Raw genomic sequence first — 56,267 nt, forward strand, 5'->3', positions numbered from 1 at the left:
TACGCGGCGATGCCCAGCATCGGGTTCGGGAAGCCGAAGACCGACGCCTGGTCGCTCTTCATGATGTTGCCGCAGGACACCACCGGATTGAGGCTGCAGCCCGGCGTGAAGTCCGGGTCCTCGAGCAGCTTGAACTTGTCCAGCGTGATGACCCACGCCGCGAGCAGCCCCGCCGCACCCGTGATCACCAGAAGCAGCGCGAGCGCACGGCTCCCACCGACACCTCGTGGCGCGTCCGCGTCCGTTCCCCCGCGATCGTGCTCGTTCTCCGAGGGGCGGCTCTCGCTTGCCGGGGTCGTCTTGCTCATCACGCCGTTCCGTCGCTTGTGGGGGCCTGCTGGCACCGACATTGTGCCGCACGCTCGTGGGTGTCCACCGTTCGATGGACATAAGGAGGTACGTGCGGAGGTCCCGGAGCGTTCGGTTCGCCGGGACTCTCGACGCATGACGACAGACGACGGTACGACAGAGGCCACGGGCGACCTCGCGGTGGACGTACGGGGGCTGCGCAAGCGCTACGGAGACGTGACAGCCGTGGACGGCATCGACCTGGCCGTGCGGCACGGGGAGGTTTTCGGCCTCCTCGGCCCCAACGGCGCGGGCAAGAGCACCACGGTGGAGATCCTCCAGGGCAACCGCGCGCGGGACGGCGGTAAGGTCGCCGTGCTCGGCGCCGACCCCGCGTCCGCCGGGCGTGCGTGGCGCTCGCGCGTCGGGATCGTGTGGCAGGACGAGTCGGCGCCCGCCGAGTTGACGGTGCGCGAGACAGTACGTCAGTTCGCCCGCTACTACCCGCGACCGCGCGACCCCGAGGACGTCATCGCACTCGTCGGTCTGGAGGAGAAGGCGGCGAGCCGTGTCAAGGGCCTCTCCGGCGGCCAGCGCCGCCGCCTTGACGTGGCGCTCGGCGTGGTCGGCGACCCGGGTCTCCTGCTCCTGGACGAGCCGACCACGGGCTTCGACCCGGCCGCGCGGCGCCAGTTCTGGAGCCTGATCCGCAGACTGGCCGACGAGGGCACGACCATCGTGCTGACCACGCACCATCTGGAGGAGGCGGAAGCACTCGCGCACCGGCTCGCGGTGATCGCCGATGGCCGGGTGGTGGCCGAGGGCGAGCCCGCCGCCCTGCGCCGACGCCACGGGACCGGGGCCACCGTCGAGTGGACGGACCTGGCCGGGACCCCGCACAGCGAGCGCACCGAGACGCCGACGCGTACCGTCGCCGAGCTGACGGCCCGGTTCGACGGGGAGATCCCGGGGCTGCTCATCGGCCGCCCCTCCCTGGAGGACGTATACCTGCGGCTCACCGGGCAGGAGGGCGACGCGCGATGACATCGACGGCCGCCACCCCAGGCGTACTTTCCTCCGAGCAGTCCCCGCAGCGGCTGCCATCGGCATGGGCGCTCGGCCTCCATCAGGGCGCGATGGAGCTGAGGCAGTTCTTCCGGTTGCGCGAGCAGGTGGTCTTCACCTTCGCCTTCCCCATCGTCTTCCTCTGCCTCTTCGCCTCGATCTTCCGCGACGACGTGGAGGGCGCGGGCATCACGGCGTCGCAGCTCTACGTGGCCGCCATGATCGCCGCGGGCGTCATGTCCATCAGCTTCCAGTCGCTCGGCATCTCCATCGCGATCGAGCGCGACGAGAAGGTGTTGCGCCGCCTGCGCGGGACACCGATGCCGCCCGCCGCGTACTTCCTCGGCAAGATCTGGCTCGTCCTGGTCACCGGCATCCTGGAGACCGTGGCCCTGCTGGTCGTCGGCGTGACGCTCTTCGACGTCGATCTGCCGACGAGCGCGGGCAAGTGGCTCACCTTCGGCTGGATCTTCGTGCTCGGCCTCACCGGGTGCACGCTGCTCGGCATCGCGATCAGCAGCGTCCCGAAGTCCGGGCGCAGCGCGAACTCCGTGGTCGTACTCCCCTTCCTGGTGCTGCAGTTCATCTCGGGCGTCTACATCGCCATCGACACGATCCCCCACTGGATGCTGAACATCAGCGCGCTCTTCCCGCTGAAGTGGATGTGCCAGGGCTTTCGCGGGGTGTTCCTGCCCGAGTCGGCGAACGTCCTGGAACAGACGGGGAGTTGGGAGTACGGGCGCATCGCCCTGGTGCTCGGCGCCTGGTGCGTCGGAGGATTGGTGCTGTGTCTGCTGACCTTCCGGTGGAAGAACCGGCGCGACGGATGAGCGGGGCGGCCGGTCCGCGCGACGCGCACATCTGGCTGCGCACGTTCCGGCTCTGGGACTCGTACTTCGCCGTGGTGTGGGCGGCCACCCTGGTCTTCGTGCTCGGTACGGCGGAGCCGGGGTGGCCCGTCCGGCTCACCACGGCCGGGCTTCTGCTGCTCCTCGTCCCCTGGTACGTGGGGTTCGGGCGCCGCGTGCTCATGGAGGAGGGCACCGACGAACGGCGGGCGCTGATCTACATCGCGGGCGCGACCGTGCTGTTCCTGCCGCCGGGCGTCCTGATCGGCGAGACACGCCTGATGACCTTCGCGCTCATCCCGCAGTGCTTCATCTGCCTGCGGATGCGCTGGGCGATCGTGGCGGTCACCGTCATCAACATCGCGCCCGTGGGGGGCTGGGTGCTGCTGTGGCGGCCCTCGCCGCAGGACATCTTCTACAACTCGGTGTTCGCCGTCGTGACGCTGGTCTTCTCGGTGGCGATGGGCAGCTGGATCGTCCGCATCATCGAGCAGAGCCACGAACGGGCGGACCTCATCGCCGAGGTGGAGGCCGGCCGCGAGGAGGTCGCACGGCTCTCCGCCGAGCGCGGCGCCCTCGCGGAGCGCGAGCGCATGTCGCGCGAGATCCACGACACCCTCGCGCAGGGCTTCACCAGCGTCCTCATGCTCGTCCAGGCTGTCGACGCCGAGCTGGAGCGTGACGTGCCCGCCGCCCGACGCCACCTGGGCCTGATGGAGGCGACAGCACGGCAGAACCTCGCGGAGGCGCGGGCCCTGGTCGCGGGGCGCGCGCCCGCCGACCTGGACGGTGGTTCGCTGCCGGAGGCGTTGCGGCGCCTGGCCGCCCGGCACGGGGCGTCGGTAGCGGTGACGGGTGAGGTACGTCCGCTGCCGCCCGGCCTGGAGGTGGTCGCCCTGCGCTCCTGCCAGGAGGCCCTCACCAACGTACGCAGGCACGCGGGGCCCAGTGCGTCGGCGAGTGTCGCCCTGGTCTACGCGCCGGGCTCGCTCACCCTGGCGGTACGGGACACGGGGTGCGGCTTCGACACCGGGGTGCCGCGGCAGGGGTACGGCCTGCCGGGGTTGCGCGAGCGGGCCGCCGAGGTCAGGGGCACCGCAGAGGTGGCCAGCGGCCCCGGCGATGGCACGACCGTCACCGTCCTGCTTCCGATCCCCGAGAGGACCGCCCTGTGATCCGCATCGTGCTGGCGGACGACCATCCCGTCGTACGCGAAGGGCTGCGCGCCATGTTGAGCGCGGAGCCGGATCTGGAGGTCGTCGGGGAGGCGTCCAGCGGACCCCGGGCGGAGGCACTGGCCGCCGAACTGCGGCCGGACATCGTCCTGATGGACCTGCGGATGCCCAGTGGGGGCGGGGCCGACTCGATCGAGCGGATGGCCGCGGCGGGGCTGCCCTGCCGGGTGATCGTGCTGACGACGTACGAGACCGACCGCGACATTCTGCGGGCCGTGGAGGCGGGTGCGGCGGGCTATCTGCTCAAGGACCTGGCCCGGGGTGAGCTGGCGGAGGCGGTGCGGGCCGCTGCCCGCGGGGAGACGGTGCTCGCTCCTTCGGTGGCGGCGCGTCTGGTGGACCAGCTGCGTACGCGCCCGGAGCGGCCACGGCTCGCGGAGCGTGAGACGGCGGTGCTTCGTCTTGTTGCGGAGGGTTGCACCAACGCGGAGATAGGGCGGCGCCTGCATGTGGCCGAGTCGACGGTGAAGACCCATCTCCTGCGGATCTTCGGGAAACTGGGGGTGGACGACCGCACGGCGGCGGTCACCAGCGCGATGCGGCATGGGTTGCTGGACTGAGGATTTCGCCCCCTCCGCCCCTGCCCTTCCCGTATCTGGGGGCTCCGCCCCCAGACCCCCGGATCGGCCGGAACGGCCTCGTCCCCAAACGCCGGACGGGCTGAAGTTCAGCCCCTCCGGCGTTTGAGGAGCGGGGTCTGGGGCGGCGCCCCAGGTCGGGACGGGCAGGGACGGGCAGGGACGGAGAGGGCGAAGAAACCGACCCGGGGGTCAGCTCAGCCGGGCCTTCAGCTCACCCACCAGCTCGCCCACCGCGACAGCGTCCTGCTCTCCCGACTCCATGTCCTTCACCTGCACGACGCCCTCGGCGAGATCCCGCTCACCGGCGACGATCGTGAAGCGCGCGCCGCTGCGGTTCGCGTTCTTCATCGCGCCCTTCAGGCCCTTCCCGCCGTACGAGAAGTCCGCCGCGATCCCCGCCCTGCGCAGCTCCGTCACCTTGGAGAACAGGACCCGCCGCGCCTCGTCGCCGAGTGGCACCGCGAACACGCTGGTCGCCGAGGGCAGTTCGAGCTCCACGCCCTCCGCCTCCAGGGCAAGGACCGTGCGGTCCACGCCGAGTGCCCAGCCCACCGAAGGCAGCGAAGGGCCGCCGATCATCTCGGACAGGCCGTCGTAGCGACCGCCGCCGCCCACCGCGGACTGCGAGCCGAGGCCGTCGTGGACGAACTCGAAGGTCGTACGGGTGTAGTAGTCGAGGCCGCGGACCAGCTTCGGGTCGTCCTCGTACGCGACGCCCTCCGCCGTCAGGAGCTCCCGCACCTGCTCGTGGTACGCCTTGCACGCGTCGCACAGGTAGTCGCGCAGCATCGGGGCGCCGACCAGCTGCTTCTGGACGTCGTCACGCTTGTCGTCCAGGACACGGAGCGGGTTGATGTCGATACGTCGACGTGTCTCCTCGTCCAGGTCCAAGCCGCGCAGGAAGTCCTGCAGCGCGGCGCGGTAGACGGGGCGGCACTCCTTGTCGCCGAGCGAGTTCAGCAGGATGCGGAACTGCTTCAGGCCCAGGGTGCGGTACGCCTGGTCGGCGAGGATGATCAACTCGGCGTCGAGTGCCGGGTCCTCCGTACCGATCGCCTCGGCACCGACCTGTGAGAAGTGGCGGTAGCGGCCCTTCTGCGGGCGCTCGTAGCGGTAGTACGAGCCCGAGTACCAGAGCTTGACCGGGAGGTTGCCCGCCTTGTGCAGGTTGGCCTCCAGGGCCGCGCGCAGCACGGAAGCCGTGCCCTCGGGCCGCAGGGCGAGCTGGTCGCCGCCCTTGGTCTCGAAGGCGTACATCTCCTTGGAGACGATGTCGGTGGACTCGCCCACGCCGCGCGAGAACAGCTCGACGTTCTCGAAGCCGGGCGTCTCCACGTAGCCGTACCCGGAGTTCCGCAGCGGCGTGGCGATGGCCTCGCGCACCGCCAGGTACGTCGCGGAGACCGGCGGCAGCAGGTCGTACGTGCCCTTGGGGGCCTTGAAGGTGCTCACGGGTTTTCTCGTCACATTCCTCGTCGGGGAGCGTCGGCTCCCAGGCCGGCGGCCACCTGGCGCAGATACGGGTTGGTGGCGCGCTCACGGCCAATGGTCGTGTGCTCGTTGTGACCGGGCAGGACCACGGTCGAGTCGTCGAGCGGCAGGCACACGCGCGCCAGCGACTCGAACATCTCGTCCTGCGATCCGCCGGGCAGGTCGGTGCGGCCGATGGAGCCGGCGAAGAGCAGGTCGCCCGAGAAGAACACCGAGGGGACCTCGGCGGACTCGGGGAGCTGGAACGTCACCGACCCCTTCGTATGCCCCGGCGCGTGCGCGACGGAGAAGTCAAGACCGGCGAGCTTCAGGCGCGCGCCGTCGGCCAGCTCCTTGACGTCGGAGGGCTCCCCCACGGTCAGCTCGCCGAGCAGCTGCGCGCCGAAGGAACGGCCTATGGCCTTCTCCGGGTCGCTCATCATGTACCGGTCCTCGGGGTGGATCCACGCGGGCACGTCGTGTGCCCCGCAGACCGGGACGACCGAGGCGACATGGTCGATGTGGCCGTGGGTGAGGACGACCGCGACGGGCTTGAGCCGATGCTTCTTGAGTGCGTCCTCGACTCCCTCGGCGGCCTGGTGGCCCGGGTCGATGATCACGCACTCCTCGCCTGCGGCGGGGGCGACCAAGTAGCAGTTGGTGCCCCAGGCCCCGGCGGGAAACCCGGCAATGAGCACGATCGTCCTTCGTTCGTCGTCAGGCGGAGGTGACCGCGCGGGATCGCGGCAGATCAGAGCCTACCGGCGCTCCCGATTCCACAGCTAACCCATATACGGTACGGGGCACACAGAAGCGGTCATCCACGCAGAGGAGAGATCACCCGGTGGTCAGCAACGATCAGCGGCGGCGTCAGCTCGCCCGGGAGAAGTTCTTGCGGCAGCAGCAGCGCCGGGAGGCCGCGCGGCGCAGGGCGCGGATGCGCAACGCGGTGATCGCATCGGCGCTCGCGGTGGTCGTGGCCGGTGGCGCGGTGTCGTACGCGGCAGGAGCCTTCGACGACGACAGCAAGACGAACGACGAGGCGAACGCGAGCCCCACCACCAAGGCGGACCCCTGCGAGAAGCCCGCGGGCGGCAAGGTGAAGCCGCTCAGCTTCAAGAAGGAGCCGGCCCTCACGATCGACAAGTCGGCGGACTACACGATGAAGCTGAGCACCACCTGCGGCGACATCGGCCTCGACCTGGACGCGGCGAAGGCCCCGCACACGGTCAACTCCTTCAACTTCCTGGTGAACAAGGGCTACCTCGACCACACCAAGTGCCACCGGCTCACCGCGGGCGGCATCTACGTCCTGCAGTGCGGCGACCCCAAGGGCACCGGCGAGGGCGGCCCCGGCTACTCGATCCCGGACGAGAACCTCAAGGACAAGCGCCTGAAGGGGAACGTGTATCCGGCGGGTACGGTCGCGATGGCCAACCAGTACAACGCCCAGGAGAAGAAGGGCCGCGACACCGGCGGGAGCCAGTTCTTCCTGGTCTATCAGGACAGTCAGCTGCCGCCCGACTACACACCGTTCGGGACCATTTCCGATTCCGGGATGAAGGTGCTCAAGAAGATTGCCGACGCCGGCGAGAGCACCGGCCAGGGCGACGGCGCCCCGAACGCGACGGTCGTCATCGACAAGGCGACCGTGTCGAAATCCTGACCGTCGCCAGGCAAACTTCCAACGTGCGGGATGCGGACAGCCGCCCCGCCGGTCGCCTATGTTGGCGGTGACGAAACTGTGGACGATGCCGGGGGCCCCGAGGCCCTGCGCAGGCATCATGTGGAGGAGGCGCTGTGAGCAGCGACCCGTGGGGCCGCGTCGACGAGACGGGGACCGTGTATGTGCGCAAGGCCGACGGCAGCGAGCGCGAAGTCGGTTCGTGGAAAGCGGGATCTCCTGATGAGGCCCTTGCCTACTTCGAGCGCAAGTACGACGGTCTGGTCGTCGAGATCGGACTTCTCGAGCGCCGGGTGAAGACGACCGACCTGTCGGCCAAGGACGCCATGACCGCCATCGACCACCTGCGCCAGCAGGTGGACGAGGCACACGCGGTCGGCGATCTGGACGCTCTGAGCACGCGCCTGGACAAGCTCGTCGAGACCGTCGACGCGCGCCGTGAAGAGCGCAAGGTCCAAAAGGCCAAGCAGTCGGACGAGGCGAGGCACGCCAAGGAGGCGCTCGTCGTCGAGGCCGAGGAGCTCGCCCAGAGCGAGCAGTGGCGGGCCGCGGGCGAGCGGCTTCGCGCCCTGGTGGACACCTGGAAGGGGCTGCCGCGCCTCGACCGCAAGTCGGACGACGAGCTGTGGCACCGCTTCTCGCATGCCCGATCGGCGTTCTCCAAGCGGCGCAAGGCTCACTTCGCCTCGCTGGACGCCCAGCGCGAAGAGGCCCGCAAGACCAAGGAGAAGCTGGTCGGCGAGGCCGAGGCCCTCTCGAACTCGACCGACTGGGGTCCGACGGCCGCGCGCTACCGCGACCTGATGACCGAGTGGAAGGCCGCGGGCCGTGCACAGCGCGAGCACGAGGACGACCTGTGGAACCGCTTCCGCGGCGCCCAGGACGTGTTCTTCGCGGCGCGCAGCGCGGTCTTCGCGGAGCGGGACGCCGAGCAGACGGAGAACCTGAAGCTGAAGGAGGAGCTGGCCGAGGAGGCCGAGAAGCTCGTCCCGGTGAAGGACCTCAAGTCGGCCCGCGCCGCCTTCCGTACGCTCAACGAGCGCTGGGAAGCCATCGGCCACGTCCCGCGTGACGCACGGCCGAAGGTCGAGGGCCGGATGCACGCGGTGGAGCGTGCCCTGCAGGACACCGAGGAAGCCGAGTGGCGCCGGACGAACCCGGAGGCGCGGGCTCGGGCCGAGGGTCTGACGGGGCAGCTGCAGGCGGCCGTCGACAAGCTGGTCGACCAGATCGAGAAGGCGCGCGCGGCGGGCAACAATGCCAAGGCGGACAAGCTCCAGAAGGAGCTCGACGGTCGTCAGGCGCTGCTCGACCAGGCCCTCAAGGGTCTGCACGAGTTCGGCGGCTGAGTTTTTCGCTCACTACGTAGAGGGGCTCCCGTACATCGCGTACGGGAGCCCCTCTCCGTAGTGGACCGGTTTACGGCCTGCGGGCCGACGTCACCCTGTAGACGTCATAGACACCCTCAACTCCCCTGACCGCCTTGAGCACATGGCCCAGGTGCTTGGGGTCGCCCATCTCGAAGGTGAAGCGCGAGGTGGCGACCCGGTCGCGGGAGGTCTGGACTGCCGCGGACAGGATGTTCACGTGCTGGTCCGAGAGGATGCGCGTGACGTCCGAGAGCAGCCGGGAGCGGTCCAGTGCCTCGACCTGGATGGCGACCAGGAAGACCGAGGACTGGGTGGGCGCCCACTCGACCTCGAGGATGCGCTCGGGCTCGCGGGAGAGCGAGTCGACGTTCACGCAGTCGCTGCGGTGAACCGATACGCCGCTGCCGCGCGTGACGAAGCCGATGATCGGGTCCCCGGGGACGGGCGTGCAGCAGCGGGCCAGCTTGACCCACACGTCCTCGACGCCCTTGACCACGACACCGGGGTCGGCGTTGGCCCGGCGCTTGCTGCGGCCGCGCGAGGGCGGCGCGCTCTCGGCGATGTCCTCGTTGGCGGCCTCCTCGCCGCCGAGCGCCTGGACGAGCTTCTGCACGACGGACTGCGCGGTGACGTGGCCCTCGCCGATCGCCGCGTAGAGCGACGAGATGTCGGGGTAGCGCATCTCGTGCGCCAGCGTGACGAGCGAGTCGCCCGTGAGGATCCGCTGGATCGGCAGGTTCTGCTTGCGCATGGCCCGTGCGATGGAGTCCTTGCCCTGCTCGATCGCCTCGTCGCGGCGCTCCTTGGAGAACCACGCACGGATCTTGTTGCGCGCCCGCGGTGACTTGACGAAGCCGAGCCAGTCGCGGGATGGGCCCGCGCCGGCCGCCTTGGAGGTGAAGACCTCCACCAAGTCGCCGTTGTCCAGGGTCGATTCGAGCGGTACGAGCCGTCCGTTGACCCGCGCTCCTATGGTGCGGTGACCGACCTCGGTATGGACCGCGTACGAGAAGTCGACCGGCGTCGCCCCCGCCGGGAGCGCTATGACGTCGCCCTTCGGCGTGAACACGAAGACTTCGTTGCGCGACAGGTCGAAGCGCAGCGATTCGAGGAACTCGCTGGGGTCCTCTGTCTCCTTCTGCCAGTCCAGGAGCTGGCGCAGCCACGCCATGTCGTTCAGGTGGTCGTCCTTGCCGCCGGCCTTCTTCGGGACGTCGGTGCGCACCTTGGAGGCGGCGCCGGCGGACGGCTCCTGCTTGTACTTCCAGTGCGCGGCGATGCCGTACTCGGCGCGGCGGTGCATGTCGAACGTACGGATCTGGAGCTCGACGGGCTTGCCGCTGGGGCCGATGACCGTCGTGTGCAGCGACTGGTACATGTTGAACTTCGGCATCGCGATGTAGTCCTTGAACCGGCCGGGGACCGGGTTCCATCGCGCGTGGACCGTGCCGAGGGCGGCATAGCAGTCGCGGACCGTGTCGACGAGGACGCGGATGCCCACCAGGTCGTAGATCTCCGCGAAGTCACGGCCGCGGACGATCATCTTCTGGTAGACGCTGTAGTAGTGCTTCGGGCGCCCGGTGACCGTGGCCTTGATGCGGGCGGCGCGCAGGTCGGCCTGGACCTCGTCGGTCACTATGGCGAGGTACTCGTCCCGCTTGGGGGCACGCTCGGCGACCAGGCGCACGATCTCGTCGTACATCTTGGGGTAGAGGATCGCGAAGGCGAGGTCCTCCAGCTCCCACTTGATGGTGTTCATGCCCAGGCGGTGGGCCAGGGGCGCGTAGATCTCGAGGGTCTCGCGGGCCTTCTTCTCCTGCTTCTCGCGCTTGAGATAGCGCATCGTGCGCATGTTGTGCAGGCGGTCGGCGAGCTTGATGACCAGGACGCGGGGGTCCTTGGCCATGGCGACGACCATCTTGCGCACGGTCTCGGCCTGCGCGGCCTCACCGAACTTGACCTTGTCCAGCTTCGTGACGCCGTCCACGAGCAGGGCGACCTGGTCGCCGAAGTCGCGCTTGAGGGTGTCCAGGCCGTACTCGGTGTCCTCGACGGTGTCATGAAGCAGGCCCGCCATCAGGGTGGCCGGGTCCATGCCCAGCTCGGCGAGGATCGTCGTCACGGCGAGGGGGTGCGTGATGTACGGATCGCCGCTCTTGCGCTTCTGGCCGCGGTGCCAGCGCTCGGCGACCTGGTAGGCCTTCTCGATCTGGCGCAGCGTCGACGTCTCGATCTTGGGGTCGTTGCTGCGCACTATCCGCAGCAGCGGCTCCAGGACCGGGTTGTACGGGTTGGAGCGCTGGACGCCGAGACGCGCCAGGCGGGCGCGTACGCGGTTGGAGGAGCCGGAGCGCTCGTTCTTGGCCGCTGTGGGTCGTGGCGTGGGCGTCGTGCTGCCCGCGCGGGCCTCCGTGGGGGGCTTGGGGCGCGCGTCGGCGGCCGGCTTGTCGCCCTTGGCGCCGTCGCCGGGCGTGCTCGGTGCGGGCTTGCTGGGGGGCGTGCTCTCCTGCTTCGCCGGCGTCGCGCCCTTGGAAGGGGTCGCGCTCTTCGCGGGCGCAGCAGTGGCCGCCGCCGCGCGCTGGGCCTGCTCTGCGGCCTTGGCGGCGGTGAGTGCCTTGGACTCGTCTGGCAAGAGGCGCTCCCTGTGCGCGATCCGGGTCCCCCGGTCAGGCCCCGAAGAGCCCATGGTATCGATCCTGGACCTTCGGCTCGCCCTCAGCCCGTGAGACGGCTCACTACGGGAGAAACACCTGAGGTCTCCACACGGCCAACCCTAGGTCTCTACAGCAGGAACACCAGAGGCGGGCGCCGGATTCCTCCGGGGCCCGCCTCAGGGTGTGCGTGGTGCCTGCTCAGACGCCTCAGACGGTGAGAAGGGCCTCCAGCGGTGCACCCTCCAGGGCCGTCTCCAGCTTGTCGCGGCCCCCGAGGAAGCCGAGCTCCATCAGGACCGCCACACCGGCGACCCGGGCACCCGCACGGCGGATGAGCCGCAGGGACGCCTCGGCGGTCCCGCCGGTCGCCAGGACGTCGTCGACGACCAGGACGCGGTCGTCCGCGGCCAGGTCCTCGGCGTGCACCTCGATCTCGGCGCTGCCGTACTCCAGGTCGTACGACTGGCTGAGCGTCGCTCCGGGGAGCTTGCCCGCCTTCCGTACGGGGATGAAGCCGAGCCCGGCGCGCAGCGCGACCGGGGCGCCCAGGATGAAGCCGCGGGCCTCCAGGCCGACGATCTTCGTGGCGCCGTGCCGCACCGCGAGGTCCGCGAGGGCCTCGGTCAGTGCGGCGAAGGCCACCGGGTCCGCGAGGAGCGGCGTGATGTCCTTGAACATCACTCCGGGCTCCGGATAGTCGGCGACGTCCCGGATGCGGCTGAGCAGCAGTTCCGTCGTCCCGGCGAGCTCGGTCATCGGCGCTTCCCCGAAGGACGGCCGCGGCCCCGGCCCCGGGAGGCCGGCTGCGTGCGTGGTCCGACGACGCCCGCGGGGGCGGCGTCCTGAGGCACGTCGTCGTCCTGTGCCGCGTCGTCCTCGTCATACGGGGCGCTCTCCACGGACTCGCCCTTGGCCGCCGCGGCGGCACGCTTGGCGAGGACGCGCTTCTTGAGCGCCTTCATCTGCGGCTCGGTCTCCTTGAGGTCGGCGACGAGCGGCGTGGCGATGAAGATCGAGGAGTACGCACCGGCGGCGAGGCCGACGAACAGCGACAGCGAGATGTCGTTGAGCATGCCCGCGCCGAGGAAGCCGCCACCGATGAACAGCAGTCCGGCGACCGGCAGGAGCGCGACGACCGTGGTGTTGATCGAACGCACCAGGGTGCTGTTGATGCTGCGGTTGGCGACCTCGCTGTAGGTCCACCTGGTCTGCTTGGCGAGGTCCTTCGACTGCTCCTTCAAGCTGTCGAAGACCACCACGGTGTCGTACAGCGAATAACCGAGGATCGTCAGCAGACCGATGATCGTGCCCTGGGTGACCTCGAAGCCCACCAGGGCGTACACACCCACGGTGATCGTGATGTCGTGGATCAGGGCGATCAGCGCGGCGAGCGCCATGCGCCACTCGAAGGCGATCGCCAGATAGATCACCACGAGGACCATGAAGATGATCAGGCCCGTCCAGGCCTTCTTGCTGATCTGCTCACCCCAACTGGGGCCCACCAGGTCGGCGTTGATGACCTCGGGCTTGAGGTCCATGTCCTTCGCCAGGTCCGCCTTGATCTGGTCGGACTTGGCGGTGTCCACACCGGCGACCTGGATACGCAGACCACCGGAGCCGAGCTCCTGGACGACCGCGTCGTGGCCGGAGGCCTCTTCCGCGTACTTCTCGGCCTGCGCGACCGAGACGCTGGTCTTCGGGGTGGTGAAGACCGCGCCGCCCTCGAACTCGATGCCCATGTTCAGGCCGCGCACCGCCAGGCCGACGATGGCCGTGATGGTGATCAGGATCGAGACGCCGTACCAGATCTTGCGCTTGCCGACGAAGTCGTAGCCGACCTCACCGCGGTAGAGCCTGGCGCCGAGATTGCCGAGCTTCGACATCTCACGCCTCCTTCGGGTCGACAGGGCCAACGGACGAACCAGTGGCGCGGCGGGTGCGGCGCAGCGGCGGCTTGGCGCCGAGCCGCTTCGGGTCGAGGCCGGACCACTTGTGGCCGTTCGAGAAGAACTTCTTGCGCGCCATGAGCGTCATCAGCGGCTTCGTGAAGAAGAAGACCACCACGACGTCGAGGAGCGTGGTCAGGCCGAGCGTGAACGCGAAGCCCTGGACCTTGCCGACCGTGACCACGAAGAGCACCGCGGCCGCGAGGAACGACACGAAGTCGGAGACCAGGATGGTGCGCCGGGCGCGCGGCCAGGCACGCTCGACGGCGGGCCGCAGGGTGCGCCCCTCCCTGACCTCGTCCCTGACGCGTTCGAAGAACACGATGAACGAGTCCGCCGTGATGCCGATCGCGACGATCGCACCACACACCGCGGGCAGGTTCAGGGTGAAGGAGATGGCCGGGCCGAGCAGCGTCATCAGGGTGTACGTCAGGGCCGCCGAGACCAGGAGGCTCGCGATGGCGATCAGCGAGAGGCCGCGGTAGTAGACCACCAGGTAGATGATGACGAGCGCGAGGCCGATGGCGCCGGCGATCAGACCGGCGTGCAGCTGCTCGCCGCCGAGGGCCGGGCTGACGGTGGTGACGCTCTGCTCGTGGAAGGTCAGCGGCAGCGCGCCGTACGACAGGATGTTGGCGAGGTCCTGGGCCGACTCCTGGGTGAAGCTGCCGGAGATCTCGGCGTTCGCGCTCAGCGTCTGGTTGACGCTGGGGGCCGAGGCCACCTCGCCGTCGAGGACGATGGCGAACTGGTTCATCGGCTGCTGCTGCTGCGAGAGCTTGCTGGTCGTCTGCGAGAACTTCTTCGAGCCACCGCTCGTGAAGTCCATGTTGACGACCCAGGCGCCGCTCTGCTGGTTGATCGTCGCCTTGGCGTCGTCGACGTCCTTGCCGTTGAGCTCGGCCGGACCAAGGACGTACTTCTCCCACTGCCCCGCGTTGTTCTTGCCGCAGGCCACGGTCTGCTCGGACGGCTTGATGCCGTCGCCGACCTTGCCGCGGGCGGCCTTGTCGGTGCAGTCGAGCTCGGTGAACTTCTTCTGGAGCGCCGCGGTGGCCGGGTCGGCGGACGGGGTGGGGGTCGGCGCCCCCTTGTCGCCGCCCTTGTCCGAGGCCTTAGGGGTCGGGGTCGGGTCGGCCTTCAGGCCGTCGGTGACGGCACGGCCCTGGGAGGTGGGCGAGTCGGAGGCGGTCGGGGTCGAGGAGGCCTTGTCGTCGCCCTTCTCGGTCGCCTTGTCCGGGTCCGCGCCCTTGTCCTTGCCCTTGTCCTTGCCGGACGAGCTGGCGGACGGCTCGGGGGTGGGCTCACCGCTGGCCACCGTCAGGACGGGACGGAAGTAGAGCTGAGCGGTCGTACCGACCTGCTCGCGCGCCTGCTTCTCGTTCGTGCCCTTGGGGATGTTGACGATGATGTTGTCTTCGCCCTGGGTCTGCACCTCGGCCTCGGACACACCCAGACCATTGACGCGGTTGTTGATGATGCTGACCGCGGTGTTCATGTTGGTCGGGTTGATCGCGTTCTTCTGGCCCGGCTCGTTCTTCGCCTGGAGCGTGATGCTCGTGCCGCCGGCGAGGTCGATGCCGAGGCGAGGCGTCGTGTTCCCGGAGAGGAACATCCCCCCGGTGAGCGCCACGAGGGCGATCAGGATGAAGACCAAAGAGCGGCCCGGCTTACCCGGGGCGCTCTGCCTTCGGCCCTTCTTAGGTGCTGCCACCTTCTCGTTCTCCCTGTCCAACCGCCCGGCGTCCGATGCACTGCCCCATCGCTGAGCGGGGAGTTCCCGGATTGGGCGGCCATGAAATGGTGTCGAGCCCCGTCACGAAACCACGCACTACGGGGGCCGTGGCAGCGCGAGCGGCGCGCCCCACGGACCCCGGTGGTGGCTACTTCGTGCCGGTCTCGCCGTCGGTCTTCTTCGGCTCGGCGTCGTCGGCCTCAGGGGCGCTCGGGGCGTCCTTCTTGCCGAGGTCGATGGCCGAGTCGTCGGAGGCGTCGGCGGTCTCGTCGGTCTCGGTCAGGGAGGAGGCGTCGTCCGGGACGACGGGGTCGTCCGACTTGACCTCGGGCGTGCCGTGGACGATGCGGTTGTACTCGTCGTCGTCGAGGACGGCGCCCACGGAGTTCTTCGCGTAGAACGCGTGCACGCCAGGAGCCACCTCAAGGAGGACGGCGTCGTCGTGAACCTCCTTGACGGTGGCGTACATGCCCCCGATCGTGCGGATGCCGGTGCCGGGCTGCATCTCATTGCGCATCTGCGCGGCCGCCTGCTGCTTCTTCTTGGCGGAGCGCGTCATCAGGAACATGGCCCCGATGAGCACGATGAAGGGGAGGAGGGTCACGATATTCACGGGACGGAGTTTCCTTCGCATGACCGCGCAGATGTGCGGCCTGATGGACGGGGGTGGGCGCGCCGCCCACAAAGGCGGCATCGGCGGAGTCTAGGCGAGTCCGCACCTAACGAACAACGCTCAGCATCGCACCGCAGTTCCTGACCGTGCGAGTACGCGCGCCGTCACGCCCCGAACAGGTCCCCTTGTCCGATTCCGCCCGCCTGCCTCGGCGGAACAAGGCCGAGATGCGCCCATGCCGCGGGCGTACCGACCCGGCCGCGGGGTGTGCGGGCCAGCAGCCCCTCCCGTACCAGGAACGGCTCGGCGACCTCCTCGACCGTCTCGCGCTCCTCCCCCACGGCGACCGCGAGCGTCGAAAGTCCGACCGGACCGCCGCCGAAGAGTTTGAGCAGGGCCTCCAGGACGGCGCGGTCGAGGCGGTCGAGGCCGCGGGCGTCCACTTCGTAGACCTTGAGGGCCGCGCCCGCGATGTCCCTGTTGATCACGCCGTCGGCCTTGACCTGTGCGTAGTCCCGCACGCGGCGCAGCAGGCGGTTGGCGATACGGGGCGTGCCGCGCGAGCGCCCGGCGATCTCCTCGGCGCCCTCCGGGTCGATCTCCACGTCCAGGAGCTGCGCGGAGCGGTGGATCACGCGCTCCAGCTCGGCCGGTTCGTAGAACTCCATGTGCGCCGTGAACCCGAAGCGGTCACGCAGCGGCGGCGGCAGCAGGCCCGCGCGGGTGGTGGCGCCGACCAGGGTGAAGGGCGGCAGTTCCAGTGGGATGGCGGTGGCGCCGGGGCCCTTGCCGACGATGACGTCGACGCGGAAGTCCTCCATCGCCATGTAGAGCATCTCCTCGGCGGGCCGGGACATCCGGTGGATCTCGTCGAGGAACAGCACCTCTCCCTCCTGGAGGGAGGAGAGGATCGCGGCGAGGTCGCCCGCGTGCTGGATGGCCGGGCCGCTGGTGATGCGGATCGGGGCGCCCATCTCGGCCGCGATGATCATCGAGAGGGTGGTCTTGCCGAGGCCGGGTGCGCCGGAGAGCAGGACGTGGTCGGCGGTGGCGCCGCGCGCGCGGGCCGCGCGCAGGACGAGGTCGAGCTGCTCGCGCACCTTCTCCTGGCCGATGAATTCACCCAGGTCCTTGGGGCGAAGGGCGGCCTCGACCGCCTGGTCCTCGCCGTCGGCGGACGCACCGACGAGCCGCTCTGCCGCGCCTTGGGCGGCGGTCGCGTCGTCGGTCGTCTCGTCCCAGTTCATGAGCTCGCCTCGCGATGTGGTTCTGGTGGTCAGGGGCTAGCGGGTGCGGTTCAGCGTCTGAAGCGCGGCCTTGAGGAGCTGGCCCACTTGCGGCTTCTCGGACGCCTCGGCCTGCGGGGTGACGGCGACGACGGCTTCGTCGGCCTCGCGCGTGGCGTACCCCAGGCCGATGAGCGCCGCGTGCAGTTGGTCGCTCCAGCCGGAGGTGACAGGGGCGCCGATCGCGGGGCCGCCCGTGCCGAGGGGCTGGCCGAGGCGGTCCTTGTACTCCAGGAGCAGCTTCTGGGCGCCCTTCTTGCCGATGCCCGGCACCGCGGTGAGCGCCTTCTCGTCGCCGGTGGCGACCGCGCGGCGCAGGGCGTCCGGGCTGTGCACGGCGAGCATGGCCTGCGCGAGGCGCGGTCCGACGCCGCTCGCGGTCTGCAGGAGCTCGAAGGTCTGGCGCTCGTCGTCGTCCGCGAAGCCGTACAGCGTCAGGGAGTCCTCGCGGACGACGAGGGAAGTGGCGAGCTTGGCCTGCTGGCCGATCCGCAGGGTGGAGAGCGTGTTCGGCGTGCACTGGACGGCCATGCCGATACCGCCGACCTCGACCACCGCGGTATCGGGGGCGAGGGCGGCTACGGGGCCGCTGACGAAGGCGATCATGCGGTACGGCCTTTCTGTGCTGTGGTCCTTGCCGCTGTCCGTGCCGGCGCGGTCTTCGAGGCGTGCAGGGCCGCGGCCTGCTGAAGGCGGTTCTGGGCGACCGCCTGCTGGAGGCGGTTCTGCGCGGGGGCGCGCCAGATGTGGCAGATGGCGAGGGCGAGGGCGTCCGCCGCGTCGGCCGGCTTGGGCGGTGCGTCGAGCCGCAGGAGGCGGGTCACCATCGCCCCGACCTGTGCCTTGTCGGCACGGCCGCTGCCGGTGACGGCGGCCTTGACCTCGCTGGGGGTGTGCAGGGCGACGGGGACGCCGCGGCGCGACGCGCAGAGCATCGCCACGGCGCTCGCCTGGGCGGTGCCCATGACCGTACGCACGTTGTGCTGGCTGAACACCCGCTCCACGGCGAGGACTTCGGGGTCGTGCTCGTCGAGCCACTGCTCGATGCCCTGCTCGATGGCGACCAGACGGTGGCCGAGCTCGGCGTCGGCGGGCGTACGGACGACGCCGACCGCGCGCATCGTCAGCGGGCGTCCCGCGACTCCGTCGACGACCCCCACACCGCACCGGGTCAGTCCGGGGTCCACCCCCAGTACGCGCATGCGCCCCTCCCCTTGCCGCGGCGACGATCTTTGACTTCACGCCAGGCTATCCGCTGCCACCGACAACAGCGGCGGGCCGGTGGACGTGTGTCCCACCCGGCCCGCCGAAACTGCTCAGCTCGCGGCAGCGCTACGCGTCGACCTTCTCCATGACCTCGTCGCTCACGTCGAAGTTGGCGAAGACGTTCTGCACGTCGTCGCTGTCCTCGAGCGCGTCGATCAGCTTGAAGATCTTCCGCGCGCCGTCCTCGTCCAGCTCGACCTGCATGGTCGGGACGAAGTTGGCGTCGGCCGAGTCGTACTCGATGCCGGCGTCCTGGAGCGCGGTGCGGACCGCGACCATGTCGGTGGCCTCGGAGAGAACCTCAAAGGACTCGCCGAGGTCGTTGACCTCTTCGGCACCCGCGTCCAGGACCGCGCCCAGGACGTCGTCCTCGCCGAGATCACCCTTGGGGACGATCACGACGCCCTTGCGGTTGAAGAGGTACGAGACGGAGCCCGGGTCGGCCATCGAGCCGCCGTTGCGGGTCATCGCGACGCGTACATCCGATGCCGCGCGGTTGCGGTTGTCGGTGAGGCACTCGATGAGCACCGCGACGCCGTTCGGGCCGTAGCCCTCGTACATGATCGTCTCGTAGTCGGCGCCACCGGCTTCGAGACCGGCGCCGCGCTTGACCGCGGAGTCGATGTTCTTGTTCGGGACCGAGCTCTTCTTGGCCTTCTGGATGGCGTCGAAGAGGGTCGGGTTACCGGACACGTCAGCGCCGCCCGTGCGGGCCGCGACCTCGATGTTCTTGATCATCTTCGCGAAGAGCTTGCCGCGCTTGGCGTCAATCACGGCCTTCTTGTGCTTCGTCGTAGCCCATTTAGAGTGGCCGGACATCTGCCTGTCTCCTTCGCGTTACCCAACTGTACGAACGCAGAGATCCTACTAGGATCCCGCCGCCGCGTGCCCCCGCACCATCCCGACGAACAGCTCGTGCATGCGGTGGTCGCCCGTCAGCTCGGGGTGGAACGACGTGGCGAGCGCGTTGCCTTGGCGTACGGCGACGATGTGTCCCTCGTGCTCGGCCAGCACCTCGACGCGCGCGCCGACCGACTCGACCCAGGGAGCCCGGATGAAGACACCCTCCACGGGGTCGCCGTCGATGCCCGCGATGTCGACGGCCGCCTCGAAGGACTCGTTCTGCCGCCCGAAGGCGTTGCGGCGCACGATCATGTCGATGCCGCCGAAGGTCTCCTGCTCGGAGCGCGGATCGAGGATCTTGTCCGCGAGCATGATCATGCCCGCGCAGGTGCCGTAGACCGGCATGCCGTCGCGCACGCGCGCGCGGAGCGGCTCCAACAGGCCGAACAGGGCGGCCAGTTTGGAGATGGTGGTGGACTCACCGCCCGGGATGACCAGGCCGTCCACCTCGGCCAGCTCTTCGGGGCGCCGGATCGGCCTGGCCACGGCGTCCGCCGAGGCCAGGGCGATCAAGTGCTCCCGTACGTCGCCCTGGAGTGCCAGGACGCCGACTACAGGGGTGTCAGTCATCTACGTAGTGCCTTACCAGCCACGGTTCGCGTAGCGCTCGGCCTCGGGGAGGGTGTCGCAATTGATGCCGACCATGGCCTCGCCGAGGTTGCGGGACGCGTCCGCGATGATCTTGGGGTCGTCGTAGAAGGTGGTGGCCTTCACGATGGCGGCGGCGCGCGCGGCCGGGTCGCCCGACTTGAAGATGCCGGAGCCGACGAAGACGCCCTCGGCGCCGAGCTGACGCATCAGGGCTGCGTCGGCGGGGGTGGCGACGCCACCGGCCGAGAAGAGGACCACCGGCAGCTTGCCCAGCTCGGAGACCTCCTTGACCAGCTCGTACGGGGCGCGCAGGTCCTTGGCGGCGGCGTACAGCTCGTTGTTGTCGAAGCCGCGCAGCTTGGCGATCTCGTTCTTGATCTGGCGCAGGTGGCGCACCGCCTCGACGACGTTGCCGGTGCCGGCCTCGCCCTTGGAGCGGATCATGGCCGCGCCCTCGGCGATGCGGCGCAGGGCCTCGCCCAGGTTGGTGGCGCCACACACGAAGGGGGTCGTGAAGGCGAACTTGTCGCTGTGGTTGACCTCGTCGGCCGGGGTAAGGACCTCGGACTCGTCGATGTAGTCGACGCCGAGGGACTGGAGCACCTGGGCCTCGACGAAGTGGCCGATGCGGGACTTGGCCATGACCGGGATGGAGACGGCCTCGATGATCTCTTCGATCATGTTCGGGTCGGACATCCGGGCGACGCCACCGTCCTTGCGGATGTCGGCGGGGACCCGCTCCAGCGCCATGACGGCCACCGCGCCCGCGTCCTCGGCTATCTTCGCCTGCTCGGCGTTGACGACGTCCATGATGACGCCGCCCTTGAGCTGCTCGGCCATGCCGCGCTTGACGCGCGCGGTGCCGGTCTCGGGCGACTGGTTGCTGCTGGGGAGGGTGCTGGACACGGAGTTGACCTCGCTCGCTGAAGACGGGTTACTGCGTCTACGAGGAAACTCCCGGCGACCAGTCCACAGCAAGGGCCAATGGGTGACCGGTGGCTCATTTTTCCCGGCTGCCCCCTGGTCAGTGGCGCGCCCGGTGGCCCGTCCCGTCAGGGGTGGCACGCCCGCCGGCCCGTCCCGTCAGGGGTTCTGCGTCGTCGCGCGGTCGGCCAGCGCCACCGGCGGCTCGTCGTCCATCTCGAAGGCCATGGGGAACGGCGCGTGCCCCGCGAGGCGGAACCAGCGGACGGTGCGGTGCCTGCGCAGGGCGCGAGCCGCTCGTACGGCGTCATTGTGGAAGCGCCGTGCCATCGGTACCCGGCGCACGGCCGCCGCCAGCTCGGTCGCCGCCTCGTCGCCGCCCGGGGCCTCGCGCACCGCCTCGACCTGCTGCACCTCGCCGAAGATCGCGCGCAGCGCCTGGCTGAGTTCGCTCTCGGCGACCTCGCGGTGCTCCTCCTCGGCCTGCCGGGCCGCGTGCGCCGCCTCGTAGAGCACGATGGACGCGGCCGGGTCGAGCACCCCCGATGTGGCCAGCTCCTGGGCCACCGATGCGCGGCGCAGCAACTGGGCGTCGAGGGCGGCGCGGGCCGCGTCGATGCGTGCGTGCAGCCGGTCGAGCCGGCCCGCGGTCCAGCTCAGGTAGAGGCCGATCGCGAAGAGGGCTACCGCGATCCAGATCAGTGTCGAGGTCACCGGCCCGAGGCTAGTCGAGCCGGCCCGTCCCCATGACCGCCGGGCTCCCCCGCCCTGCGGCGGTCAGTCCCGTGCGAGCCCGAACCGCGCCCGGAGACCCGAGCGTTCATCGGCGGCCACCGCCGCGGCCCCGTCCGCCACCGTCTCGTACACCGAGAGGATGTCGGCGCCCACCGTCGACCAGTCGAAGCGGCGTACGTGCTTGCTGCCCCGCTCCCGCAGGTCCGCACGGCGCTCGGGGTCGCCGAGCAGCCGCAGCGCCGCGGCGGCCAGCGAGTCCGCGTCCTCGTTCGTGAACAGGTCGCCTGCCGTGCCCTGGTCGAGGACCTGCGCGAAGGCGTCCAGATCGCTGGCGAGGACGGGCGCGCCCGCCGAAAGTGCCTCGACCAGGATGATCCCGAAGCTCTCACCCCCGGTGTTGGGGGCCACGTACACGTCGACGCTGCGCAGCAGCCGCGCCTTGTCCTCGTCGCTGACCATGCCGAGGAACTCCACGCGCTCGCGCATCTCGACCGGCAGCGAGGAGACGGCCTCGTGCTCGTCGCCGCGGCCCGCGACCAGGAGCCGGGTGTCCGGGCGCTCGGCGAGGATCTTCGGCAGCGCCTTCATCAGCACCGGAAGCCCCTTGCGCGGCTCGTCGATGCGGCCGATGAAGCCGATCGTGCCGCCCTGCCACTCCACCTTCGGCTCGACCTTGGTGAAGAAGTCGACGTCCACGCCGTTCGGGATGACCACCGCGTCGCCGCCCAGATGCTCGACGAGGGTGCGGCGCGCGTACTCGCTCACCGCGATGCGCGCGCTGATCTTCTCCAGGGCCGGTTGCAGGATCGGGTACGCCGCGATCATCGCGCGCGAGCGCGGGTTGGACGTGTGGAACGTCGCGACGATCGGGCCCTGCGCCGCCCAGCAGGTGAGCAGCCCGAGCGAGGGCGAGGTCGGCTCGTGGATGTGGATGACGTCGAACGTGCCGTCGTGCAGCCAGCGCCGCACCCGCGCGGCCGAGAGGAACCCGAAGTTGAGCCGGGCCACCGAGCCGTTGTACGGAACCGGAACGGCTCGGCCCGCCGACACGACGTACGGCGGAAGGGGGGTCTCGTCATCCGCCGGAGCCAGGACGGACACCTCGTGCCCCAGGCGGATCAGGTGCTCCGCGAGATCGCGGATGTGGAACTGGACGCCGCCCGGCACGTCCCACGAGTAGGGGCAGACGATGCCGATCTTCACGGCGCGGTCCCCTCGGTGGCAGGCTCGGAACCGTCGGCGGGGCCCTTCGCGGGGTCGAGATCAGCGAGCCACAAGCGCTGCAGCATGTGCCAGTCCTCCGGATGGTCGGCGATACCCGTGGCGAAGGCGTCTGCCAGCGCCTGCGTCATGACAGACGTCTTCTCCGTGCGGGTACCTGTCTCGGGGACCTCGATGGGGGCGTGAACACGCCCCTTCATGACGGGCGACTCGTCGAACCAGAGAGTGACCGGCAGCAACAGCGCCCCCGTCTGCTGCGCGAGGATCGCGGGCCCCGCCGGCATCCGCGCGGTGTCCCCGAAGAACTTCACCTCGACGCCGGACTCCGAGAGGTCCCGGTCCGCGACGAGGCAGACCAGGCCGCCCGCGCGCAGCCGCCGCGCCAGCGTGCCGAACGCGGAGCCGCCCTCGTGCGGCAGGACCTCCATGCCCAGGCCCTCGCGGTAGGCGACGAAGCGGTCGTACAGCGTCTCGGGCTTGAGGCGCTCGGCGACCGTCGTGAACGGCGTGTCCAGCTTCGTGGTGACCCACGCGCCCGCCAGGTCCCAGTTGCCCAGGTGCGGAAGGGCCAGAATGACGCCCTTGCCGGAGGCCAGGCCGTCCGTCAGGTGGTGCAGGTCCTTGCCGTCGAAGCCTCCCTCGATGCGCTCCCGGCTCCACGACGGCAGCCGGAACGACTCCATCCAGTAGCGCAGGTACGAGCGCATGCCCGCCTTCGACAGCTCGCGCAGACGCTCCGGGCTCGCGTCGGGCACCACACGCGCGTAGTTGGCCTCAAGCCGCAGGACGCCCTTGCCGCGCCGCTTCCACACGGCGTCGGCGATGGTGCGGCCGAGCCGCACCGCCACCGGTTCGGGGAGCTTCTTGACGGAGCTCCAGGCCACTCCGTAGAGCGCGTCGGTCAGCCGGTCCTTCACGACGTGGCCTCACTGCCCTGCGCCTGGCCCGTGGCCGCGTCCGCCTCCGCGGCCTCCTTGCGCACGGTCACGACGCGCTGGACGAGCGTGACGAGGCTGCCCACGGCGACGACCCACAGGGCGATCGGCAGCAGTACGTCGATGCCGGGGACCCCGAACGTGTGCAGCCCCGCGAGGCCCGCGGCGACCAGCGTGATCACCAGGCGCTCGGCGCGCTCCACCAGGCCGTTGACCGCGACGGGCAGGCCGATCGCCTCGCCGCGCGCCTTCGTGTACGAGACGACCTGACCGCTGGCCAGGCAGAAGATGGAGACGGCGCACAGGATGTTGTTGTCTCCCGAGCCCGCGTACCAGAGCGCGAGGCCACCGAAGATCGCGCTGTCGGCCACCCGGTCGAGCGTCGAGTCCAGGAAGGCTCCCCAGCGGCTGGAGCGTCCCAGCTGCCGCGCCATGTTCCCGTCGACGAGGTCGGAGAACACGAAAAGCGTGATGACGATCGTGCCCCAGAAGAACTCGCCGCGGGGGAAGAAGACCAGCGCACCCGCCACCACACCGGCCGTGCCGATGAACGTGACCGCGTCGGGGCTCACGCCGCGACGGATGAGAAACGCGGCGAACGGTGTGAGAACACGCGTGAAGAATGCACGCGCGTACTTGTTCAGCATGGCCTTCCCGAGGGGTCGGTGAGCCGCGCGGCCCTGTTGGCCACCGGCTGGCCCATCGTAGTCACGCCCTTGACGGACCGGCTCGCCCCCTCACGATCGCGTACGACGTATGGACGCACAGTGACCCGAGTGGAAAGCTCGAAAGCACCGCGGGCGTCGCCGGAGCCGACCCGCACACGGCCCCGCATGTCCGCGAGCAGCCAGCATCCCCGAGGGGGCTGTGCCTCCTCACCGTGCACGTGACCGGGAGGCCAAGGCATGGGCGACAAGGCGAACGCACACCCCGGAGCCGCCGGCAGGGCTACAGCGGCCGACCACCCCGCGTCCGTACGGAATGTGGTGCTGGTCGGCCACAGCGGATCGGGCAAGACGACTCTGGTGGAGGCCCTCGCGCTGACCGCGGGGGCGGTGAATCGGGCGGGCCGTGTGGAGGACGGCACGGCCGTCTCGGACTACGACGACATCGAGCACCGGCAGCAGCGCTCGGTGCAGTTGTCCCTGGTGCCCGTCGAATGGGGCGGCATCAAGATCAATCTTCTGGATACCCCCGGGTACGCCGATTTCGTCGGGGAGTTGAGGGCCGGTCTGCGCGCCGCGGACGCGGCCCTTTTCGTCGTCTCGGCGGCCGAGGGCATCGAAGGCATCACCGGCGCGACGCGCATGGTGTGGGAGGAGTGCCAGGCGGTCGGCATGCCGCGGGCCATCGTGGTGACGCATCTGGAGGCGGCCCGCGCCGACTTCGCCGAGATGACACGGACCTGCGCCGACGCCTTCGGGGCCGACGACCCCGACGCCGTGCTCCCCCTGTACCTGCCGCTCCACGGCGCCGAGGGGCCGGACGGGCACGCTCCGGTGACCGGCCTGGTGGGGCTGCTCTCGCAGCGGATCTTCGACTACGCGTCCGGCGAACGGAAGGAGACCGAACCGGGCGACGACCAGCTCCCGCTCATCGAGGACGCACGCAACAAACTGATCGAGGGGATCATCGCCGAGAGCGAGGACGAGTCCCTCATGGACCGCTATCTCAGCGGCGAGGACATCGACTTCAAGACACTCGTGGACGATCTGGAACGGGCCGTGGCGCGCGGCATCTTCCACCCCGTCCTCGCGGCGGCACCCGCGGCCGACGGCGCCCGCCAGGGCATCGGCACGGTGGAGCTCCTGGAGCTGATCACGGGCGGCTTCCCCACCCCCCTGGAACACCCCGCGCCCGCCGTCACCACACCAGGCGGCAAGGCGCGGCCCGCGATCACCTGCGACCCCGGTGGCCCGCTGGTCGCCGAGGTCGTGAAGACCGCGTCCGATCCCTACGTGGGACGCGTCTCGCTCGTACGCGTCTTCTCCGGCACCCTGCGTCCCGACGAGACCGTGCACGTGTCCGGGCACGGCCTGGCCGACCGCGGCCACGAGGACCACGATGTCGACGAGCGCGTCGGCGCGCTCTCCTCCCCCTTCGGCAAGCACCAGCGCACGCTCTCCAGCTGCATCGCGGGCGACATGGCCTGCGTGGCCAAACTGAACCGCGCCGAGACGGGCGACACCCTCTCGGCCAAGGACGACCCGCTCCTGATGGAGCCCTGGGACATGCCCGACCCGCTCCTGCCGCTCGCCATCCAGGCGCACAGCAAGGCGGACGAGGACAAGCTCTCCCAGGGGCTCTCCCGCCTGGTCGCCGAGGACCCGACGATGCGCCTGGAACAGAACCAGGACACCCACCAGGTGGTCCTGTGGTGCCTGGGCGAGGCCCATGCCGACGTCGCCCTGGAACGGCTGCGCAACCGGTTCGGCGTGCAGGTCGACGTCGTGGCCCACAAGGTCTCCCTCCGGGAGACGTTCGCGGGCAGGTCCGGGGGACGCGGCCGTCACGTGAAGCAGTCCGGCGGCCACGGTCAGTACGCGATCTGCGAGATCGAGGTCGAACCGCTGCCGGGCGGCAGCGGCATCGAGTTCGTCGACAAGGTCGTGGGCGGCGCCGTGCCCCGGCAGTTCATCCCGTCCGTCGAGAAGGGCGTGCGCGCGCAGGCCGCGCGGGGCGTGGCCGCCGGCTACCCCCTCATCGACGTACGGATCACGCTGCTCGACGGCAAGGCGCACTCGGTGGACTCCTCCGACGCCGCGTTCCAGACGGCGGGCGCGCTCGCCCTGCGCGAGGCCGCGGCCGACGCCAGGATCCATCTCCTGGAGCCGGTGGCCGAGGTGCGGGTCCTGGTCGGCGACGACCACGTGGGCTCGGTGATGAGCGACCTCTCGGGGCGCCGCGGCCGGGTGGTCGGCACCGAGCAGGCGCCCGGCGGGCGCACGCTCGTGCGGGCCGAGGTGCCCGAGATCGAGATCGGGCGATACGCCGTGGACCTGAGGTCCCTCTCGCAGGGCACCGCGCGCTTCAGCCGCACGTACGCACGCCACGAACCCATGCCGCCCCAGCTCTCCGAGAGGATCCGTGAACAGGCCCAGGACGTCTCCTAGTTGACGGCCTCCGGCAGGGTGCACCGCATGCGCCCTGCCGGATGTCGGTGCACACCGATACGCTGATGACCTGATCAACAGGTGTGCCGGGCAAGGAAGTCGGGAAGAGCCGCAGCAGCAAAGGTTGTGCGGCGTTGGGGGCGGCAGTGGCGGACGACGTATTCGACTTCAGGCCCGGGGCCCAGGTCCCGCTGTCCGGGGCCGCGGGACAGACGGCGGCGACGCATGCCCTCGCGTCGGCCGCGTACCGCGACGACAAGGTCTCCAAGCTCCTGGACGCCAACAACGAATGGCACAAATCCGAGGTCAAGGAAGGACTTTGGTCGCTGTTCGCGCCGAATCTGGGCGAGGCGTTCGCGCGGGCCGTGCAGGTGCGGATGCTGGGCGGCGCCCGCAAGCCGCTGATCCAGTCCTTCGGCATGGAGCCGCAGTCGATCGTCGAGCACTGCCTGGCGGCGAACAACATCCGCAAGGAACGCGACCGCTGGCTCACCGTCGTGATGGTGCTGTGCGGACTGCTCTTCCTGCCCGGACTCCTCGCCTGGCTGCTGCTCTTCACCGCCAAGCAGGCGGTCGTCAAGCGGGACAACAAGCGGGCGAGCGCGATCGCCACGGCGGTCCTGGTCGCCGTGGGCGTCCTCGCCGTGATCTTCCTCATCAAGCTGCCGATCGACGGCGTCCTCGGCTGGTACATACGCGCGTGTGTCGTCGTCCCCGTGGTGGGCTGGTTCTGGGCCAAGATGATCGCCGAGCGCACCGCGAGGGACCTGCGCGACCGCTGGGGCGGCCTCCTCTCCGGCGGCGGCATCGGCGCCAAGATCCCCGAGGCGGTGCCGGGCAGTCCGGGTGAGACGGCCGCCGAGCAGCTCCGCCAGGGCCTGGCCCGCCTCTCGGCCGAGCAGCAGAGCAACTCGGTCTTTTACGCGGGGCCCAAGGGAATACTGGGCATGGGCACGCGCTGGGGCAGCTGGCAGCTCGCCGAGGAGCTGGTCTCCGGCAAGGAAGGCACGGAGATCCACCCCTTCCGCAGCTGGGACATCATCCGGTCGGTGCACGACCAGCTGCGCCTCCTGGAGCGCGGCCCGCTGCACACCGGCGGCTTCCCGACCCCGTCGATAAAGCACTGGATCGTCTCCCCCATCGGGGAGAACGCGAAGGCCGTTTCCCGCCCCAGCGGCACGGAGGTCGAGGCCTTCCAGGTCCGGGGCCACGAGATACAGCGGATCTGCAACGAGCAGCAGTTCGGCGGCGGCGACCGGCACTATCTCGGCTGCCAGTTCACGCTCTGGGACGGCCAGTTGGTCATCACGATGCTGATCACGGTGACCGTCCTGCACGAGACCCTGCGCATCGAGGTCACAGGACACGCGCTGGGCCCGGTCCACTCGCTGTTCACCAGCAAGCCCGATCCCAAGGTCAAGAAGGTCTCCAAGCCCATCAAGTTCTGGGAGACCACCGAGCGCAAACTGCCGCTGGTGGACGCGGACGAGGTCGTGCGCCTCGCGGTGCGGGCGCCCTTCACCTGGTATCCGCCGATCCTGGACCACCTCGGCGGCAAGCTGGTCCTGCCCGAGCCCTTCGGCCTGCGGCACGCCTGGGCGGACAAGCCCTGGCGGCACCGCTTCATGGCCGACGACGCGCTGCGCGCGGCCACCCCGGTGCTGCGTGTGGTGCACTCGGCGGCCATCAAGGTGCTCGAGGAGAACGGCGTCGACACGGAGAAGTTCGGTACGCGCTCCGGCTTCCTCAGCGGCGCGGTCCAGGACCCGATGCCGAGGAAGGCGGATGTGTACGACGCGTGAGGCGCGCCGCGGGTCGCGCTAGAGGGCGGTAGGCCAGGCGTCGGCCAGCATCTTGCGGGTGTCCGCGAGCAGCTGCGGCAGCACCTTCGTGTGCCCGACGACCGGCATGAAGTTCGTGTCCCCGCCCCAGCGCGGCACGAGGTGCTGGTGCAGATGCGCGGCGATGCCCGCTCCTGCCACCGTGCCCTGGTTCATGCCGATGTTGAAACCGTGCGCGCCGGACGCGGTGCGCAGCGCCGTCATGGCCTGCTTGGTGAACTCGGCGAGCTCGGCCGTCTCCGGAACGGTCAGCTCCGTGTAGTCGGCGACGTGGCGGTAGGGCACGACCATCAAGTGACCGCCGTTGTACGGGTAGAGGTTGAGCACCGCGTACACCTGCTCGCCGCGGGCGACGACCAGACCGTCCTCGTCGGATTTGGCCGGGATGGAGCAGAAGGGACAGCCGTCGTCGGCGCCCGGACCGCTCGGCTTGTTCTCGCCCTGGATGTACGCCATCCGATGGGGCGTCCACAGGCGCTGGAACGCGTCCTGCGTCCCCACTCCGATCTGCTGCTCCGGCTCACTCGTCATGTTGTGCAGCATATGACTTAGCCCGTTCGAAGCGTGTCGGCGGGGCGCCCGCCGGGCCCGGCACCGCGAAGCTGGGCCGATGACCGATGACACCCGTCAGGCACGCTGGGAGAACCGCACGGAGGCACCACTGGCCGTGGCGTCACTGCTCTACCTGACCGCGTACGCGGTACGGGTCCTGGCCTCCGGTCTGCCCGAGGCGGGGCGGGACATCTGCCTGGCGGTGCTCTTCACGGCCTGGGCCGCGTTCGCCGTGGACTACGCGGTGCGCTGGCGGCTGAGCGGACAGGGCCCGCGCTTCGTGCGTACCCACTGGCTGGACACCCTGGTCCTCGTCCTGCCCCTGCTGCGGCCGCTGCGCGTCGTGCACATCTACGAAGCCGTCCAGCGCAGGCGCGGGAAACCCCGTCTCGCGCTGCACGCGCGCGTGGTCACCTATGCCGGTCTCTCGGTGCTGCTCCTGGGCTTCACCGGGGCGCTGGCCGTCTACCAGCACGAGCACGCCGCTCCGGGCGCGACGATCCGCACCTTCGGGGACGCGGTGTGGTGGACGTCGGCCACGCTCGCGACCGTGGGATACGGCGACGTGACGCCCGTGACGCCGCTGGGGCGCGTGATCGCGGTGGGCCTGATGCTCTGCGGTCTGGCGCTGCTCGGCGCGGTGACGGGGTCGTTCTCGTCGTGGCTGCTGCAGGTATTCGCGCGGGAGAGCCCTGAGGACAACGAGAGGCCCCCGGGACGGTGAACGTCCCGGGGGCCTCTCCGTCACGTCACACCTGCTCGCGGCTCTCCACCACGGCCAGCAGCTTGGCGAGCGCCTGCTCGCGCGGGATGCCGTTCTCCTGCGAGCCGTCGCGGTAGCGGAAGGAGATCGTGCCCGCGTTCATGTCGTCGTCACCGACGATGATCATGAAAGGCACCTTCTGCTTCTGCTGCGTCCTGATCTTCTTCTGCATGCGGTCCGACGAGGCGTCCACCTCGACCCGCAGGCCCTTCTTCTTGGCGTCGGCCGCGAACTCCTGGAGGTACGGGATGTGCGCGTCCCCGACCGGGATGCCCACCGCCTGTACGGGCGCGAGCCACGGCGGCATGGCGCCCGCGTAGTGCTCCAGGAGCACCGCGAAGAACCGCTCGATCGACCCGAAGAGCGCGCGGTGGATCATGACCGGACGCTGCTTGGAGCCGTCCGGCGAGGTGTACTCGAGGTTGAAGCGCTCCGGCAGGTTGAAGTCGAGCTGCACGGTCGACATCTGCCAGGTGCGGCCGATGGCGTCCTTGCACTGCACGGAGATCTTCGGGCCGTAGAAGGCGGCGCCGCCCGGGTCGGGCACCAGCGGCAGGCCCTGCTTCTCGGCGACCTTGCGCAGCGTCTCGGTGGCCTCTTCCCAGATCTCGTCCGAGCCGACGAACTTCTCCGGGTCCTTGGTGGACAGCTCCAGGTAGAAGTCGGTCAGGCCGTAGTCGCGCAGCAGGTTGAGCACGAAGGTCAGCGTCGAGTCGAGCTCGTCCGCCATCTGCTCCTTGGTGCAATAGATGTGCGCGTCGTCCTGGGTGAAGCCGCGGGCACGGGTCAGACCGTGCACGACGCCCGACTTCTCGTACCGGTACACGGTGCCGAACTCGAAGAGGCGCAGCGGCAGTTCACGGTACGAACGCCCGCGCGCGTCGAAGATCAGGTTGTGCATCGGGCAGTTCATGGGCTTGAGGTAGTAGTCCACGCCCTCGTCGAGCTGCATGGGCGGGTACATGCCGTCGGCGTACCAGTCCAGGTGGCCCGAGGTCTCGAAGAGCTTCCCCTTCGTGGCGTGGGGGGTGTAGACGAACTCGTACCCCTCCTCCTCGTGCCGCTTGCGCGAGTAGTCCTCCATGACCCGGCGGATGATGCCGCCCTTGGGGTGGAAGACCGCGAGGCCCGAGCCGATCTGCTCCGGGATGGAGAACAGGTCCAGTTCGTTGCCGAGCTTGCGGTGGTCGCGCTTCTCGGCCTCGGCGAGGAACTCCAGGTGCGCCTTGAGCTCGTCCTTGGTGGGCCAGGCGGTGCCGTAGATGCGCTGGAGCATCGGGTTCTTCTCGCTGCCGCGCCAGTACGCGGCGGCGTTGCGCATCAGCTTGAACGCCGGGATGTTCCGGGTGGTGGGCAGGTGGGGACCGCGGCAGAGGTCCTTCCAGCACAGGTCGCCGGTCTTCGGGTCGAGGTTGTCGTAGATGGTCAGCTCACCGCCGCCCACCTCGACGTCCGCGCCGTCGTCGCTGGAGGCGGAGCCCTTGATGCCGATGAGCTCCAGCTTGTACGGCTCGTTCGCCAGCTCCTCGCGGGCGGCCTCGTCGGTGACGACGCGGCGCGAGAAGCGCTGGCCGCGCTTCTGGATCTCCTGCATCTTCTTCTCGATGGCCTTGAGGTCCTCGGGAGTGAAGGGCTTCTCGACGTCGAAGTCGTAGTAGAAGCCGTTCTGGACCGGCGGGCCGATGCCCAGCTTGGCCTCGGGGAAGAGCTCCTGCACTGCCTGCGCCATCACGTGCGCGGTGGAGTGGCGCAGGATGTTCAGGCCGTCCTCGGAGGAGATCTCGACCGGCTCGACCTCCTCGCCGTCCTGCACCGCGTACGCGAGGTCCTTCAGCTCTCCGGCCACGCGGGCGGCGACGATGGTGCGCTCGCCGGCGAAGAGTTCGGCGGCCGTAGTGCCCGTCGTCACCACGCGCTCTTCCCGCTCGGAATCGCGTTGGATGATCACACGGACGTCTGACACCGGTCTTCTCCTACCTGAAGGGGGTCGCGGCAGATCTGCTCCTGCACGCGAAACGAATCGTACCGAGCCCGGGGCACCCATCGCGAAACGGTTATCTCCCCGGCCCCGGCCGTGCCCCGCCTCAGTCCTCGCTGCAGGCCTCCTCGAAGAAGTCGAGATTCTCCTGGAGCGACTTCATCAGGCGGTCCCTCTCCGCGTCGTCCACCTGCACCGGCACCACCCCGCAGGCCCCGCTGAGGCGTCGGAACCCGCCCCGGCTCTCAAGCCGTCCGTGCACCCGGATCGGCAGTCCCACCAGGTGGGCATGGCCCGCGATGCGGTACGACTCCTCGTCAAGCGTCATGCGTACGTGGGGGACGTCCACCCCCGCGAGCACCCGGACCCGCACCGTCCCGTCGCCCCGCGGTCCCGACCGCCGCATCCGCACCACGGTCCCCGTGATCCGCACCGGCATCGCCGGCTCGTCCCGCAGATAGCGGGCGCTCGCCTCCCGCAGCACCGTCAGGTCACCGGGCGAGAACTCCACGGGCTCCGCGTCGACGGCGCACCCCTCGGGCACCCCGGCGGCAGGCGCCCACTCCACGGCGATCCGCGCCCCTTCCGTGCCCCGCACCAGGGCCACGACGGCCTCCGTCAGCTCATGGCTGACGCCGGCCTCGACGGCACCGTCGAAGGCGTCCATGCCGCCGGTGGCCCGCTGATAGTCCACCGCCTCGCGGACCGCGTACAGCGCCTGGTGCAACCGCACCGCGATCAGCCGCCCGGCCAGGACGGGCACGAACGCGGTGAGCTGCCGCCCGCCGGGAGCGGGCCCCACCAGGACGCTCTCCAGGGACGCGGCGGCTGGCCCGCGGTGCCGCGCCCCGTAATACCCGGCACGGCCGCGCGCCGCGAGGGCTCCGGCGAGGAGCATCTGCCGTGCCGCCGACCGCAGTTGTTCCTCCGCGGTCCAGGTCACGGCGCCCGCCGGACCCAGCGGGACATCCCGCCACCAGCGGATCTCGTCGCTGGGCACGGTCAGCCCGACGAGCACGTCGCGCGCGGACGGCGAAGCGCTGCGGGACAGGGCGGTGATCGCCTCGCCGAGCAGGTCCTCGCAGTCGGGGAAGGCCCTGCTCTCCGGGACGAGCAGACTCGTGCCGCCACCGCCGGGCCCCGGTGGGGTCCAGCGGGCGTAGCGCCCGGCCGCTCCCCCGCGCCGGTGCCAGCCGTGCCGGTCGAGCAGCGCGCCGAGCACGGCGGGATCAACCTGCGCGGGGTCGGGCGGACCCGCCCAGGGGCCCGCGGCCTCAACGGGGTGCGGGCGAACGGGACGTACTGGATCGTCGATCGGGCGGTGCATCAGGGTCTCCCTCCCGTACCGACCCGCGTCATGATCTCGCAGAGGGCCCTGTCGTCGAAGATCCGCGAGGTCGGGACGCGGACGGTGGTCCTGCGCCGGCCGGTCACCTGGTGTCCGGCGAGGTTGGTCCAGTAGCAGCAGTGCCGCAGGTCGAGCCGGTCATGGCTCGCGCGCAGCCAGTCGTCCTGCGACCGGGGCACGAGCATCACGACCAGGATCTTGTGCACCGAGACCGGAGTGCGGGCGAGCTTCTCCAGGTGCGGGTTGTCGAGCGTGAAGGAGAAGGCGGGCCCCGGTGGGTTCGGGGCGATCTGGTACGTGCACTTGAGCTGCACCTTGATGGTGACTTCGTCGTCGACCGTGTGCCCGGGGGCGCTGTGGCTGACGTGCCAGTCGATTCCGTTGTCCGGAAAGGGCTGTGAGAGCGAGCACCCCGCCGCGGCGGCGACAGCGTGCAGATAGCCCACCTGAAGGGTCTCCATACAGGCGGTGGTGGCGAGTGTGCCGCGCGGCGGTGCGATCCGCTCGGGCAGCAGCCCACCCTGTTCGGGCTGCGCGAGCGCCATGTCCAACGAGCCTTCCGAACCAGTGAATCCCCGCTGTGGGCCGGTCAATTCCGCGGCCCTGTACCTCTGTTGTCTCCGGGCCGCGTACAGCGCAAACGGCCCGGGTATCACCGGTGTGGGCAGGGGGAGGAAAGCCATCTGCCGGACATGATCGAGGAGTTGCGTCACTATGGCGTGCTGGTACGAGGGGCCCTTGGCCGCATTCGACACGGAGACCACGGGCGTCGACGTCGAGACCGACCGCATTGTGTCGGCCGCCGTCGTCGTCCAGCAAGGAGCGGGCACCCGCCCGCGCATCACTCGCTGGCTGGTGAACCCGGGCGTTCCCGTGCCCGCGGGCGCCACAGCGGTGCACGGCCTGACGGAGGAACATCTCCAGCACAACGGCCGCTGGCCCGCGCCCGTGATGGAGGAGATAGCAAGGGAGTTGGCGGAACAGGGCGCGGCGGGCCGCCCCATAGTCGTCATGAACGCCCCCTTCGACCTGACGATCCTGGACAGGGAGTTGCGCAGGCACCGGGCGTCGTCGCTCAGCCACTACATGGCGGGCTCGTCGCTGTGCGTCCTCGATCCCCGGGTCCTGGACAAGCAGCTCGACCGGTATCGAAAGGGCCGCCGCACCCTGACCGATCTGTGCGAGCACTACGCGGTGGAGCTGGACGAGGCACACGACGCCGCGGCCGACGCGCAGGCCGCGCTGGATGTCGTACGGGCCGTGGGGCAGCGTTTCGCGTCCCGGCTCGAACGGCTCTCACCGGCCGAGTTGCACGCGCTGCAGGCGGTGTGGCACGCGGCGCAGGCGCGCGGCCTGCAGGCCTGGTTCGCGCGCAGCGGTACGCCGGAGGCAGTGGATCCCGCGTGGCCGCTGCGTCCCGAACTGCCCGCGGCCGCCTGACCGTCCGTACGATGCGGGCATGAAGCTGTGGTGCATGAAAAAACCGGTCCGTCGGTGACGGACCGGCATTCTCCGGGTGGGCGATACTGGGTTCGAACCAGTGACCTCTTCGGTGTGAACGAAGCGCTCTCCCACTGAGCTAATCGCCCGGGAACGGACTGAACAATACAGGTCTTCGCGGGTTTCCTTCAAACCGCTTCCGCGAGAGCCGTCAGGCCCCTTTCATGTGCCCCCTCAGGCCTCGCTCGCCCGCGCGCATCATCAGCGCGTGGTTGAGGAGGAAGACGGGCCTCCCGGGAACGGCGAGGCGTCGCATCAACGGTTTGCGCACCACCACCTCCTGGTCGTAGACCACCTGCGTCCCGCCCGGCACCGACGTGACGGTCCAGCGCGCCCAGCCCTCCAGATCCCCGGTCATCGCGATCTCCAGGATCCCGGCCTCCGGGTCGCGGCGTCGCTCCTCGCCGGTGACGAACAGGTCGTACGGCAGGAGGGAGCGGAAGCGCGCGGTGCCACGGCGTCCGTCGATGGACCTCACCTCGCGCACCTGGGGCCACCACTGCGGATAGTCCTCGGCGCGTTCGAGCGCGGCGTACACGTCGGTGTGCGGCGCGGGGACGCGCCAGACGCTGCGGAAGCGGTAGTGACTCCAGTCCATGGACCGAGTCTGCCGGTAGGCACCCCGATCTGAGTACGTCGTGAGTATCCGAGCCCATGCCCCGCGCTGTGTCCTGGAGCACACTCCACGGGCATGACGAACATTCCGCCCCCGGCCGAGGAGCTCCGCATCCTCGACCTGGAGCTGTACCGACTGGACGCGCGCAGGTCGCAGTTGCTGCACCGCCGCGCCTGGCTGATCGGCGTCCTGCAGACGGCGGCCGCACCCGCCCCCGCTCCCCCGCGGCCGGTCCGCGCCCCCGAGTCCACACCGCCGAACGTGCAGAACGCGCTGCTCACCCTGGGCGGCATCCTGCTCACCGTCGCGGCGATCGCCTTCACCCTGGTGAGCTGGGGGCACTTGGGCATCGGAGGCCGCAGCGCCGTCCTCGCCGCCGTGACCCTGACGGCACTGGGCGTGCCCGCGTTGCTGCTGCGCCGGAAGCTGCGTTCGACGGCGGAGACGGTGGCCGCGCTGGGCCTCGCCCTCACCGTCCTCGACGCGTACGCCCTCCATGCCGTCGCCCTGCCGCAGGCCGACGCCCTCGGCTACACGGCCGTCGCGTCCGCCGCGCTCACGGCGCTCTGGACGGCGTACGGCATGTCGTTCCGCGCGCTGCGGCTGCCCTTGCCGCTGGCCGTGGCAAGCGCTCAACTCCCCTTGTTCCTCTGGGTACTCGCCGCGGACGCGGGTGCCCACGCGACGGGGGCGGCGCTCCTGGTGACAGCGGCGTTCGACGCGGCCCTCGCGCTACGGGCCCGCGACTTGGGCGTACGCGTCGTGGCGACCATCGGCGCCTGCGCCGCGGGCCTGTGGGGCGCGGTGGGCGCCGGCTACCTCTCCTGGTCGGCCGCGGACGTGCCGGACGCCGCGCGGGCGGGAGCGCTTCTGCTGCTGGCCGCGTCGATCGCGCTGGTGGCGTCGTGGCTGATCCCGCAGCCCCCGCAGGCGACGGGTGCGGCGTTCGCGGGCGGCCTGTCCATCGTGGCCGCGACCGGTGGCGTGCTGCGCGAGGCGCTGCCCGCAGCGTGGGCGGTTCCCGCCTATCTGGCGTGCGGGGTCACGCTGTTGGCGGCCGTACGCGTCCCCCTGCCCCGCCCTGCCCTCCGCGGAATCGCCGGGTCGGCACTCCTGATCCACGCGATGGCGGCACTGTGGACGCTGCCAGCCTTCATCACCGCCCTCCTGGGACCGGTGAGTTGGGCAGGCAAGGCCTGGTCAGGCGCACCATCGGACACAACCGCCGCACTCACGGTGCCGGGCCTGCCGGCGCACTACCCCGCAATAGCGGCCCTCGTCCTGACCACGATCGCCGGAGCCCTACTGACGACGGCGCGCGTCCTGCCCACGACCAGTGCCCACCCGGGCAACCTGCCCCCCAACCAGGCCCCAACCACCCCTCCCACACCGCCTGCCGCTGCTGCGCCAGGCCCCGCGGCGCCTCGCGGCGGGCCACACGGCGCGGAGCCCGCGGGCCCCGGTACGGCACACGGCTCTGGAACGGGTGCGGTGCACGGCTCTGGAACGGGTGCGGTGCACGGCGCTGGGCATGGTGCGGTGCCTGCCGAAGGACCCGGCGCAGCGCACGGCACAGGATCCGGTGCAGTGTCCGCCGCAGATCGCGACGTAGCGCCCGCCGCTGGACCCGGCGCAAAGCCAGGCGCAGCCTCAGCCGCACAGCCCGGCCCAGGCGCCACCGCGAAACCAGCCGCGGGCCCCACCTCCGAGCAACATGCCGGATCGCCCTTCGCGCCGGCCGACTCGCGGTCCGGCGCCGCTCGCCTCAGCGACCCCGGCATCGCTCGATCCGGTGCCCTCGCCCTTGTCTGGGCCGCCCTCCTCATCCTCCCCTCGGCACTCCAACTGCCCTACGCGGCTGGTGTGTCGGCGTACATCGCTCTCACCGCCGGCCTCCTCGCCCTCGCGTCCCGCGTCGGGTCGAAGGCCGTGGCTCTCACCTCGCTCGGCCTGGCGGTTGCCTCATCGGGGAGTGTCGCGTTCCTCGCCCTGGCCACCACCGAGGCGACGCTCGGCACGCTCGGCGCCCTGACCGCGGTGTTCCTGGCGGCGACTGCGCTCGCGGCCCGCCGCAGGGATCCCGTTCCCGGTGTGGCGTCCGCCGCCGTCGTCGCCGCCATCACGTACTCCACCGCATTCGCCTGCGCCACGGGCGCCGCCTGGAATCTGCGTCCCGATCACGTCGGGCTGCTCATGCTCGTCGTACCGGCGCTCGGTGCCCTCGCCGCGGCCCGGCTGGGGCGGCACCCGCTGACCCTCTCGGTGGAGATCACCGCGGCGGCCGCGGGTGGCCTCGCCGTCGTCCTCACCGCGGGCCACGCGACGACCCTCGCCCTGGCCCTCGCGCTCGGCGGCGTCATCGCCGCGGGCACCGCGCTGCGCGCGGACCGACGGTCCGTCGGGTATGCGGCCGGGGTGCTGTTCCTCCTGGCGACCTGGGTGCGCCTGGCCGCGTGGAGCGTCGACACACCGGAGGCGTACACGTTGCCGGTCACCGTCCCGGCGCTCGTGATCGGCGCGCTACGGCGTCGCCGCGCCCCGGAGACGTCCTCCTGGACGGCCTACGGCCCCGGCCTCGCGGCGACGCTCCTGCCGAGCCTCATCGCCGCCTGGAGCGACGCGCACTGGCAGCGGCCGCTGCTCCTGGGCACCACGGCCCTGCTGATCACGCTGACAGGAGCCCGGCACCGGCTGCAGGCGCCACTGGTGCTCGGCGGCACGGTCCTCGCCCTGGACGCCCTGCACGAACTGGCGCCCTTCATCGTCCAAGTGGTGGACGCCCTGCCGCGCTGGCTGCCGCCCGCGCTCGCGGGTCTCTTGCTCCTCGCCGTCGGCGCGACTTACGAACAGCGGCTGCGCGACGCACGCCGGGTCCGAGACGTTCTCGGCAGAATGCACTGACTCCGCTTTTTCCGCGCGGCAGCCGACGGGGCATCAATTCTCTTGCACCGCACGGTAAATCGAGCCGAATACGACTACGACCCGGAGGCTAAAAGCCTCCGGGCCGTAGTTCCGGGGTGGGCGATACTGGGTTCGAACCAGTGACCTCTTCGGTGTGAACGAAGCGCTCTCCCACTGAGCTAATCGCCCCGGGCGCACGGAGAACATTACCGCATGTCAGCGGGTGCCTCCGACCGCCGTGGAGTCACCCTGAGGTCACTCCTTGATCTTCCACGGCATCTCGAAGCCGAACTTCCAGACGTAGATCCCGACGAGCACGGCGACGATCACCAGGCCGATGGTCGTCAGGATGATGTTCCGGCGGCGCACCTTGGGGTCGAGCGCACGCTGCGCCGCCTCTGTGACCTTCCGCTTCGTCCAGCGAAGCACCAGCTGAGCCCAGACGAACTCGGTCGCCCAGATCGCCATACCGCCGAAGATCACCAGCCAGCCCGGTCCGGGCAGCGGCAGCATCACGATGCCCGCGGCAACCACTGCGAGACCGACGATGAACACGCCCACCTGCCAGCTGAGGTGCAGCGCCTTGCGGGCCTGGATGAACTCCGGCGCACGCGATCCGAGCGGCTGTTCGTCCTTCGTGCCGGCGATTGTTTCGGCAACCCCCGGCTCGTTACTCCCCGTATTCATACGGCCAAACCCTACCGGACGGAAACCCGTCACCGGAATGGCTGTACCCGCCGAACGGACAAACCGCCGTACGAGCTACCTAAAGACACCCAAAACCCTCAGAGGGGTTTACAACGGCACCGTAGGTGGCATGTCGATTTCGCCGACGTGCGAATCCCCGAGCGCACACTGAGCGAAAGGCCCTGGCGCTTATGAACACCACGGTCAGCTGCGAGCTGCACCTGCGCCTCGTTGTGTCGAGCGAGTCCTCACTGCCTGTACCCGCAGGACTGCGGTATGACACGGCCGATCCCTATGCCGTGCACGCCACCTTCCACACCGGAGCCGAGGAAACCGTCGAGTGGGTGTTCGCCCGCGACCTCCTCGCCGAGGGCCTGCACCGGCCCACCGGTACCGGCGACGTCCGAGTCTGGCCGTCCCGGAGCCACGGTCAGGGTGTTGTCTGCATCGCCCTGAGCTCCCCCGAGGGTGAGGCTCTGCTCGAGGCCCCGGCGCGGGCCCTGGAGTCGTTCCTCAAGCGAACGGACGCGGCCGTGCCGCCCGGCACGGAACACCGCCACTTCGATCTGGATACGGAGCTCTCGCACATCCTGGCCGAAAGTTAGCTCCAGGCCGCGCGAGAGCGCCCGGCGCCGTCCGACTCGGGGCGACGGCTCGGGCATGACAACCGCACAGAAGCAGACACACCGGCGCCGTCGCCGCGGATACCCGCGGGGACGGCGCCGGTGCGTCCTGTCGGGAAGCCGCTAGCATCGGCCAGCATCGGCGGGCACCTTCCCCAGGCTCTGAGCAGGGGCAGGCCCCACTACCCCCCAGGCCAGGGAGCAAATCGTGCTGATCACCCACGACACCCGGTGCGCACTCGACGCCGTGGTCGATCTGGTGAACACCGCGCCAGACACCGAGGGCGTGGCGGGCGACGAGACGGAGGGGCTCGCGGACGTAGCGGCCCTGGGCGAGTTCGTACGAAACCACGACATCAGTGACGTCGGGGTGCTCTCGGAGCGTGACCTGGCCGGCGTCCGGCACATCCGGAGCCGCTTCCACGAGGTCTTCGCGGCGCGCGAGCCGCAGGCCGCGGCGGCGGTGATCAACGAACTGATCGCGGCGGCGGGCACCACGCCCCGGCTCACCGACCACGACGGCTACGACTGGCACGTGCACTACTTCGCGCCCGGGGCCTCCGTCGCCGACCACCTCGCGGCGGACTGCGGGATGGCGCTCGCGTTCTTCGTGGTCGCGGGCGAGCAGGACCGGCTGCGGCGCTGCGAGGCCCCGGACTGCCGGCGCGCCTTCGTCGACCTCTCGCGCAACCGCTCGCGCCGCTACTGTGACAGCCGCACCTGCGGCAACCGGCTGCACGTCGCCGCCTACCGGGCCCGGCGCAAGGAAGCGGCGGGCTGAGCCCACGGCTTCGGCGCCCATCGAGTCGCTGGAGCCCCCATGGTCCCTACACCCCTAGAGCCCCAGCAGGTCGTGCAGCGTCCCCATCAGGATCAGCACACCGATCACCGCCAGGAAGATCATCAGGGGTGGCTGGGAGAGCGCGAACAGACAGCCCTTGGGCTCTTCCGTCGCGGCTCGTTCATCGGTCGGCGGGGCGGCATCGCCCTGTGCGGTGTCCAGCATCTCGCGGCGATGATGACTCAGTCCCGGGAGTACCGATGACCAACACGCCAGGAAAGCGCGGGAGTTCGCCGCATTACGTGACCTGCGAAAGTCCGGTCTCGTACGCGTTCCGTACCTGGCCGACCAGCGAGGCACCGCGCCGGACCCGCCGACGCCCCCGTCCACACGAACGAGCGACGCTCACGCCCGTCGAGCGAGGACGGTTCGTTGACGGAGTCGACCGCGGCAGTGCGGCCGGGTGCCGTCAGATGCCGTGCTTCTTCAGGATGGCCTCGATGTCGCTGAAGTCCTCCTTCGGCGCGGCCGCGGCCTTCGGCTGGGCCGCCGGCTGAGTGGCGGGGCGGGTGCCCTGCCCCAGGGAGGGAGCCGAAGCCGCGGGGGCCACCGCATCGCGCTGGGCCGCCTTCGCGGCCTTGCGCTCCTTGCGGGTGCCGCCGGAGCGGCGCTCCACGGCGCGGGTGATCATGAAGAGCAGCCAGGCGACGCCGAGGACTCCGAAGCCCGCCCACGCCTTCATGCTGAAGGCCGTGTCGGCCAGCCATCCGACGACTCCGGTCATCACCAGACCCACCGGTATCAGGGAGTAGGCGGCAAGGCGCGTCGCGGCGAGGAAACGCTTGCGGTAGGCCGTGATCGCGGCAATGCCGAGGCCGGCCGCGGATACGGCGGAACAGACGGTCTCGGCAATCATCCGGTCCTCCAGGCGTGCGGGCGTAGACGGTGGCACTGTCTTCCCCTCCATCCTGCACCGGGTGGGCCCCCACAAGCCACGCCCCGAGCGGACTTCAGGGACATATCAGGGTCCCGCCTCCTCCGCAGGTTCCGGTTCGCGCCACCGCCCCGGTTGGGAGGCGGTCGCGGGGCTGGAAGACTGTGTCCCATGAGCGACTCCGTCCCCGACTCCCCCACCGGTCCCCTCGTCATCGACATCTGGTGCGAGCTGCAGTGCCCGGACTGCCGGACCGCCCTCGACGACGTCCGCGCGCTCCGCGCCCGCTACGGCGACCGCGTCGACCTGCGCCTGCGGCACTTTCCCCTCGAGAAGCACAAGCACGCCTTCGCCGCCGCCCAGGCCGCCGAGGAGGCCTTCGAGCAGGGACAGGGCTGGCCGTACGTCGAGGCCGTGCTCGGCCAGGTCGAGGACCTGACCCGCAAGGGCGAACCCTTCCTGGTCGAGGTCGCGCGTGAACTGGACCTGGACGCGGAGGAGTTCGACACCGCACTCGTCGACGGCCGGCACATCCTGATCGTCGACGCCGACCAGGCCGAGGGCAAGGCGATCGGCGTCACCGGGACACCGACGTACGTCATCGGGGGCGAGCGCCTCGACGGCGGAAAGAGCCAGGACGGCCTGCTCGAACGCGTCGAGGAGATCACGGACCTCCTCCTCGCGGCCTCCGGGCAGGACGGCTGAGGCTCCTAGAGCAGCTGCTTGTACACGTAGTACATGACCGGTTCGTAGCCCAGCGACTCGTAGAGGCGCAGGGCCGGGGTGTTGCCCACGAAGACGTTGAGGCCGATGCGTCCCAGGCCCACGTCCCGGGCCTGGGCCTCCGCGAGGAGCATCAAGGACCTGCCGTGGCCACGGCCGCGGTGCTCCTCGTCGACCTCGATGTCGAAGACGAACGCGTCGCCGTCGCGCAGCGCCAGCCAGAGGGTGCCGACCTTCGTGCCCTCCTGGGTGAGCGTGCTGAGGCTGGTGCCGGGGGTGGCGAGGCCCTGCGGCAGGTGGTCGGCGTGGTCGGCCTCGGACTTGGCGCGTGCCTGTTCCGCAGGGACCCCGCGCTCGATCCAGGTCTGCGCGTAGGCCTCCTTCTCGCGGGCCAGCCACACCTCGTACTCGTCCTCGGTCATCTGCCGCCCCTCGATGCCCGCCGGCAGCACGGGCGGCTCGGCGGTCAGGGGCTTGGCCATGTGGCGGTTGCGCTCCTGGTAGCCGAGGGACACGGCGAGACGGTGGGCCGCCGCGGCCTCCGCGGGCACGGCCACCTCGATCCGCTCGCAGCCCCAGCCGCGCACCACCTCCTCGGCGGCGAGCACGGCCACGGTGGCACGGCCACGCCTGCGGTCGGGTTCCTTGATGCTCAGATCGCGCATCTCGGCGACGCCGGGTCCGAACACGGCGTGCGTGGCGAGTTCTATCCCGCCCACAGGACGGCTGTTCACGCACACTTCGTACGTGCGTGACTTCGCGCCGTCAGCGCTCTGCTGAAGCGGCCCGGTCGGCCGCAGGGTCGTGGTCATCAGTGGTGTTCTACCCGCCCTGCGGCTCGAGCGTCATCCGGATCGCGTGCAGTTGTGACCTCTTGGCCGACCGGTCACGGGTCGAGGTCGTCCGCCGCGCGCTCGTCGAAGATCCGCATCGCCTTGGCGGTCACCGGGCCCGGCGCGCCCGGCAGTTCGCGCCCGTCGATCCGGTGCACGGCCTGGACGTCACGGAGCGTCGAGGTCAGGAACACCTCGTCGGCGCGGTCCAGGACGTCGAGCGGCAGGTCCGTCTCGCGCGCGCCCATCCAGTCGACGGCCAACGCGCGCGTGATGCCCGCCAGACACCCGGAGGCGACCGGCGGCGTGTGGATCTCACCGTCGATCACGACGAAGACGTTCGACCCCGTGCCTTCGCACAGCTGCCCCACCGTGTTGGCGAACAGCGCCTCCGAAGCGCCCTGCTCGTGGGCGCGCGCGAGGGCGACGACGTTCTCGGCGTACGAGGTGGTCTTCAGGCCGGTCAGGGCGCCCCGTTCGTTGCGCGTCCACGGCACCGTGATCACGGCCGTCGTGTCGGCGCGCCTGGCTGCCTCGCCGAGCGCCACGACCAGCGTCTGCCCCTGGTCACCACGGTCCGAGCCGAGCGGCGAGAGGCCCCCGGTGTACGTGATGCGCAGCCGCCCCAGGGGCATCGGTTCTGCGGCGAGCACGGCGGCGCAGGCCGCGCGCACCTCGTCGAGGTCCGGCTCGGGCAGGCCGAGGCCGCGTGCCGAACGGGCGAGCCGGTCCAGGTGCCGGGTCAGCGCGAAGGGCCGCCCCTGGACCGCCTTCACCGTCTCGAAGATTCCGTCGCCGACGGTCAGTCCGTGGTCGAGCACGGAGACGCGGGCCGTCTCCAGGTCCTGCAGGCCGCCATTGAGCCAGATCTTCACTGAGGGGTCCCTCCACTCACTTCGTACGCCCCTGACGCTACCGCCAGCAGCCGTTCCGCCTTCAGTTCGGTCTCCCGCCACTCCGCCTCGGGGTCCGATCCCCAGGTGATCCCGGCGCCGGTGCCGAACCGCAGCGCGCCCGCCGCGCGGTCGATCCAGAAGGTGCGGATACCGACGGCCAGTTCGCCGGTGCCCCGGTCGGCGTCGACCCAGCCGATCCCGCCGCAATACGGGCCGCGGGGCGCGGTCTCCAGAGCGTCGATGATGCGCAGGGCGCTGGACTTGGGGGCACCGGTGACGGAACCGGGCGGGAACGCGGCGGCGAAGAGTTCGGGCCAGCCGGCGTCGGGGAGAAGCTCGCCCCGGACGGTGGAGACGAGGTGGACGAGCCCGGGATGCTTCTCGATCACGCACAGGTCGGGGACGGTCACGGAGCCGGTCACGCATATCCGCCCGAGGTCGTTGCGGACGAGGTCCACGATCATGACGTTCTCGGCGTAGTCCTTGTCGAGCAGGTCGGCCTCGGTGCGCCCCGTGCCCTTGATCGGCCCGGACTCCACCACGCGCCCCTCGCGGCGCAGGAACAGCTCGGGGGACGCCGTGGCTATCTCGACGCCGTGTTCGGGCAGGCGGATCGTTCCGGCGTACGGAGCGGGGTTCCCGCGGGCGAGGAGCGCGGTCAGGGCGTCGACGTCCACACCGTCCGCACCGTCCCCGCCGGCCGCGACGGGCGCGGAGAGCACGCGGCAGAGGTTCGCCTGATAGACGTCGCCCGCCGCGATGTGTTCGCGCACACGTCGCACACCGGCCATGTACGCGGCGCTGTCGAGCGACGACGTCCAGTCACCGGCCGCGGGCCCCTGCCACGCTCCCGGCACCGGAGCGGGCACCGGTTCCTCGCGTACGTCGTCGAAGCGGGCGCAGACCAGCTCGCCCTCGAAGCTCGCGCAGACCGCCCAGAATCCGCGGGAGTCCAGGGCCGAGGGATCGCTGGTCACGTCCCTGAGGCCGGTCGCGAGGAGGCCGCCGAAGCGAGCCATGGGCAGGGACGCCCCGGAGGGCGGCCGGGAGGACATCTGAGGGACGCTGTGCACGTCTGCGAGTCTATGACCGGCGTCCTGGTCGCGCCCCGGGCCGGTGACAGCGCAGCACGCTGCGCAAACGCGTTTTTGTACTGGCCCAGGAATCCGCTAGAGTTCAACACGTCGCCGGGACGCGCAAGCGGGCCGGGAAAGACAAGCGGACGTAGCTCAGTTGGTAGAGCGCAACCTTGCCAAGGTTGAGGTCGCCAGTTCGAACCTGGTCGTCCGCTCGCAGGAAGTGGGGGATCTTCCCGAACCCCCGCACTCCTGGTGGAGTGGCCGAGAGGCGAGGCAACGGCCTGCAAAGCCGTCTACACGGGTTCAAATCCCGTCTCCACCTCCAAGGACGATTAGCTCAGCGGGAGAGCGCTTCCCTGACACGGAAGAGGTCACTGGTTCAATCCCAGTATCGTCCACTGGATCTTCTCGAAGGCTTGCCTTCCCGAGGTCTGAAACCCCGCGCGATTAGCTCAGCGGGAGAGCGCTTCCCTGACACGGAAGAGGTCACTGGTTCAATCCCAGTATCGCGCACGCAGTACGCAACACACGCAGGTTGACCTGCGCGATTAGCTCAGCGGGAGAGCGCTTCCCTGACACGGAAGAGGTCACTGGTTCAATCCCAGTATCGCGCACCATCCGTACGAAGCCCCCGGCCGTTCCCACGGCCGGGGGCTTCGTCGTTCCTCCCGGTCAGGAGGAGAAGAGCATGTGCCCGAAGCTCTTGTGGCGCTTGTTGTGGCCGTAGTGCCCGCCGTGGTGGCCGCCGTGCTGCGGAGCGCCCCACGCCGGTGCGGGAGCGGCGGGGTACGCCTGGGGGGCGGGAGCCGCCGGATACGCCTGCGGGCCGGGCGGCGGGGGCGGGGCCTGCTGGCCGCCCCACTGGTTCTCGAGCCGGCTCAGGGACTCGAGCTCGCCGTAGTCGAGGAATATCCCGCGGCAACCGCTGCACTGCTCGATCTGGACGCCATTGCGGTTGTACGTGTGCATCGGTGCACGGCACTTGGGACACTGCATGGTCGGCTCAACTCCTCGCCGGTCGTGACTGCTTCGCCGGATCTCTGCCCGGCTTCGGTGCGTTGCACCCTACTTCGTGCTGGTGGGCGCCAACTCCGTGGGGACGGCGGCCATCCGGTCACAGGCGTCGACGACCGCCTGCTCGATCTCGTCGAGCGGCCGGTGCTCCTTGACGGACTTGGCGACGGCCAGGGCGGCGGTCTGCGCGGTGAGCGCGCGGGCCGGGACGTCGAGGGCGGGCCAGGGGTCCGTGCCGTCCGTGGGAACCGCCGGTCCTCGTGCGGCCCGGTAGGCCGTGAGGAAGCGGGTCCACTCGTCCGGGGCGAGGAGGCCGCAGGCGTACCAGGCGGCGGGGCGGGCCAGGTCCCAGGCCGGGTCGCCGAGGCCGAGGTCGTCGACGTCGATGAGCAGCCAGCGCCCTTCGGCCGTGCGGATCAGCTGGCCCAGGTGCAGGTCGCCGTGGCACAGGAGCTTGGGGAGGGGTGCGGGGGCCTGCGCACGGGCCCACGCGGGGAGCGTGGCCCAGGCGCGCTCGACGGGGGCTGTCGCGGGGTGCGCTCCCGCGGCCCGCATCCGCGCCATCGCCCGAGCCGCCTTGGCGGGGCCGCGCATGTCCGGGAGCGGATGCGGGAGTTCGGCCAGGGGGGTGGCGTGCAGGCGGGCGAGAAGGGTGGCGGCAGCTTCCCAGGGGGCGGCGTCGGGGTCGTCGCGGTCCACCGGGGTACCGGCCTCCCAGAGGGTGACGAGGCGGCCGTGGAGCGGTAGTGCCGTCTCGCCGAGCGGAGGGAGGAGGGTGCCGCGCAGGGCGGCTGCGACCTTCAGGCGGGCCGCGAGTTCGAGGGGGTCCGTGCCGGGGGCGTGCGCCTTGGCGACGGTGCCGCCGTGCCGGACGACGGTGGCGTCGTCGCGGTCCGCGAGGACGGCTTCGGGCGCACAGACGCAGGTACGCGGGGCGCGGTGGGCCGTGTGGCGAACCTGGGCGGTCAGCGCCGGCAGCAAGGCGGTGGCGGTGGCGGTCACGGGTCCCCCGGGGTGCGTCGGTCGGTACTGCCCGTGAGGGTACGCGGGCGGGTTTCCAGCCAGTCTGGCGCTGAGGACGAGGTGGTGGGCCGGTCTCCAGCCCGTCCGGCGCTGAGGACGAGCTCGGCGGTGGGCCAATGCGAGCCCATCCGGCGTTTGAGGACGAGCTCGGCGCAGCCGGTGATCGAGGGCGCCCAGGGACACCGGCGGAGCCCCGCGCAAAGAAGTGCCCGCGCAGCTCCCCAGCTGCGCGGGCATTTCTCGTGCCGTCCGCCGCACCCCCGTCCCCACGGGGTTTCCTGGCCGGATGTCCCCGCCCGGACCGCTCATCCGGGCCTGGGGCGCCGCTCAGCGCCCCAGCATCACGCCCACGGACGACGCCTGTGTGACCACTGCTTCCCAGCCGCCGAAGACGACTACCAGCAGGGCCGCCAGGGGAAGAACCATGGCCGTCGCCACCAAGGGGTGGCGCGTGCCGGACGGGCGGACGCCGAACGTGGCGAAGGCCTTACGTCCTTGCGTGCGGATCAATGCCCGCGGTGCCGTGTCCGCCATGGTTCCTCTCCTGACCGAATCTGTATGAACTTGGCAGCGGCGGGTGTCTGACCTCGGGGGACGAGTGCTGCCACCCGCCGCTTGACCTCAAATTTAGGTGCGCGGGAGGCCGGGGGCGTCATGCCCTCGTACCGATTGCCGGGCCTCCCGGAGGATGACCGATCGTCGGTCATGTACTCCCAGGGGTGGAGACGGGGTCCTAGGTCTCAGGGTCTTCCCGGAGGGGGCGGGCTGCCTGCTCGGATGTGTCCTCCCTGGGGACGGGCTGCTCGACCAGAGCCAGGACGCGGGTCGCCATGAACCGTGCCGTCCGCACGACGGAGCCGCTGCGGGTGACTTCGCTCACTTCGACCACCCCCCTGCGGACCGCCGTCTCCACCCGGCGGCCCGCCCGGCTCGCCACCACCTCGTACGTCCGTGTCGTGTCCCCGGCGTCCACGACTATCTCCACGCGATCACCCTTCACGGGATCAATCCCCCTTCAGCGATGGATGGTTGGGAGCGACCGCCCGCACAACAGCCGTCCGCCCCCGCGCCCCTGACCACTCTTCAAGTTTCCCACCCGGCACTGACAATCGGTCGGGCCGTGAGGGCGCGGCCTCTGCACCTGCCCGGCCACGGAAACGTAAGCTGTGGCACGACAACGGACCGGGCAGCGGGGATGGACATGGCGATGATGCGGCTCCGGCGCGAGGACCCGCGTGTCGTCGGCTCGTTCAGACTGCACAGGCGGCTGGGCGCCGGCGGCATGGGGGTCGTCTACCTGGGGTCGGACCGGCGGGGGCAGCGCGTCGCCCTGAAGGTGATCCGGCCCGATCTGGCGGAGGACGAGGAGTTCCGGTCGCGCTTCGCGCGGGAGGTCTCCGCCGCCCGGCGGATCCGCGGCGGCTGCACCGCGCGCCTCGTCGCCGCCGATCTGGACGCCGACCGCCCGTGGTTCGCCACGCAGTACGTCCCCGGGCCGTCCCTTCACGACAAGGTCGCCGCCGAGGGCCCGCTCTCCGCGGCCGACGTGGCGGTCGTCGGTTCGGCCCTCGCCGAGGGCCTCGTCGCCGTACATGAAGCCGGTGTCGTGCACCGCGACCTGAAGCCGTCGAACATCCTGCTGTCCCCGAAGGGGCCGCGGATCATCGACTTCGGCATCGCCTGGGCCACCGGGGCGTCCACGCTGACCCACGTGGGCACCGCCGTCGGGTCGCCCGGCTTCCTCGCTCCCGAGCAGGTGCGCGGCGCCGCCGTCACGCCCGCCACGGACGTGTTCGCGCTGGGCGCCACGCTTGCGTACGCGGGGATGGCGGACTCGCCCTTCGGACACGGCAGTTCCGAGGTCATGCTCTACCGCGTCGTCCATGAGGAGGCCCAGCTCGGCGGGGTCCCGGACGCGCTCGCCCCGCTGATCCGGGCCTGCCTCGCGAAGGATCCGGAGGAGCGTCCCAGCACGCTCCAACTGTCCCTCAGGCTCAAGGAGATCGCGGCCCGCGAGGCACAGGGCCTGACGGACCCCCGGCCGCCCGCACCCCGGCAGAACCAGGACCGGCCGACGGGGCGGATGGCCGAGGAGTACGTGGACCAGCAGACCCAGCGGCGTCATCCGCAGGGCACTCCCCCACCCCGGGGCGGTTCGGCGCGGCCGAGTTCATCACGGACCGGTTCCTCACGTACTGGTTCCTCGCGCACGGGTTCATCGCGCACCGGTTCATCGCGGCCGAATTCCTCGCGGGCCGGGTCCAGTTCCTCGCGGTCCGGCTCACGCCCCGGGCCCGCGCGGAACACGACGCGGTCCGGCGGCGGGCGGCGTCCCGCCAATCCGCGACTGCTGCGCCAGCGGCTCTTCGTCTTCGTGGTCGTGACGCTGCTCGTGGCCCTGGGGATCGCGGCGGCCCAGGGGTGCCAGGGGCCCGCGCGCGGGCTCGGCGGCAGCGGCGTGCACGATGTGCGCGACGTACAGCAGAGCCAGAGCAACAGCCAAAGCCACGGCCAGAGCCAGCGACTCGGTCCGGGGCCCGCTTCTCAGAGCTGAGGACGGCCCGTCGCCACCGCGTAGAACGCGACCGCGGCCGCCGCTCCCACGTTCAGGGAGTCGACGCCGTGGGCCATCGGGATGCGGACCCATTCGTCGGCTGCCATCAGGGCCTTGGTGGTGAGGCCTTCGCCTTCCGCGCCGAGCATCAGCGCGACCCGGTCCATGCGGTGGGGCGCCGCCTCGTCCAGGCTCTTCGCCTTCTCGTCCGGGGTGAGCGCGAGGAGGTTGAAGCCCGCCTCGCGTACGCCCTCCAGGCCCTTCGGCCAGGATTCGAGGCGGGCGTAGGGGACGGAGAAGACCGCGCCCATGGAGACCTTCACCGAGCGGCGGTAGAGCGGGTCCGCGCAGTCCGGTGAGAGGAGGACCGCGTCCATGCCGAGGGCCGCGGCGCTGCGGAAGATCGCGCCGATGTTGGTGTGGTCGTTGACCGACTCCATGACGACGACGCGGCGTGCCCTGGTGAGGAGTTCGTCCGACGTCGGCAGCGGCTTGCGCTGCATCGAGGCGAGGGCGCCGCGGTGCACGTGATAGCCGGTGACCTGCTCGGCAAGGTCGGGGTTGACCGCGTACACAGGGGCCGGGACCTCGTCGATGACGTCCCGCATGACGTCGACCCACTTGGCGGAGAGCAGCATCGAGCGCATCTCGTAGCCCGCCTGCTTGGCGCGCCTGATCACCTTCTCGCCCTCGGCGATGAAGAGGCCCTCGGCGGGCTCGCGCCTGCGACGCAACTCCACGTCGGTCAGGCCCGTGTAGTCGCTCAGGCGCGGGTCGGTGGGGTCGTCAACGGTGATGAGATCAGCCACAGGGTGATACTGCCTTGTCCTGGGTGTGGTGCCAACGCCTCGGGGCGGGTTGGGTTACCGGTGGTTACGCGGGGGCTCGGGGTGGTTACGCGGGGGCTCCGGGTGGTTACGCGGGGGCGTCCGGGCCCACGTTCACCACGTCGCCGATGACGATCACGGCCGGGGGCTTCACCTCGTGGGCCGCGACCTCGGCGGCGACCGTCGCGAGCGTGGCGTCCACGCGGCGCTGGGCCGCGGTGGTGCCCTCCTGGATCAGGGCGACGGGGGTCTCGGGCGGCCTGCCGTGCGCGATGAGCGCCTCGGCGATCCTGCCGATCTTGTCCACGCCCATCAGGATCACGAGCGTGCCGCGCAGCTTGGCCAGCGACGGCCAGTCGACCAGGGAGCGCTCGTCGTCGGGGGCCACGTGACCGCTGACCACGGTGAACTCGTGTGCGACACCGCGGTGCGTGACCGGGATGCCCGCGGCGCCGGGCACCGAGATCGAGCTGGAGATGCCGGGGACCACCGTGCAGGAGATGCCCGCTTCGGCGAGCGCCTGGGCCTCTTCCATACCGCGGCCGAAGACGAAGGGGTCGCCGCCCTTCAGGCGGACGACCGACTTGCCCTGCTTCGCGTGCTCGATGAGGGCGTTGTTGATGGCTTCCTGGGCCATGAAGCGGCCGTACGGGATCTTCGCGGCGTCGATCACCTCGACGTGCGGCGGGAGTTCGTCGAGCAGGTCACGGGGGCCGAGCCGGTCGGCGATGACCACGTCCGCCTCGGCGAGGAGCCGACGGCCGCGGACCGTGATGAGGTCCGGGTCGCCGGGGCCGCCGCCGACGAGGGCGACGCCGGGGGTGCGGGCGCGATGCTGGCGCGCGACGAGGCTGCCGTCGCTCAGGCCTTCGACGAGCGCGTCGCGGATGGCCGCGGTGCGGCGGGGGTCGCGGTCGTGGATGTCCGTGGTGAGGACGGCGACCGTGACGCCGGCGGAGCGGCCCGTCGCGGGCGTCAGGGCGGTGGCGGCGTCGGCGTCGTCGGAGCGGACGCACCAGACGCGGTGCGCCTCGCCTTCCGCGGAGGCCGCCGTGTTCGCCTCGGGGTCGCTGGTGGCGATGAGCGCGTACCAGGCGTCCTGGAGGTCGCCGTGCTCGTAGCGACGGCGCTCCCAGGTGATCTCGCCCGCGTCCGCCATCGCCTCCACGGAGGGGGTCGCCGTCGGCGACACGAGGGTGATGTCGGCGCCCGCCGCGATCAGGGCGGGGAGGCGACGCTGGGCCACCTGGCCGCCGCCGAGCACGACCGTGCGGCGGGCGGTGAGACGGAGGCCTACGGGGTAGGCGGGGCTTTCGGCCATGGCGGGTGGCTCCTCGTGCGGGGGCGCTGCGTGCGCTGCCGCTTCGGCGGTGGAGCGGCGCTGACGTGCGGGTTCTGGGTGTGGGTTACTTTACGGCCCTTGTACGTCCGCGGACCGTGGGCGTTTGCGCCCACCCGTTCCGCCGTGCGGAACGCCTGCCCACAAACGCAGCGGCGAAGGGGGCGGACAGAGCCTGCGTAGGGCCTGCCCACCCCGTGCCAGGTGCGGCTACTTCTCGGTGACTCCCGCCGAGTCGAACGTGGCCACCTCGTGCATCGCGCGGGCCGCGCTCTGCACCACCGGGAGGGCCAGGAGGGCTCCTGTGCCCTCGCCGAGGCGGAGGTCGAGGTCGACCAAGGGGCGCAGGCCCAGCTTGTTGAGAGCCGCCACGTGGCCCGGTTCGGCACTGCGGTGGCCCGCGATGCAGGCCGCGAGGACCTCGGGGGCGATGGCGCGGGCGACCAGGGCCGCCGCGCCGGCGCTCACGCCGTCCAGGATCACGGGCGTACGGAGGGATGCGCCGCCCAGGAGGAGGCCCACCATCGCCGCGTGCTCCAGGCCGCCGATCGCGGCGAGGACGCCGATCGGGTCGGCCGGGTCCGGCTGGTGCAGTTCGAGGGCGCGGCGCACGACGTCGACCTTGCGGCCGTGCATCTCGTCGTTGATGCCGGTGCCGCGGCCGGTCACCTCGCCCGGGTCGGTGTCCGTGTAGACGGAGATGAGGGCCGCGGACGCCGTGGTGTTCGCGATGCCCATCTCGCCGGTGAGCAGGGCCTTGTTGCCCGCGGCCACCAGGTCGCGGGCGGTCTCGATGCCCACCTCGATGGCCGCCTTGACCTCCTCGCGGCTGAGGGCCGGTCCTGTCGTCATGTCCGCCGTGCCCGCGCGGATCTTGCGGGGCAACAGACCAGGGGTGGCGGGGAGTTCGCTCGCCACGCCCACGTCGATGACGCAGACCTCGGCGCCCACCTGGTTGGCGAAGGCGTTGCAGACCGCGCCGCCGCCGAGGAAGTTGGCGACCATCTGCGCGGTCACCTCCTGGGGCCAGGCGGTGACGCCCTGGGCGTGCACACCGTGGTCGCCCGCGAAGATCGCGACGGCCGCGGGCTCCGGGATCGGCGGCGGGCACTGCCGTGAGAGACCGGAGAGCTGCGCGGAGATGATCTCCAGCATGCCGAGCGCGCCCGGCGGCTTCGTCATGCGCTTCTGCCGCTCCCACGCCTCGCCGAGCGCCTTCGCGTCCAGCGGGCGGATGTTGGAGACGGTCTCCGCGAGGAGGTCGCTCGGGTCCTCGCCGGGCAGGGCGCGGCGGCCGTACGTCTCCTCGTGGACGACCCACGAGAGCGGGCGGCGCTTGGACCAGCCCGCCTGCATCAGCTCGGGCTCCTGGGGGAACTCGTCGACGTATCCGACACAGAGGTAAGCCACCACTTCGAGGTGCTCGGGCAGGCCGAGGGTCCTGACCATCTCGCGCTCGTCGAAGAAGCTGACCCAGCCGACGCCGAGGCCCTCGGCGCGCGCCGCGAGCCACAGGTTCTCGACGGCGAGGGCCGAGGAGTACGGAGCCATCTGCGGCTGCGTGTGGCGGCCGAGGGTGTGGCGGCCACCGCGGGTCGGGTCGGCGGTGACGACGATGTTCACCGGGGTGTCGAGGATCGCCTCGATCTTCAGTTCCTTGAACTGCTTCGCGCGGCCCTTGGGAAGCGACTTCGCGTACGCGTCCTTCTGGCGCATGGCCAGCTCGTGCATCGTGCGGCGGGTCTCCGCCGAGCGGATGACCACGAAGTCCCAGGGCTGCGAGTGGCCGACGGACGGCGCCGTGTGGGCCGCTTCCAGGACGCGGAGCAGCACCTCGTGCGGGATGGCGTCGCTGCGGAAGCCGTTGCGGATGTCACGGCGTTCGCGCATGACGCGCAGGACGGCCTCGCGTTCGGCGTCGTCGTACGCGGGTGCGGCGGGCACCTCCGACTGCTGGACGGGCTCGGGCTGCTGGACGGGCTCGGGATCCTGGACGAGCTCCGGGTCCTGTACCGGCTCCGGGGCGGTGGCGTCGTCCGCGGTTTCCGCCGGGTCCACGACTTCGGCGGCGGGGGCGAGCGGCTCGGGGACCTCGTCGGCTGCCACCGTTTCCGCTTCCGCCTGTGCTTCTGCTTCCGCCTGCGCTTCTGCTTCGACTTCTGTTTCTGCTTCTACGGGGGCTTCGACCGCTTCGAGGGGCGCCTCGGTCACGGGCTCTTCTGCCGTGTCCGGTACGGGAGTCGCCGCCGCGGCCTCTCCGCCGTCACGCGGGGCGGGCACGGTGGCCGCGGGCTGCGGCAACGCGGGCTCGGCGGCTTCGACGAGTGCCGAGGGCTCCTGGGGCTCCGGGAGTTCGGAGTCCTCCAGGATGCCCGGGGCGGCCGGGGTCTCTTCCGGGGCTACGGCTTCCGGAGCGGGGGCCTCGGCCTCGGCGACCGGCTCCGGCTGCGCCTCGGGGGCCTCGAAGTGCTCCGGGGGTACGGACAGGGCGTGCGGCGGAGTCGGCGCGAGGTGCGGCGTGGTCGGCACCGTGCCCTCGACCGGCACGAACTGGCCGAGGGGCGCGGGCGCCTGGGGCTCCGCGAAGGGCTGGTTCGGGTCGCCCGGGAGCCCTTCGTCCTGAGCCTGGGGCGCCTGGGCCACGGGGGCTTCCGCGTACTGGGCTGCCTGCGGGGCGTGCGGGGCCGACGAAATGTGCGGGCCCTGGGCCGTGTGCCCGGCGGCAGCGAGCGGCGCGTCCGACCAGGGCTGCGCACCGGCCACGGCGAACTGCGGCTGGCCGGAGCCCGACGCGTGCGCGGACTGCTCGGCCTCGGCGGTGAGCGGGAGCTCCTGACCCGCTTCCGGAGCGGGCACGGACGGCTCCGCGGCGAACGCGGGCTGCCCGGCTCCGGCCACGGCGTGCGCGAACTGGCCGTCCGTCTCGGCGCCTTGCGCCATCGCGGGGTCGGCGGCACCGGCGGCCTGCGGGAAGGTGGCCACGGGCGGCTCGGCGGCCGGGGCTGCCTGGGCGGCAGAGGCGGTCACCACCGGCTGGGGCAGCTCGGTGGCGGGTGCGGGCTGCGAAGCTTCAGCGGGGAGCGCGTCCTGCGGACCCGGTGCGGCCTCGGGGGCCTGTGCGTCCTCTGTTACGGGTGCGGCGTCCGGGACGACCGTTTCTGCTGGTGCGACGGGCTGTGCGTGCTGAGGAGGCTGCTGAGAAGGCTGAGGAGACTGCGGGTTCTGCGGCTGCTGGACGGACTCGGCATGCTGCGGCTGACTCGTCCACGGGCTCGCACCCTGCGGCGCGATCTCGCCGAGCTGCGGACCCGGCAGTACCCCTTCCTCGTCACGCGGAATGTCGAGGTACTCGGGCCCCACGGTCGGCGGCCCCGCGTGCCGCATGGGAACGGCGTGCTGCGGCGTACCGGCAGGGCCGCGGTCGGCGAGGGAACGTACGGGACTTCCCGCGCCGTCGGGCACGGCGGGACCCGAAGGCCCCCGGTGGAGCGGGCGACGGGACGGGCCGGGGTGCGAAGCGGGCGCCGGCGTAGGCGCGCCGGGCAGCTGGACGCCGTTCAGGTCGACCGAGCCGCTGTCCCGCCCGGCCGTCTCGTGCGGCCCCGGCTGATGCATGGCCTGCGGCTGCGGTTGGGGTTGCGGCTGCCCGACCGACTGCTGGGCCACGGCCTGCTGACCCGCGGCGTGCTGGCCGACGAGGTGCTGACCGCCCTGAGACTGCTCGGCCGAGTGTCGGCCACCGGCGGACTGAGCAGCGGCGAACTGGCCGCCCACGGACTGCTCCGCCATGGCCGATGCAGCCACGGACGGATCGGCGGCCACACCGTGACCATCCACGGACTGACCACCCACGTGCTGCGCACCCACCGGCTGAGCGACGCCGTGCTGCGCGGTCCCCTGGGCCTCACCGTGCTGGGCGGCCACCGGCTGACCCGGGCCTCCCTGCTGCGGCGGGGCCGACTGCGGCTCGCTCCAGGCGCCCTGGGCACCCGGCATGAGCAGCAGGTCGTCATCGTCTGCGGGGGCGACGCTCTCGGCGGGATTCTCGGAGGGGTCGAGGTAGGTGTACGCACCCGGGGCGGGGACGCCCGGCTGCTCCACCATGCCTGCGTTCTCCGGCAGTCCCTCGCCCGGGACCTGGCCGGTGTCGGTCATGCGTAACCCCTCGCCCATCGGTTAGTGCTTCTTCGACCGCCCCTCAGCCTTAGGCCGGGGAAGCCCCATTGCCCGGAGCGGCGCACCAACCGCCCGTCATTCTCAACGAGCGTGCGCGCCGCGCGGCACGAACCGCGTACGGACAACAGGCATTGTCCCGGTCGGCAAGACGCCACGGCGGCTTGATCCGCAACGGCCCGCTGTGGGCTGCGCCACGTTGCGCGCCCTCCGGTCCTGCCGTACCACACACCCCCCAAAACGGGCGAGCTTTCCGGACATTGACCAACTATTTGCCGGACACTCGGGTGCGGTACAACGATCGGCCAGCCTACCCCGCACCGTGCGTCAGCAGGGTCACGGGGCGCGATCGGGCAACTGTCCGGAGAGCAGGAAGACCACGGTCCGCTCGCGCTCGGTCCACGCGCGCGTGTCGAGTTCGACGGACTGGAGCAGGGCGCACTCCACCGCGTATCCGTGCTCCGTCAGGTCCCTGCCGATGAGTTCGGCCGCGTCACGGGTCGACGCGTGCGTCACGATGCGCGCCGGGCGCCGGTCGGCGACGGCGGAGACCACCGCGGCTCCCCCGCCCCCGACGCGTACGACATCGGGCTCGGGGAGGTCTTCGAGGATGTGCGGCGCCGTGCCGTGCACGATCTGCGGCTGTACGCCGAAGTGGCGGGCGACCGACGTGGTGCGGGCGCAGGCGTCGGGGTCCGCGTCGACGGCGATGACGGCCGCGCCGAAGCGGGCGGCTTCTACGGTGAAGGCGCCGCTGCCGCAACCGATGTCCCACACCAGGTCGCCCACGCGGGGGCCGATGCGGGCGAGTTGCGCGGC

General features: G+C 70.8%; 52 protein-coding genes and 7 tRNA genes (1 of these 59 running past the window's edge). 20 read left to right on the forward strand and 39 right to left on the reverse strand.

Annotated elements, in window-relative coordinates; genetic code table 11:
- Positions 1–308, reverse strand: a 308-nt coding sequence (locus AC5P1C_RS19315; RefSeq protein ID WP_493867111.1) for a vitamin K epoxide reductase family protein, incomplete at its 3' end; no start/stop codon positions are given.
- Between the two features lie 136 nt (positions 309–444).
- Here AC5P1C_RS19315 and AC5P1C_RS19320 point away from each other — a divergent pair.
- The 4 genes from AC5P1C_RS19320 to AC5P1C_RS19335 are packed head-to-tail and all read left to right on the forward strand — an operon-like array spanning position 445 to position 3,996.
- Positions 445–1,332 carry an ABC transporter ATP-binding protein gene (locus AC5P1C_RS19320; RefSeq protein WP_493867112.1) on the forward strand — a complete coding sequence of 296 codons (888 nt, stop codon included), beginning with the start codon at positions 445–447 and terminating at the stop codon, positions 1,330–1,332.
- Positions 1,329–2,183, forward strand: a complete 855-nt coding sequence (locus tag AC5P1C_RS19325) for an ABC transporter permease (RefSeq protein WP_493867113.1) — start codon at positions 1,329–1,331, stop codon at positions 2,181–2,183. Before AC5P1C_RS19320 ends, AC5P1C_RS19325 begins: the two co-directional genes overlap by 4 nt.
- Positions 2,180–3,376 carry a sensor histidine kinase gene (locus AC5P1C_RS19330; protein WP_493867286.1) on the forward strand — a complete coding sequence of 399 codons (1,197 nt, stop codon included), beginning with the start codon at positions 2,180–2,182 and terminating at the stop codon, positions 3,374–3,376. Before AC5P1C_RS19325 ends, AC5P1C_RS19330 begins: the two co-directional genes overlap by 4 nt.
- The gene (locus tag AC5P1C_RS19335) at positions 3,373–3,996 is read left to right on the forward strand and encodes a response regulator (protein ID WP_493867114.1); all 624 of its coding nucleotides are present in this window, start codon (positions 3,373–3,375) and stop codon (positions 3,994–3,996) included. Before AC5P1C_RS19330 ends, AC5P1C_RS19335 begins: the two co-directional genes overlap by 4 nt.
- 210 nt (positions 3,997–4,206) lie before the next feature.
- Here the strand turns inward: AC5P1C_RS19335 and hisS are convergent, their stop codons facing one another.
- Together hisS and AC5P1C_RS19345 are read right to left on the reverse strand one after the other, a co-directional pair.
- Positions 4,207–5,469 (reverse strand): histidine--tRNA ligase, encoded by a 1,263-nt coding sequence (gene hisS / locus AC5P1C_RS19340; RefSeq protein ID WP_493867115.1) that lies wholly within the window; start codon positions 5,467–5,469, stop codon positions 4,207–4,209.
- Between the two features lie 11 nt (positions 5,470–5,480).
- A complete protein-coding gene (locus tag AC5P1C_RS19345; RefSeq protein WP_493867116.1) occupies positions 5,481–6,185 on the reverse strand; it encodes an MBL fold metallo-hydrolase in 705 nt (234 codons plus the stop codon).
- Positions 6,186–6,331: 146 nt separating this feature from the next.
- Here AC5P1C_RS19345 and AC5P1C_RS19350 point away from each other — a divergent pair, with 146 nt between their 5' ends.
- Complete coding sequence (locus tag AC5P1C_RS19350; RefSeq protein WP_493867117.1) at positions 6,332–7,153, forward strand: peptidylprolyl isomerase; 822 nt, start codon at positions 6,332–6,334, stop codon at positions 7,151–7,153.
- Positions 7,154–7,287: 134 nt separating this feature from the next.
- Positions 7,288–8,520, forward strand: coding sequence for a DUF349 domain-containing protein (locus AC5P1C_RS19355; RefSeq protein ID WP_493867118.1), 1,233 nt, complete (start codon positions 7,288–7,290; stop codon positions 8,518–8,520).
- Positions 8,521–8,590: 70 nt separating this feature from the next.
- On the opposite strand, the gene AC5P1C_RS19360 is transcribed toward AC5P1C_RS19355, so the two are convergent.
- From AC5P1C_RS19360 to pgsA, 15 genes are all read right to left on the reverse strand, one after another.
- Positions 8,591–11,173 carry a RelA/SpoT family protein gene (locus tag AC5P1C_RS19360; protein WP_493867119.1) on the reverse strand — a complete coding sequence of 861 codons (2,583 nt, stop codon included), beginning with the start codon at positions 11,171–11,173 and terminating at the stop codon, positions 8,591–8,593.
- A gap of 229 nt (positions 11,174–11,402) precedes the next feature.
- The gene (locus AC5P1C_RS19365) at positions 11,403–11,951 is read right to left on the reverse strand and encodes an adenine phosphoribosyltransferase (protein WP_493867120.1); all 549 of its coding nucleotides are present in this window, start codon (positions 11,949–11,951) and stop codon (positions 11,403–11,405) included.
- The gene (gene secF, locus AC5P1C_RS19370) at positions 11,948–13,078 is read right to left on the reverse strand and encodes a protein translocase subunit SecF (protein ID WP_493867121.1); all 1,131 of its coding nucleotides are present in this window, start codon (positions 13,076–13,078) and stop codon (positions 11,948–11,950) included. The genes AC5P1C_RS19365 and secF overlap by 4 nt, the downstream gene beginning before the upstream one ends.
- 1 nt (position 13,079) lies before the next feature.
- On the reverse strand, positions 13,080–14,855 hold the full coding sequence (secD, locus tag AC5P1C_RS19375) for a protein translocase subunit SecD (protein ID WP_493867122.1): 1,776 nt from the start codon (positions 14,853–14,855) through the stop codon (positions 13,080–13,082).
- Between the two features lie 169 nt (positions 14,856–15,024).
- Positions 15,025–15,489, reverse strand: coding sequence for a preprotein translocase subunit YajC (gene yajC / locus AC5P1C_RS19380; RefSeq protein ID WP_493867123.1), 465 nt, complete (start codon positions 15,487–15,489; stop codon positions 15,025–15,027).
- Between the two features lie 164 nt (positions 15,490–15,653).
- Entirely contained in the window at positions 15,654–16,736 is a 1,083-nt protein-coding gene (gene ruvB / locus AC5P1C_RS19385) for a Holliday junction branch migration DNA helicase RuvB (protein ID WP_493867124.1), read from the reverse strand.
- A gap of 36 nt (positions 16,737–16,772) precedes the next feature.
- A complete protein-coding gene (ruvA, locus tag AC5P1C_RS19390) occupies positions 16,773–17,381 on the reverse strand; it encodes a Holliday junction branch migration protein RuvA (RefSeq protein WP_493867125.1) in 609 nt (202 codons plus the stop codon).
- Entirely contained in the window at positions 17,378–17,977 is a 600-nt protein-coding gene (gene ruvC / locus AC5P1C_RS19395; protein ID WP_493867126.1) for a crossover junction endodeoxyribonuclease RuvC, read from the reverse strand. Before ruvC ends, ruvA begins: the two co-directional genes overlap by 4 nt.
- 130 nt (positions 17,978–18,107) lie before the next feature.
- Positions 18,108–18,860 carry a YebC/PmpR family DNA-binding transcriptional regulator gene (locus AC5P1C_RS19400; RefSeq protein ID WP_493867127.1) on the reverse strand — a complete coding sequence of 251 codons (753 nt, stop codon included), beginning with the start codon at positions 18,858–18,860 and terminating at the stop codon, positions 18,108–18,110.
- 48 nt (positions 18,861–18,908) lie between these two features.
- A complete protein-coding gene (pdxT, locus tag AC5P1C_RS19405; protein WP_493867128.1) occupies positions 18,909–19,514 on the reverse strand; it encodes a pyridoxal 5'-phosphate synthase glutaminase subunit PdxT in 606 nt (201 codons plus the stop codon).
- 12 nt (positions 19,515–19,526) lie between these two features.
- Positions 19,527–20,441, reverse strand: a complete 915-nt coding sequence (gene pdxS / locus AC5P1C_RS19410) for a pyridoxal 5'-phosphate synthase lyase subunit PdxS (protein ID WP_160503800.1) — start codon at positions 20,439–20,441, stop codon at positions 19,527–19,529.
- Positions 20,442–20,618: 177 nt separating this feature from the next.
- Positions 20,619–21,173 carry a LemA family protein gene (locus tag AC5P1C_RS19415; protein ID WP_493867129.1) on the reverse strand — a complete coding sequence of 185 codons (555 nt, stop codon included), beginning with the start codon at positions 21,171–21,173 and terminating at the stop codon, positions 20,619–20,621.
- 63 nt (positions 21,174–21,236) lie between these two features.
- Positions 21,237–22,397, reverse strand: a complete 1,161-nt coding sequence (locus AC5P1C_RS19420; protein ID WP_493867130.1) for a glycosyltransferase family 4 protein — start codon at positions 22,395–22,397, stop codon at positions 21,237–21,239.
- Complete coding sequence (locus tag AC5P1C_RS19425; RefSeq protein ID WP_493867131.1) at positions 22,394–23,332, reverse strand: phosphatidylinositol mannoside acyltransferase; 939 nt, start codon at positions 23,330–23,332, stop codon at positions 22,394–22,396. Before AC5P1C_RS19425 ends, AC5P1C_RS19420 begins: the two co-directional genes overlap by 4 nt.
- Positions 23,329–23,997 carry a phosphatidylinositol phosphate synthase gene (gene pgsA, locus AC5P1C_RS19430; protein WP_493867132.1) on the reverse strand — a complete coding sequence of 223 codons (669 nt, stop codon included), beginning with the start codon at positions 23,995–23,997 and terminating at the stop codon, positions 23,329–23,331. The genes AC5P1C_RS19425 and pgsA overlap by 4 nt, the downstream gene beginning before the upstream one ends.
- A gap of 258 nt (positions 23,998–24,255) precedes the next feature.
- On the opposite strand from pgsA, the gene AC5P1C_RS19435 reads away from it, so the two are divergent.
- Both AC5P1C_RS19435 and AC5P1C_RS19440 read left to right on the forward strand, forming a co-directional pair.
- Positions 24,256–26,463, forward strand: coding sequence for an elongation factor G-like protein EF-G2 (locus tag AC5P1C_RS19435; protein WP_493867133.1), 2,208 nt, complete (start codon positions 24,256–24,258; stop codon positions 26,461–26,463).
- A gap of 134 nt (positions 26,464–26,597) precedes the next feature.
- Positions 26,598–28,265, forward strand: coding sequence for an AbeC-like domain-containing protein (locus AC5P1C_RS19440; protein ID WP_493867134.1), 1,668 nt, complete (start codon positions 26,598–26,600; stop codon positions 28,263–28,265).
- Positions 28,266–28,283: 18 nt separating this feature from the next.
- Here the strand turns inward: AC5P1C_RS19440 and AC5P1C_RS19445 are convergent, their stop codons facing one another.
- Positions 28,284–28,847: an HIT family protein gene (locus AC5P1C_RS19445; protein ID WP_493867135.1), complete on the reverse strand. Its 564-nt coding sequence runs from the start codon at positions 28,845–28,847 to the stop codon at positions 28,284–28,286.
- Positions 28,848–28,914: 67 nt separating this feature from the next.
- On the opposite strand from AC5P1C_RS19445, the gene AC5P1C_RS19450 reads away from it, so the two are divergent.
- Positions 28,915–29,580, forward strand: a complete 666-nt coding sequence (locus tag AC5P1C_RS19450; protein WP_493867136.1) for a potassium channel family protein — start codon at positions 28,915–28,917, stop codon at positions 29,578–29,580.
- 25 nt (positions 29,581–29,605) lie between these two features.
- Here the strand turns inward: AC5P1C_RS19450 and thrS are convergent, their stop codons facing one another.
- The 3 genes from thrS to AC5P1C_RS19465 form a co-directional block, all read right to left on the reverse strand.
- Positions 29,606–31,582 (reverse strand): threonine--tRNA ligase, encoded by a 1,977-nt coding sequence (gene thrS / locus AC5P1C_RS19455; RefSeq protein ID WP_493867137.1) that lies wholly within the window; start codon positions 31,580–31,582, stop codon positions 29,606–29,608.
- A gap of 121 nt (positions 31,583–31,703) precedes the next feature.
- Complete coding sequence (locus AC5P1C_RS19460) at positions 31,704–32,927, reverse strand: hypothetical protein (protein WP_493867287.1); 1,224 nt, start codon at positions 32,925–32,927, stop codon at positions 31,704–31,706.
- Positions 32,924–33,490, reverse strand: a complete 567-nt coding sequence (locus tag AC5P1C_RS19465; RefSeq protein ID WP_493867138.1) for a DUF4365 domain-containing protein — start codon at positions 33,488–33,490, stop codon at positions 32,924–32,926. Before AC5P1C_RS19465 ends, AC5P1C_RS19460 begins: the two co-directional genes overlap by 4 nt.
- Before the next feature lie 169 nt (positions 33,491–33,659).
- Between AC5P1C_RS19465 and AC5P1C_RS19470 the strand changes: the two genes are divergently transcribed.
- Positions 33,660–34,385: a 3'-5' exonuclease gene (locus AC5P1C_RS19470; protein ID WP_493867139.1), complete on the forward strand. Its 726-nt coding sequence runs from the start codon at positions 33,660–33,662 to the stop codon at positions 34,383–34,385.
- Positions 34,386–34,462: 77 nt separating this feature from the next.
- Here the strand turns inward: AC5P1C_RS19470 and AC5P1C_RS19475 are convergent.
- Together AC5P1C_RS19475 and AC5P1C_RS19480 are read right to left on the reverse strand one after the other, a co-directional pair.
- Positions 34,463–34,534, reverse strand: a tRNA-Val gene (locus tag AC5P1C_RS19475).
- Positions 34,535–34,596: 62 nt separating this feature from the next.
- Complete coding sequence (locus tag AC5P1C_RS19480; RefSeq protein WP_493867140.1) at positions 34,597–35,043, reverse strand: SRPBCC family protein; 447 nt, start codon at positions 35,041–35,043, stop codon at positions 34,597–34,599.
- A gap of 93 nt (positions 35,044–35,136) precedes the next feature.
- Between AC5P1C_RS19480 and AC5P1C_RS19485 the strand changes: the two genes are divergently transcribed.
- A complete protein-coding gene (locus tag AC5P1C_RS19485; protein WP_493867141.1) occupies positions 35,137–37,962 on the forward strand; it encodes an SCO7613 C-terminal domain-containing membrane protein in 2,826 nt (941 codons plus the stop codon).
- A gap of 117 nt (positions 37,963–38,079) precedes the next feature.
- Here the strand turns inward: AC5P1C_RS19485 and AC5P1C_RS19490 are convergent.
- Together AC5P1C_RS19490 and AC5P1C_RS19495 are read right to left on the reverse strand one after the other, a co-directional pair.
- Positions 38,080–38,151, reverse strand: a tRNA-Val gene (locus AC5P1C_RS19490).
- 66 nt (positions 38,152–38,217) lie between these two features.
- Entirely contained in the window at positions 38,218–38,649 is a 432-nt protein-coding gene (locus AC5P1C_RS19495) for a TIGR02611 family protein (RefSeq protein ID WP_493867288.1), read from the reverse strand.
- Between the two features lie 191 nt (positions 38,650–38,840).
- Between AC5P1C_RS19495 and AC5P1C_RS19500 the strand changes: the two genes are divergently transcribed.
- Positions 38,841–39,254, forward strand: coding sequence for an SsgA family sporulation/cell division regulator (locus AC5P1C_RS19500; protein ID WP_003959770.1), 414 nt, complete (start codon positions 38,841–38,843; stop codon positions 39,252–39,254).
- A gap of 226 nt (positions 39,255–39,480) precedes the next feature.
- Positions 39,481–40,053 (forward strand): CGNR zinc finger domain-containing protein, encoded by a 573-nt coding sequence (locus tag AC5P1C_RS19505; RefSeq protein WP_493867142.1) that lies wholly within the window; start codon positions 39,481–39,483, stop codon positions 40,051–40,053.
- 54 nt (positions 40,054–40,107) lie between these two features.
- Here AC5P1C_RS19505 and AC5P1C_RS19510 read toward each other — a convergent pair whose 3' ends face one another.
- Together AC5P1C_RS19510 and AC5P1C_RS19515 are read right to left on the reverse strand one after the other, a co-directional pair.
- The gene (locus AC5P1C_RS19510) at positions 40,108–40,278 is read right to left on the reverse strand and encodes a hypothetical protein (RefSeq protein ID WP_493867143.1); all 171 of its coding nucleotides are present in this window, start codon (positions 40,276–40,278) and stop codon (positions 40,108–40,110) included.
- A 244-nt stretch (positions 40,279–40,522) separates the two neighbouring features.
- The gene (locus AC5P1C_RS19515) at positions 40,523–40,969 is read right to left on the reverse strand and encodes a hypothetical protein (RefSeq protein WP_493867144.1); all 447 of its coding nucleotides are present in this window, start codon (positions 40,967–40,969) and stop codon (positions 40,523–40,525) included.
- 189 nt (positions 40,970–41,158) lie between these two features.
- Between AC5P1C_RS19515 and AC5P1C_RS19520 the strand changes: the two genes are divergently transcribed.
- Positions 41,159–41,692: a DsbA family protein gene (locus tag AC5P1C_RS19520; RefSeq protein ID WP_493867145.1), complete on the forward strand. Its 534-nt coding sequence runs from the start codon at positions 41,159–41,161 to the stop codon at positions 41,690–41,692.
- 5 nt (positions 41,693–41,697) lie between these two features.
- On the opposite strand, the gene AC5P1C_RS19525 is transcribed toward AC5P1C_RS19520, so the two are convergent.
- From AC5P1C_RS19525 to AC5P1C_RS19535, 3 genes are all read right to left on the reverse strand, one after another.
- Positions 41,698–42,522, reverse strand: a complete 825-nt coding sequence (locus AC5P1C_RS19525; RefSeq protein ID WP_493867146.1) for a GNAT family N-acetyltransferase — start codon at positions 42,520–42,522, stop codon at positions 41,698–41,700.
- Between the two features lie 74 nt (positions 42,523–42,596).
- Positions 42,597–43,418, reverse strand: a complete 822-nt coding sequence (locus AC5P1C_RS19530) for an aminotransferase class IV (RefSeq protein WP_493867147.1) — start codon at positions 43,416–43,418, stop codon at positions 42,597–42,599.
- Positions 43,415–44,494 carry a chorismate-binding protein gene (locus AC5P1C_RS19535; protein ID WP_493867289.1) on the reverse strand — a complete coding sequence of 360 codons (1,080 nt, stop codon included), beginning with the start codon at positions 44,492–44,494 and terminating at the stop codon, positions 43,415–43,417. The genes AC5P1C_RS19530 and AC5P1C_RS19535 overlap by 4 nt, the downstream gene beginning before the upstream one ends.
- Before the next feature lie 163 nt (positions 44,495–44,657).
- On the opposite strand from AC5P1C_RS19535, the gene AC5P1C_RS19540 reads away from it, so the two are divergent.
- The 5 genes from AC5P1C_RS19540 (at position 44,658) to AC5P1C_RS19560 (ending at position 45,135) form a co-directional block, all read left to right on the forward strand.
- Positions 44,658–44,730, forward strand: a tRNA-Gly gene (locus AC5P1C_RS19540).
- Between the two features lie 39 nt (positions 44,731–44,769).
- Positions 44,770–44,843: transfer RNA gene (locus AC5P1C_RS19545), tRNA-Cys, on the forward strand.
- Position 44,844: 1 nt separating this feature from the next.
- A tRNA-Val gene (locus AC5P1C_RS19550) sits at positions 44,845–44,916 on the forward strand.
- A 43-nt stretch (positions 44,917–44,959) separates the two neighbouring features.
- Positions 44,960–45,031: transfer RNA gene (locus tag AC5P1C_RS19555), tRNA-Val, on the forward strand.
- 29 nt (positions 45,032–45,060) lie between these two features.
- Positions 45,061–45,135: transfer RNA gene (locus AC5P1C_RS19560), tRNA-Val, on the forward strand.
- A 55-nt stretch (positions 45,136–45,190) separates the two neighbouring features.
- Here AC5P1C_RS19560 and AC5P1C_RS19565 read toward each other — a convergent pair.
- From AC5P1C_RS19565 to AC5P1C_RS19580, 4 genes are all read right to left on the reverse strand, one after another.
- Positions 45,191–45,514, reverse strand: a complete 324-nt coding sequence (locus AC5P1C_RS19565) for a TFIIB-type zinc ribbon-containing protein (protein ID WP_493867148.1) — start codon at positions 45,512–45,514, stop codon at positions 45,191–45,193.
- A gap of 69 nt (positions 45,515–45,583) precedes the next feature.
- On the reverse strand, positions 45,584–46,534 hold the full coding sequence (locus AC5P1C_RS19570; RefSeq protein WP_493867149.1) for an aminoglycoside phosphotransferase family protein: 951 nt from the start codon (positions 46,532–46,534) through the stop codon (positions 45,584–45,586).
- A 348-nt stretch (positions 46,535–46,882) separates the two neighbouring features.
- Entirely contained in the window at positions 46,883–47,089 is a 207-nt protein-coding gene (locus AC5P1C_RS19575) for a hypothetical protein (RefSeq protein WP_493867150.1), read from the reverse strand.
- Between the two features lie 199 nt (positions 47,090–47,288).
- Positions 47,289–47,555: a DUF8836 family protein gene (locus AC5P1C_RS19580; RefSeq protein ID WP_266868958.1), complete on the reverse strand. Its 267-nt coding sequence runs from the start codon at positions 47,553–47,555 to the stop codon at positions 47,289–47,291.
- Positions 47,556–47,750: 195 nt separating this feature from the next.
- Here AC5P1C_RS19580 and AC5P1C_RS19585 point away from each other — a divergent pair, with 195 nt between their 5' ends.
- Positions 47,751–49,109, forward strand: coding sequence for a serine/threonine-protein kinase (locus AC5P1C_RS19585; RefSeq protein WP_493867151.1), 1,359 nt, complete (start codon positions 47,751–47,753; stop codon positions 49,107–49,109).
- On the opposite strand, the gene AC5P1C_RS19590 is transcribed toward AC5P1C_RS19585, so the two are convergent.
- The 4 genes from AC5P1C_RS19590 to cbiE all read right to left on the reverse strand — a co-directional run.
- Positions 49,100–49,918 (reverse strand): TrmH family RNA methyltransferase, encoded by an 819-nt coding sequence (locus tag AC5P1C_RS19590; RefSeq protein WP_493867152.1) that lies wholly within the window; start codon positions 49,916–49,918, stop codon positions 49,100–49,102. The genes AC5P1C_RS19585 and AC5P1C_RS19590 overlap by 10 nt on opposite strands.
- A 106-nt stretch (positions 49,919–50,024) precedes the next feature.
- Entirely contained in the window at positions 50,025–51,257 is a 1,233-nt protein-coding gene (gene cobA, locus AC5P1C_RS19595) for a uroporphyrinogen-III C-methyltransferase (protein ID WP_493867153.1), read from the reverse strand.
- Positions 51,258–51,485: 228 nt separating this feature from the next.
- Positions 51,486–55,430: a nicotinate-nucleotide--dimethylbenzimidazole phosphoribosyltransferase gene (cobT, locus tag AC5P1C_RS19600; protein WP_493867154.1), complete on the reverse strand. Its 3,945-nt coding sequence runs from the start codon at positions 55,428–55,430 to the stop codon at positions 51,486–51,488.
- A gap of 354 nt (positions 55,431–55,784) precedes the next feature.
- Positions 55,785–56,267, reverse strand: partial view of a precorrin-6y C5,15-methyltransferase (decarboxylating) subunit CbiE gene (gene cbiE / locus AC5P1C_RS19605; protein WP_493867155.1) — the end only. 729 nt of this gene lie beyond the right edge of the window; only the last 483 of its 1,212 coding nucleotides appear in the window; its start codon lies off the right edge, out of view; the stop codon is at positions 55,785–55,787.

The sequence above is a fragment of the Streptomyces sp. A18 genome (assembly GCF_059026065.1).

Excerpts from the sequence above, each read along its gene's own strand:
- AC5P1C_RS19400 (WP_493867127.1), bottom strand. The coding sequence starts at position 18,860 with ATGTCCGGCCACTCTAAATGGGCTACGACGAAGCACAAGAAGGCCGTG.
- AC5P1C_RS19465 (WP_493867138.1), bottom strand. The coding sequence starts at position 33,490 with ATGGCGCTCGCGCAGCCCGAACAGGGTGGGCTGCTGCCCGAGCGGATC.
- ruvA (WP_493867125.1), bottom strand. The coding sequence starts at position 17,381 with ATGATCGCCTTCGTCAGCGGCCCCGTAGCCGCCCTCGCCCCCGATACC.
- cobT (WP_493867154.1), bottom strand. The coding sequence starts at position 55,430 with ATGACCGACACCGGCCAGGTCCCGGGCGAGGGACTGCCGGAGAACGCA.
- AC5P1C_RS19325 (WP_493867113.1), top strand. The coding sequence starts at position 1,329 with ATGACATCGACGGCCGCCACCCCAGGCGTACTTTCCTCCGAGCAGTCC.
- AC5P1C_RS19525 (WP_493867146.1), bottom strand. The coding sequence starts at position 42,522 with ATGACCACGACCCTGCGGCCGACCGGGCCGCTTCAGCAGAGCGCTGAC.
- ruvC (WP_493867126.1), bottom strand. The coding sequence starts at position 17,977 with ATGCGCGTACTGGGGGTGGACCCCGGACTGACCCGGTGCGGTGTGGGG.
- AC5P1C_RS19565 (WP_493867148.1), bottom strand. The coding sequence starts at position 45,514 with ATGCAGTGTCCCAAGTGCCGTGCACCGATGCACACGTACAACCGCAAT.
- secF (WP_493867121.1), bottom strand. The coding sequence starts at position 13,078 with ATGTCGAAGCTCGGCAATCTCGGCGCCAGGCTCTACCGCGGTGAGGTC.
- AC5P1C_RS19365 (WP_493867120.1), bottom strand. The coding sequence starts at position 11,951 with ATGACCGAGCTCGCCGGGACGACGGAACTGCTGCTCAGCCGCATCCGG.
- AC5P1C_RS19515 (WP_493867144.1), bottom strand. The coding sequence starts at position 40,969 with ATGATTGCCGAGACCGTCTGTTCCGCCGTATCCGCGGCCGGCCTCGGC.
- AC5P1C_RS19445 (WP_493867135.1), bottom strand. The coding sequence starts at position 28,847 with ATGCTGCACAACATGACGAGTGAGCCGGAGCAGCAGATCGGAGTGGGG.
- AC5P1C_RS19330 (WP_493867286.1), top strand. The coding sequence starts at position 2,180 with ATGAGCGGGGCGGCCGGTCCGCGCGACGCGCACATCTGGCTGCGCACG.
- ruvB (WP_493867124.1), bottom strand. The coding sequence starts at position 16,736 with ATGAACTGGGACGAGACGACCGACGACGCGACCGCCGCCCAAGGCGCG.
- pdxT (WP_493867128.1), bottom strand. The coding sequence starts at position 19,514 with ATGACTGACACCCCTGTAGTCGGCGTCCTGGCACTCCAGGGCGACGTA.
- AC5P1C_RS19535 (WP_493867289.1), bottom strand. The coding sequence starts at position 44,494 with ATGTCCTCCCGGCCGCCCTCCGGGGCGTCCCTGCCCATGGCTCGCTTC.
- cobA (WP_493867153.1), bottom strand. The coding sequence starts at position 51,257 with ATGGCCGAAAGCCCCGCCTACCCCGTAGGCCTCCGTCTCACCGCCCGC.
- AC5P1C_RS19485 (WP_493867141.1), top strand. The coding sequence starts at position 35,137 with ATGACGAACATTCCGCCCCCGGCCGAGGAGCTCCGCATCCTCGACCTG.
- AC5P1C_RS19435 (WP_493867133.1), top strand. The coding sequence starts at position 24,256 with ATGGGCGACAAGGCGAACGCACACCCCGGAGCCGCCGGCAGGGCTACA.
- AC5P1C_RS19480 (WP_493867140.1), bottom strand. The coding sequence starts at position 35,043 with ATGGACTGGAGTCACTACCGCTTCCGCAGCGTCTGGCGCGTCCCCGCG.
- AC5P1C_RS19470 (WP_493867139.1), top strand. The coding sequence starts at position 33,660 with ATGGCGTGCTGGTACGAGGGGCCCTTGGCCGCATTCGACACGGAGACC.
- AC5P1C_RS19520 (WP_493867145.1), top strand. The coding sequence starts at position 41,159 with ATGAGCGACTCCGTCCCCGACTCCCCCACCGGTCCCCTCGTCATCGAC.
- pgsA (WP_493867132.1), bottom strand. The coding sequence starts at position 23,997 with ATGCTGAACAAGTACGCGCGTGCATTCTTCACGCGTGTTCTCACACCG.
- AC5P1C_RS19320 (WP_493867112.1), top strand. The coding sequence starts at position 445 with ATGACGACAGACGACGGTACGACAGAGGCCACGGGCGACCTCGCGGTG.
- AC5P1C_RS19495 (WP_493867288.1), bottom strand. The coding sequence starts at position 38,649 with ATGAATACGGGGAGTAACGAGCCGGGGGTTGCCGAAACAATCGCCGGC.
- AC5P1C_RS19585 (WP_493867151.1), top strand. The coding sequence starts at position 47,751 with ATGGACATGGCGATGATGCGGCTCCGGCGCGAGGACCCGCGTGTCGTC.
- AC5P1C_RS19510 (WP_493867143.1), bottom strand. The coding sequence starts at position 40,278 with ATGCTGGACACCGCACAGGGCGATGCCGCCCCGCCGACCGATGAACGA.
- AC5P1C_RS19575 (WP_493867150.1), bottom strand. The coding sequence starts at position 47,089 with ATGGCGGACACGGCACCGCGGGCATTGATCCGCACGCAAGGACGTAAG.
- AC5P1C_RS19450 (WP_493867136.1), top strand. The coding sequence starts at position 28,915 with ATGACCGATGACACCCGTCAGGCACGCTGGGAGAACCGCACGGAGGCA.
- AC5P1C_RS19500 (WP_003959770.1), top strand. The coding sequence starts at position 38,841 with ATGAACACCACGGTCAGCTGCGAGCTGCACCTGCGCCTCGTTGTGTCG.